Origin of the sequence: Pseudomonas sp. SJZ080, assembly GCF_007828295.1 — a bacterium.
Classification (GTDB): domain Bacteria; phylum Pseudomonadota; class Gammaproteobacteria; order Pseudomonadales; family Pseudomonadaceae; genus Aquipseudomonas; species Aquipseudomonas migulae_A.
The window spans coordinates 113268-170938 of sequence record NZ_VIUK01000001.1; the positions used below are offsets into that span (position 1 = coordinate 113268).

The window sequence follows — 57671 nt, forward strand, 5'->3', positions numbered from 1 at the left end:
CTGGCCGGGCGATCTACGAAGGCACCCTCGACGTCGCTGAAGCGCAAGCTTTCTGCGATTCGTACAAAGGCTGAGGACTGACCATGGCGCTGGCCAAACGCATCATCCCTTGCCTGGACGTGGACAACGGCCGGGTGGTCAAGGGCGTCAAGTTCGAGAACATTCGTGACGCCGGTGACCCGGTGGAAATCGCCCGTCGCTACGACGAGCAAGGTGCCGACGAGATTACCTTTCTCGACATCACCGCCAGCGTCGATGGTCGCGACACCACGCTGCACACTGTCGAACGCATGGCCAGCCAGGTGTTTATTCCGCTGACCGTGGGCGGCGGCGTGCGCACTGTGCAGGACATTCGCAACCTGCTGAATGCCGGCGCGGACAAAGTTTCGATCAACACCGCTGCGGTGTTCAACCCGGAGTTCGTGGGCGAGGCTGCGCAGCATTTCGGTTCGCAGTGCATCGTTGTCGCCATCGACGCGAAGAAGGTCTCCGGCCCGGGCGAAATTCCGCGCTGGGAAATCTTCACTCACGGCGGACGCAAGCCGACCGGTCTCGATGCCGTTGAATGGGCCAAGAAGATGGAAGGCCTGGGTGCCGGTGAAATCCTGCTGACCAGCATGGATCAGGACGGCATGAAAAACGGCTTCGACCTGGGCGTTACCCGCGCCATCAGCGATGCGCTGGGTATTCCGGTGATCGCCTCCGGCGGTGTCGGCAACCTGCAGCATTTGGCCGACGGCATTCTCGAAGGCCACGCCAGTGCGGTATTGGCGGCGAGTATTTTCCACTTCGGCGAATACACCGTGCAGGAAGCCAAGGCCTACATGGCTCATCGCGGCATCGTGATGCGCTAAACAAACCGATACAGGCCAGTGGACATCATGGCGGGCTCAGGGCACTCTTGGGTACGCCATGGATCTCGGTAGCCAGACATGCTCAAACGCCTTCTTCTTGCCCTCGCCAGCGCCTCTCTATTGCTTATCAATGGAGTGCACGCTGCAGAAAATCCTGACGCCAACCTGGTGTTGCTGACGGAAAACTTCCCGCCTTACAACATGGCGAAAAACGGCAAGAACTTCGCTCAGGACGAGAACATCGATGGCATCGCCGTGGACATCGTTCGCGAGATGTTCAAGCGCGCCGACATTACCTACAGCCTGACGCTGCGTTTCCCTTGGGAGCGAATCTACAAGCTTGCCCTCGAGAAACCGGGTTATGGCGTGTTCGTGATGGCGCGGTTGCCGGATCGCGAAAAGCTCTTCAAGTGGGTCGGCCCGATTGGCCCGGATGACTGGATCATGCTGGCCAAGGCGGACAGCAAAATCAGCCTGGAAACGCTGGAAGATGCGCGCAAATACAAGATCGGTGCGTACAAGGGCGATGCGATCGCCGAGACGTTGGCCAAGCAAGGGCTGAACCCGATTGTCGTGCTGCGCGATCAGGACAATGCGAAGAAACTCACCAGCGGTCAAATCGACTTGTGGGCCACGGGCGACCCGGCCGGGCGTTATCTGGCGCGGCAGGACGGTGTCACCGGGCTCAAGACCGTGCTGCGCTTCAACAGTGCGGAGTTGTATTTGGCACTGAACAAAGACGTGCCGGATGAGACCGTCGCCAAGTTGCAAGCCGCGCTGGATCAGCTGCGCAAGGAAGGCGTGGTGGACGAGATCATGGGGCGGTATCTCTAATCTCGGTGACCTGCACAATCTAATGTGGGAGCGGGCTTGCTCGCGAATGCGGAGTGTCAGTCGACATCAACATTGACTGACACACCGCATTCGCGAGCAAGCCCGCTCCCACAGTTGTTTTGTGGTGTTGCGGATTAGCGGTACACGCCATCCTTCCCGTGAGCAGCCGTTGCACGGTTGCTGCGCACGCTGATCATCTGTTTGATATCGATCCAGTCGATGCCCTGAGCTTTCAGCTTCGGCAACTCGCGCTCCAGCACCGCCAGCGTCTGCGGGTAGGGATGGCCGATCATCACCGCCGAACCCTGCTTGCGCGCCAGATTGATCGCGGTCTGTAGCTGCGTGAAGATCGCCGCTTCCGTGCGCTCATCATCCAGAAACACATCCCGCGAAACACTCGCCAACCCGATCTTCTGTGCCTCGGCCGCCGCCACGGTTTGCGCGCTGGTGCGGCTGTCGACGAAGAACTTGTGTCGGCGCTGCAAATCCGCCATCAGCCAGGTCATGGCGGCGGGTTGCGCGGTCATGCGACTGCCCATGTGATTGTTGATGCCAGCGGTATAGGGCACGACCTTGAACGCTGCATTCAGGCGCTTCTCGAGTTCGTCGATGGGCAAATCAGGATGCCAGGCGAACGGTCCCGTGGCCGGGTCCATGGGCATGTGCAGGATGACGATCTTGCCGGCGCGATGGGCTTCGCGGGCGAATTCGGTGGCGTGGGGCGTGTCGGGCATGATCGCGGTGGTCACCGGGCCGGGCAGAGCCAGCACGCGACGATCCCGGGGCAGGTTCTGCCCCAGGTCATCGATGATCAGCGTGATGTAGGCCTTTTGAGGGGCGGGCGTTGCGTGAGCGACACCCGCCAGACAGCACAGCAGGCCGAGGAGCAGCCGCAGGCGCATCTCAGCGGCCAGAGGTGATGCTCAACCCTTTGAGCAGGCTCAGGGCCTGGGCCAACTGGTAATCATCATCCTGTGGCATCGCCTTGGCTTTGCCGCTGGAGCTGGTCGGTTTGTCGGCGCCGCCGTTGCCATTGCCCAGGTGACCTTGCAGATCGGCTTCCTTGAAGTACTCGCCGTCCTGCTCGCTGGTGATCTTGGCCTTGCGCACTTCGATGTCCGGGACGATGCCCTGAGCCTGGATCGAGCGGCCGTTCGGCGTGTAGTACAGCGCCGTGGTGATTTTCAGTGCGCGGTCGTTGTTCAGCGGCAGCACGGTTTGCACCGAGCCCTTGCCGAAACTGGTGGTGCCCATGACCACTGCGCGTTTCTGATCCTGAAGGGCGCCGGCCACAATTTCCGAGGCCGAGGCGCTGCCGCCGTTGATCAGCGCAACCATTGGCACGGCTTCGCTTTCGTCTTTGCCGGTGGCGGAGAAGCGCAGCTCGGAGTTGGCGATGCGGCCCTTGGTGTAAACGATCAGGCCTTTGGTGATGAAGTGGTCGACCACTTCCACCGCCGCTTGCAGCACGCCGCCCGGGTTGTTGCGCAGGTCGAGGATGATGCCGTTGAGCTTCTTGCCGTTGTCCTTGCGCAGCTTGGCCAAGGCTTTGGAGACTTCGTCACCGGTCTTGACCTGGAACTGGGTGATACGGATGTAGCCGTAACCCGACTCCAGCAGTTGCGACTTCACGCTCTTCACCTGAATGATCGCGCGGGCCAGGGTCACGTCGAACGGTGTGCCGCCGTCACGAACCAGGGTCAGGGTGATTTTCTGGCCGATCTTGCCGCGCATCTTGTCCACGGCTTCGGTCATGCTTTGGCCGCGGGTCGGCTGGCCGTTGATCTTGACGATGAAGTCGCCGGCCTGAATGCCAGCCTTGGAGGCCGGAGTGTCATCGATGGGTGAGACCACCTTGATGAAGCCGTCTTCGGCGCCGACTTCGATGCCCAGGCCACCGAACTCGCCGCTGGTGCTTTCCTGCAATTCAGCGAAGTCTTCCGGGCCCAGATAGGCGGAGTGCGGATCGAGGTTGCTGAGCATGCCTTTGATGGCGTTTTCCAGCAGGGTCTTGTCATCCACCGGCTCGACATAGGCTGCCTTGATCCGATCCATGACCTCGGCAAAGGTGCGCAACTCTTCCAGCGGCAACGGCGCCTTGGTGGTCGCAGCAGTGCCCGCAGGCGCGACCGCCGGAGCCGGTTGAGCAGCGAACGCCAGAGGCGCGCCAATCACCAGGGCGATCGTCAGGGCCAGCGAGGTAAGACGGGACAAATGCAGCATGTCGAACGAACTCCTAATGTAGGTGACTCAACGCCTATCCTTGCGCGCGGCACCATTGCGCCGGATCACTCGGGTGACCCTGCTGACGAATAGCGAAATACAGCGCTGGTGTGTCCTGCCCGCCACTGTTACCGACAGTGGAGATGGACTCACCGGCTTTTACCACGTCACCCGCAGACTTGAGCAGCGTCTGGTTGTGACCGTAAAGACTCAAGAAACCGTTGCCGTGGTCGAGAATCACCAGCAGCCCCGCACCGCGCAACCAGTCGGCAAATACCACGCGACCGCCATGCACGGCATGCACCTGACTGCCGGCGGAGGCGCTGATCATCACGCCGTCCCACTTGGTCCGGGCGTCGTCGCCACGGGTTTCGCCAAAGCGCGCCAGCAGTCGACCATCAACCGGCCATGGAAGTTTGCCGCGTGTTGAAGCAAAAGGGCCGCCGAAGGTTTCGCCTGAGCTTGATACCAGGGCGCCGGGTGTCGATTTAACGGGTTTGCGTGGGGCGTCAGTGGCGTCAGCATTTGCTGCAGCCTGGGCCTCACGTAAACGCTTTTTTTCGGCTTCCTGCTGGGCGATCAGCGCTTTTTGCCGCGCTTCTTCTGCCTCACGAGCCTGGCGGGCCAGGGTTTCTTCGATGGTTTTAAGGACTTTAGACAGGTCCGCCTGATCCTGCTCGCGGGCGGCAAGCTTCTGGTCGCGAGCCTTTACGTCGTCGTTCAGCTTGGCCAGGACTTGCTGGCGCTCCTGACGGACTTTGTCGAGTTCATCTCGCTGGCTGTCGAGGCTGCTCTTCTGCACCAGCAATTGCGCCTGTTGCAGGGCGATGTCTTTTTCGACGTTGGCCAGTTGGCGCAGGGTTTCGTTGAAACTCTTCAACTGCTCCAGGCGGGCCTGGCTCAGGTAATCGTAATAGGTGAGGGTGCGGGCGAATTTTTCCGGGTTCTGCTGGTTGAGCAGCAGCTTCAAGTACTCCTGGCGGCCGTTCTGATAGGCCGCGCGGGCCTGAATGGCGATCAGTCGTTGCTGTTCAATGCGCGCGCTCTGGAGTTTTTTTTTCTCACCATCGAGTCGCTGCAGCTCGGATTCGCTTTTCTTCAGCTCTTTTTGCAGGGCTTCGACCTGCTTCTCGAGCTTGCCCATCTCGGTCTCGGTGCCCTTGAGGTCTTTCTGCACACCGGATTTTTCTTCCTGGAGCTTGCCCAGCAGTTTTTTCAGCTCGGCAATGTCCTGACGCGTGGCGTCCAACTGTTGTTGGGTTTGCGCGCGCTCGTCAGCAAAGGCCGGTTGGAGCAGGCAAGTCAGAGCAAGGGCTATCAGGACGCGAAGCATAGAGGCGGGCGACACCAGGGAAAGGGACGGCCTAGTATGCCCGCCCCACGCTGCAAAAAAAACGCCCAATTGGGGCTGTGTGATAACTGGAGCGGTGTTGCATCCAAAAACACCCCAAAACCAATGTGGGAGCGGGCTTGCTCGCGAATGCGGTGTGTCCGTCAACGTTGATGTCGACTGACACACCGCATTCGCGAGCAAGCCCGCTCCCACAGGGTTTACGGCGCTTTTGAGACGGGTTACACCAGAATCGAAGTACCGGTCATTTCAGCCGGTTTCTCAAGCCCCATCAGCATCAGCATGGTTGGCGCCACATCCGCCAGCACGCCGCCATCGCGAACCTTGAAGTCACGCTTGCCGACATAAATGAACGGCACCGGCTCGGTGGTGTGCGCGGTGTGGGCCTGGCCGGTGGTTTCGTCGGACATCTGCTCGACGTTGCCATGGTCTGCGGTGATCAGCGCTTCGCCGCCGACCTTTTCCAGGGCATCGACGATGCGGCCGACACACTGGTCAAGGCATTCCACGGCTTTCACCGCAGCATCAAACACGCCGCTGTGGCCGACCATGTCGCCGTTGGCGTAGTTGACCACGATCACGTCGTAACGCTGGTTTTCGATTGCATCGACGATGCGGTCGGTGACTTCAGGCGCGCTCATCTCAGGCTGCAAGTCATAGGTGGCGACTTTCGGCGACGGGATCAGGATGCGTTCTTCGCCCGGGAACGGTTCTTCACGACCGCCGGAGAAGAAGAAGGTCACGTGGGCGTATTTCTCGGTTTCGGCGATGCGCAGCTGGGTCTTGCCGTTTTTCGCCAGGTAGTCGCCCAGCACGTTGTCCAGGCTGCCGGCAGCGAAGGCCGATGGCGCAGGGATGCTGGCGGCGTATTGGGTCAGCATGACGAAGCCGGCCAGTTTTGGCTGGCGCGCACGTTCGAATTCCTTGAAATCGTCCTCGACGAACACGCGGGTCAGCTCGCGGGCGCGGTCGGCGCGGAAGTTCATGAACACCACGGCGTCGCCGTCTTCGACTTTCACCGGCTCACCGATGGACGTGGCTTTGACGAATTCGTCGCTCTCGCCACGTTCGTACGCGGCTTGCAGACCTTCCTGGGCGGTGGCGGCGTTGAATTCGCCGTTGCCATCGACAATCAGGTTGTAGGCCTGGGACACGCGGTCCCAACGGTTGTCGCGGTCCATGGCGAAATAACGGCCGATGATGCTGGCGATCCGGCCTTTGCCCAAGGCCTGGAAGGTCGCGTCGAGCAATTCGATCGACGACTGGGCGCTTTTCGGTGGCGTGTCGCGGCCATCAAGGAAGGCGTGCAGGTAGATTTTTTCGGCGCCGCGCTTGTAGGCCAGTTCAGCCATGGCGACCAGGTGATCCTGGTGGCTGTGCACCCCGCCATCGGACAGCAGGCCCATGAAGTGCACGGCTTTGCCGGCAGCTACGGCTTTATCCACCGCGGCGCAGATGGTCGGGTTCTCGAAGAACTCGCCGTCGCGGATCGATTTGGTCACGCGCGTAAAGTCCTGATACACAACGCGGCCGGCCCCGAGGTTCATGTGGCCGACTTCAGAGTTGCCCATCTGGCCATCCGGCAGACCGACGTCCATGCCGCTGCCTGAGATCAGGCCGTTCGGCACAGTGGCCCACAAACGGTCCAGCACGGGCTTCTTCGCGGCGAAGATGGCGTTGGATTCAGGGCTCTCACTGTGACCGAAGCCGTCGAGAATAATCAGGACCAAAGGTTTAGGCGTGGTAGTCATGGATTCCACTCGTGGCTGAGTTAAAAGAGGGCAATGGAAAAGGGAGTGGCAGTTTAAAGCGAAGTTCCGACGGCGTCACCGCCGGACGGGGTTTGGCCCACCATAGTGGCTGTGTATACTGGCCGACATTTTAACGCCCTGGAACCTCCTTCGATGGTTGCTAACCTGATTCAATTCGCCACTAACCACTATCTGCTCGTCGGTATCTTCGTCGTACTGCTGGCGTTGCTGATCGCCTATCAGATGCAAGGCGGCGGCCGCAGCCTGAGCACCGGTGAACTGACCGGGCTGGTCAACAAGGACGCGGGCGTTGTGATCGACATCCGTCCGGTCAAGGATTTCGCCGCTGGTCACATTGTTGGCGCGTTGAACATTCCTCACGACAAACTGGCCGCTCGCGTCGCCGAACTGGAAAAGCACAAGGCCAAGACCATCATCCTGGTCGATGCCATGGGCCAGACCGCCGGCACGCATGCCCGCGAGCTGATGAAGGCCGGCTTCACCGCCGCCAAGCTGTCCGGCGGTATTTCCAGCTGGAAAGGCGACAATCTGCCGCTGGTGAAGTGATATGAGCAACGTCGTCGTCTATTCCAGCGATTACTGCCCTTACTGCTCGCGAGCCAAGTACCTGCTCGAGAACAAAGGCGTGGCCTTCGAAGAGATCAAGGTCGATGGCAAGCCGCAGGTGCGCGCCGCCATGGCCCAGAAAGCCGGACGTACGTCCGTGCCGCAGATCTGGATCGGCGAGCGCCACATTGGCGGCTGTGATGATTTGTTTGCCCTTGAGCGCGCCGGCAAGCTCGACGCCATGCTCAAGGCCTGAATGCCTTCCCTATAAGACCCCAAGATCAGAAAGGATCTGAGATGACTGACCAACAGAACACTGCAGCCAGCGAAGAAGACACCGCACCGCAATTCTCCTTGCAGCGCATCTACGTACGTGACCTGTCCTTCGAAGCCCCGAAAAGCCCGGCGATTTTCCGCCAGCAGTGGGAACCGAGCGTCGGTCTGGATCTGAACACCCGTCAAAAGGCCCTGGAAGGCGACTTCCACGAAGTCGTACTGACCCTGTCCGTGACCGTGAAAAACGGTGAGAACGGCGAAGTGGCGTTCATCGCTGAAGTGCAACAGGCCGGGATCTTCCTGATCAAGAACCTGGACGACGCGTCGATGAGCCACACCCTCGGCGCGTTCTGCCCGAACATTCTGTTCCCGTACGCTCGCGAAACCCTGGACAGCCTGGTGACCCGCGGTTCGTTCCCGGCCCTGATGCTGGCTCCGGTGAACTTCGACGCGCTGTACGCACAAGAGCTGCAACGCATGCAGGCTGCGGGCGAGACTCCGACCGTTCAGTAAACGGTCTGAGCGTCGAAGCAAGTCCAATGTGGGAGCGGGCTTGCTCGCGAAAGCGGTTGATCAGTCAACATTGTTGTTGACTGACATGACGCCTTCGCGAGCAAGCCCGCTCCCACATTTGTTATGCGGTGTTACTTGAAACCGAGCTGGCGCCAGCCTTCGTAGACGGCGACGGCCACGGTGTTGGACAGGTTCAGGCTGCGGCAGCCTTCGCGCATCGGCAAGCGCAGGCGCTGTTCGCCGGGCAGGGCGTCGAGCACTTCTGCAGGCAAGCCACGGCTTTCCGGCCCGAACAGGAACGCGTCGCCCTCGGCGAAACTGGCATCGTGGAATGGCCGCGAACCCTTGGTGGTAAACGCAAACACCCTTGGATGGCCAAGGCTTTCCAGACAGCTGGCGAGGGCTGCGTGGCGTTGCAGGGTGGCATACTCGTGGTAATCGAGGCCGGCCCGGCGCAGGCGCTTGTCGTCCATCTCGAAGCCCAGCGGTTCGATCAAATGCAGGTGGCAGCCACTGTTGGCGCACAGCCTGATAACGTTGCCGGTATTCGGCGGAATTTCTGGTTGGAAAAGGATGACGTGAAACATGCACGGCTCCGAAGGTAAAGATGACGGGCATTCTACGCCGCAAGCGGACCCGCGTTCGAAACTATTCCCGCGGGTGATGGGGTCGCTGGCGATTGTCGGGGTGATGGTGGGGCTGATGATCGGTCGCCTGACCACGCCCGACCCCAGCGAACTGCAGCAGGTCGATGTGACGAGCGACGGGCTGGTGGTGTGGTTCAACAATGAACCCAAGAGCCATGGTGAGTTTGTGGACGGCAGCCTGGCGTTGCTGTTCGAGGCTGAAGGCAAGGCGCAGAAAGGTCAGTTCAAGCTTAACGACAAGAGCGTGAACTGGCGGGTACGTTTGAGTGATGGGGGGGTGTTGCTGTCGGTCGTGGCGGCCCGGCCACTGCAGGGCGAGTGGGCCGGTAGTGAGGTCGACGACCGCTGGCGGCTGGAGATCCATCTCCGAGAGCAATAAAAGAGGGAATCCCCGGCCTGCCTGTACCAAGGTCCCCAAAACGGGAGGGCTCGCGCATTGCGTCGCAAGCCCGGTGTAAAGAAGGAACCCTTGACCTGCCTGTATCAAGGGCCCCAAAACTGTTTGGGCTCGTCGCAAAAGTGCGGTGTGAGCCCGATGTAAAGAGGGGAATCCCCGGCCTGCCTGTACCAAGGTCCCCGAAACCGGGTAGTGAACTGAATCACTGAATGGACTATTGCAGGGGGCGTGCCAGGTTTTAACAAGTTGAAACAGAAACGCTCTCTGAAACGCTGAAAGCCCCGGATTGCGGGGCTTTCGTGTTTTTTCGATACGGGCTCGATTGCGAATGCAGGCAGGATTTCGGATCAGTTGCCGTGCGCGATTGCGGGTCAGAGTGCATTGCAGCGGTGCATGGAGCTCTGAATGTGGGAGCGGGCTTGCTCGCGAAGGCGTCGTGTCAGTCAACATCAATGTTGACTGATCAACCGCTTTCGCGAGCAAGCCCGCTCCCACATTGGTTCGATGTTGGCCAAAAAAAGTGATGGCCCGCGAAGGGATGTAACTGTCAGCGAAGATCTGAAGGCTGATTAACCCTCTTCCCCTTCATCATCATCTCCACCATCCACCTTCATCCCCAATTCCTTGATCTTGCGCGTCAGGGTATTGCGCCCCCAACCCAGCAAGACCGCGGCATCACGACGACGGCCAGCCGTATGTTTGAGCGCAGTCTCGATCATGATCCGCTCAAACGCCGGCACCGCGCTGTCGAGCAGGCTCGACTGGCCACGCGCCAACGCTTGATCGGCCCACTGGCGCAGCGCTTGCTCCCAGTTGGTCACCGGCGCTGAATCCTGCGGCAGGCTCAGCAATTCCGGTGGCAGGTCGCTGATGTGCACTTCGCGACCCGAAGCCATCACCGTGATCCAGCGGCAGGTATTCTCCAGCTGACGCACGTTGCCGCCCCACGGCAGGTTCTTCAGGTATTCCTCTGTTTCACTTTTCAGCAGCTTCGGCTCCACCGCCAATTCTTGCGCGGCGCGGCTGAGGAAGTGCTTGGCGAGCGTCGGGATGTCTTCGCGACGGTCCGACAGGCGCGGTATATGAATGCGGATCACGTTGAGGCGGTGGAACAAGTCCTCACGGAATTTTCCGGCGTGCACCAGGGTTTCCAGATTCTGGTGCGTGGCGGCGATGATTCGCACATCGACCTTCACCGGCACATGGCCGCCTACACGGTAAAACTCGCCGTCGGCCAGCACGCGCAGCAAACGGGTTTGCGTGTCTGCCGGCATGTCGCCGATTTCATCGAGGAACAGCGTGCCGCCGTCCGCCTGCTCGAAACGCCCGCGACGCAGATTGGCCGCGCCGGTGAACGCGCCTTTTTCATGGCCGAACAGTTCGGACTCCATCAGATCCTTCGGGATCGCCGCCATGTTCAGCGCAATGAACGGCGAAGCCGCTCGTGGGCTGTGACGGTGCAGGGCGTGAGCCACCAGCTCTTTACCGGTCCCGGATTCGCCGTTGATCAGCACGGTGATGTTGGAGTGGCTCAAGCGCCCGATGGCGCGAAACACTTCCTGCATCGCCGGTGCTTCACCGATGATTTCCGGGGTACGGGTCAGGGTTGGAACGACTTCCAGGCCTTGCTGTTCCTGGGCGTGCTGGTTCGCGCGCTTGACCAGCGACACCGCTTCGTCCACGTCGAACGGCTTGGGCAAGTATTCAAACGCGCCGCCCTGATAGGACGCGACAGCGCTGTCCAGATCGGAGTGCGCGGTCATGATGATCACTGGCAACCGTGGGTGTTGCTCGCGAATCCGCGCCAGAAGGTCCAGGCCGCTGGCACCCGGCATGCGGATATCCGAGATGATCACATCCGGCTGCTGGCGCGCGAGACGGCTCATCACGCCATCGGCGCTGTCGAAGCTTTGCGTGGTCATGCCTTCTTGCTGCAAGGCTTTTTCCAGGACCCAACGGATAGAACGGTCGTCATCGACGATCCACACGGTTTCACTACGGCTCATGTCGATGTGGCTCCTTGTTCCAGTGGCAGAAAGATCGAGAAGGTGGTGTGGCCTGGGTGGCTCTCACACTCGATCAGGCCCTGGTGCTGGCTGATGATGTTCTGGGTAATGGCCAGGCCCAGCCCGGTACCGTCCGGGCGGCCGCTGACCATGGGGAAGAAGATGGTTTCCTGCAGGTCTGCGGGAATGCCGGGACCGTTGTCGATGATTTCGATCTTGGTCACCAGGCGATGGCGCACGTGGCCGATGGTGAACTGGCGCATGGCGCGGGTGCGCAAACTGATGCGGCCCAGGCGCAGCTCGTTCTGGCTGCTGATGGCCTGCATCGCGTTGCGCACGATGTTCAGGACGGCCTGAATCATCTGCTCGCGGTCGATCAGGACGTCGGGAATGCTCGGGTCGTAGTCGCGCACCAGCGTGATGCAGCCTTGGCTTTCCGCCTCGACCAAGTGGCAAACGCGTTCCAGCACTTCGTGGACGTTGCACATGGCCAGCGACGGCAATTTGTTGGAGCCGAGCATGCGGTCCACAAGATTTCGCAGGCGGTCGGCTTCTTCAATGATGACGTTGGTGTAATCGCGCAGGCTTTCTTCCGGCAGTTCGCGGGCGAGCAACTGGGCTGCGCCGCGAATCCCGCCCAGAGGGTTCTTGATTTCATGAGCCAGGCCGCGCACCAGCATCTTGCTGGTTTCCTGCTTCGACAGCTGCGCCTCTTCCTTGGTGATCCGCAACAAGCGGTCCCGCGGATGGACTTCCAGCAGCAGCATGGTGGCGCCGTTGGCCAGGATCGGTGTTACCGCGTAATCGACGGTCAGCGTCTGGCCGGTGAGGGCCGTGAGCATCGCTTCGCGTTTGGTAAATGGATGCGCCTGCTCGACCGCCTGACGCAGGGAGTTGAGTGCTTCGGTGGATTCGGTGAACAACTCGCTGATGAACTGCCCATGGCTGCGTTGACCGCTGATGGCCAGGAGCATCTCCGCCGCCGGGTTCATGTACTCGAGGCGCAGTTCGGCATCGAGCAGAATGGTGGCGGTGGTGAGGTTGTCGAGTAGCAAACGGTGTAGTGCGTCGCTAATGGTCATCGGGACCTCTTTTGGAGCAGGGCGCGCGCATGAATAAAGCGCTGATGCGAGGAAAATGCAAAAACCAAACCAAGGCTCCGAAAAGAAGCGTTAAAGGCCTGAAATGGGCGTTTTACGCTCGTTTGCGTGGCGTTCTGCCAGCTTTCGCGGGTACTTTCGAACCAAAATGGGTTGGATTATGGGTACGGTGCAACCTATTGCACCAATATAGTGCGCAAAGCTGAACGGCGCTAAAAGAAGCGCAGGAAGGGATTTTTTTCTTCTTCGGGTTTGTCCTTGAGCGGACATTCCGGTCGTTGGCCGTAGTCGGTCAACGTGCAGGGGTTGACCTGACGTTTCTGCGCGAGGGAGATGCGCAGCATGTGGAAAGGTTGATTGGCCGTACGCTCGACGGTGTGGCCGTGCTCATCGAGAATTTCTACCGACAGTTTATGGCTGCCGCGGTCGATGTTGCCCAAGGCAAATACCGGGCTCGGACCGGGTTCGGCGGTGGGCTGCCCGTCCAGCAACAAACGGTAGCGATGACCCGGTTGCAGGCGGGGTTCGCTGGTGACGCTGACGATCAACTCGCCAGCGCTGCTACGAATCGTGGCGTCGGGTTCGGGCACCAGAACTCTAAGCAGGTCGTAGCGGAACGGGGGGCTGGTTTCGGTTTTTTTCTCGGCGATCACTGGCGCTGCGCCGGTCGGATTGGCGGACATGCGGTTGCTCGGCGTCATCGGCACGCGTTTGGCGTTGCGAGAGCCGGGTTGGTCAGTGAAGACCCGATTGCCCTGGGCGTCGATGTAGGTGAAGACTTCGGCCGATACGGGCAGCGCGATCAGGCAGGCGATCAACAGCCACAACCTCACGGCTTGTGCACCCGCTGAACGGTGAAAGTCACGATCGGGCTCTGCTGGACGACATCTTCCCCTTCGATCACCTGTACGGCGAGGCTGTGAGTGCCGCGGTCAATGTTGACCAGTTGCAGGATCGGCACGTTGCTCGGCTGGCCGTAAGGCTGATCGTCCAGCAACAACCTGAACAAATGCGGACCTTGCAGGCGGGGTTTGATCAGCACGTTGACGGTGAAGGTGCCGTTGTTGGCGCGCAGCGCTTCGGTGGTGGGTAAGTTGGTCAACTCCAGCACCTCGTAGGCGCTGCGCGACTGTTCGCTGCTGGTGGCTTCGGCAGGTGCGGCAGGAGACGCCTGGCGCTCGACGCTATTGAGTGGCGGTAACTCGACCGGCTGCGCCTTCACGCCGTCGGGCGGTTGATTGCTGTAGGCGGTGTTACCGGCGGCGTCGGTGTACTTATAGATCTGCGCTGCGGCGGCGGGCAGGGCAGTCAACAACAGCATCAATAGAAAACCACGACCCATAAAATCGACCAGAAACGAAAACGTTGGATTGCAGCATAGGTCAGTGGCGACGGTTGGCCCAAGTTGTAAACATTTGGGCATGATTTACCGAAATCCCCCAAACACCGCATAACCCCCCTTGTAGGCGCCGGCTTGCTGGCGATAGCGATCTTGTGGATGCCATCGCCAGCAAGCCGGCTCCTACAAGGGGGAATGTTCACCCGCTGAATTGCGGGCATAAAAAAGGCCTCCCGAAGGAGGCCTCTTTTTTGTCACGCCGCGTGCTGCAGCGCTACCGGATCAGCAGCTGTAGTACAGCTCGTATTCCAGTGGGTGTACGAAGGTGCGGACCTTGATTTCTTCTTCGCTTTTCAGGGCGATGTAAGCGTCGATGAAGTCATCGGAGAACACGCCGCCTTTGGTCAGGAACGCGCGACCTTTGTCCAGCTCTTCCAGGGCTTCTTTCAGGCTGCCGCAAACTTGTGGGATCTCTTTCGCCTCTTCAGGCGGCAGGTCGTACAGGTTTTTGTCAGCTGCGTCGCCAGGGTGGATCTTGTTCTGGATGCCGTCCAGGCCAGCCATCAACAGTGCAGCGAAGCCCAGGTATGGGTTGGCTGCCGGATCCGGGAAGCGGGCTTCGATACGGCGAGCGCGAGGGCTGGACACGTAAGGAATACGGATCGAAGCGGAACGGTTGCGAGCCGAGTAGGCCAGCATTACCGGAGCTTCGAAGCCTGGGACCAGACGCTTGTAGGAGTTGGTCGACGGGTTGGTGAAGCCGTTCAGGGCCTTACCGTGCTTGATGATGCCGCCGATGAAGTACAGAGCGGTGTCGGACAGGCCGGCATAGCCTTCGCCAGCGAAGGTGTTCTTGCCATCTTTGGCGATGGACAGGTGAACGTGCATACCCGAGCCGTTGTCGCCGTACAGAGGCTTAGGCATGAAGGTGGCGGTGCGGCCGTAGGCATCAGCCACGTTGTGCACGCAGTACTTCAGGGTCTGAACTTCGTCAGCCTTGGCTACCAGGGTGTTGAACTTCACGCCGATTTCGTTCTGACCGGCAGTCGCCACTTCGTGGTGGTGAACTTCGATGACCAGGCCCATTTCTTCCATGGCGTTGCACATGGAGGTACGGATTTCGTGGTCGTGGTCGAACGGCGGAACAGGGAAGTAGCCGCCTTTGACGCCTGGACGGTGGCCACGGTTGCCGCCTTCCACGTCCTGGTCGGACATCCACGAACCTTGTTCGGAGAAGATTTTGAACATGGAGCCAGAGATGTCGGACTTGAACTTCACTTCGTCGAAGATGAAGAATTCTGGTTCCGGACCAACGAATACGGTGTCACCGATACCGGTCGACTTCAGGTATTCCTCGGCGCGCTTGGCGATCGCACGTGGATCGCGGTCGTAGCCTTGCATGGTCGAAGGCTCGATCACGTCGCAAACCAGGATCAGGGTCGGCTCTTCGGTGAACGGGTCGAGGACAGCGGTGCTGTCGTCCGGCATCAGGATCATGTCGGAGGCTTCGATGCCTTTCCAGCCAGCGATGGAGGAACCGTCGAACATTTTGCCTTCTTCGAAGAAAGCTTCATCCAGCGCGTCGCGAGCCGGCATGGTCACGTGGTGCTGAGTGCCTTTGGTGTCCGTGAAGCGCAGATCAATCCACTTGACGTCATGATCTTTGATGAGTTGAACCGACTTCGACATAGTGTCCTCCGGGTGGCTTCGGGCTTAGTAGTGGATGCCCTTAGAATGTGGGTGATGCCGGCGCGAATACTCTGCCAAGGCAACCTGCCTCACAAGGGAGCAAATTGCATGCCAGTGCCCCACCATGGGTTTTTTGCCCCAATATCACGCTTATAAAGGCACAAATCGCATTGCGGGGCAAAATGTCGCCCTACAATGTTGCGTTGAAGCCAGTAAATGACCCGTTTTGGTGCGTTGAAAACCTTCTGCACATTAACTGGTTAAACCTTGAGCAATTTCCGCTATAATCCGCGCCCCCCTTTTTCGGCTGGCCCAGCGCGCGCTGTTTTCATGAAACTAATCGTAAAAGTCTTCCCCGAGATCACCATCAAGAGCCGCCCGGTACGGATGCGTTTCATCCGCCAGTTGGCCAAAAACATCCGCACCGTGCTCCGTGACCTGGACCCGGCCGTGGTGGTGAACGGTGTGTGGGACAATCTCGAGCTTGAAACCCGCGTGACTGAGCCCAAAGTACTGAAGGACATGACCGACCGCCTGAGCTGCATGCCGGGCATCGCGCATTTCCTGCAGGTCGACGAATACCCGTTGGGCGACTTCGATGACATCGTCGCCAAGTGCAAGCTGCACTTCGGTGACTCGCTGGCCGGGAAGATTTTTTCGGTGCGCTGCAAGCGTGCCGGCAAGCATGAATTCAGTTCGATGGATGTCGAGAAATACGTCGGCAGCCAACTGCGTCGCCAGTGCGGTGCCGCCGGAATCTCGCTTAAAGAGCCGGAAATCGAAGTCCGTATCGAAATTCGCGACAAACGGTTGTTTGTGATCCACAGCCAGCACAACAGCATCGGCGGTTATCCGCTGGGTGCACTGGAGCAGACGCTTGTACTGATGTCCGGCGGCTTCGATTCCACTGTTGCCGCTTACCAGATCATGCGCCGCGGCCTGATGAGCCATTTCTGCTTCTTCAATCTGGGCGGGCGGGCCCATGAACTGGGCGTCATGGAAGTCGCGCACTTCATCTGGAAGAAGTACGGCAGCTCCCAACGCGTGTTATTTGTCAGTGTGCCGTTCGAGGAAGTACTGGGAGAAATTCTCGGGAAAGTCGATAACAGTCATATGGGTGTAGTTTTGAAGCGTATGATGTTGCGCGCTGCTTCCCGTATTGCCGATCGGCTGGACATCGAAGCGCTGGTTACCGGTGAAGCGATTTCCCAGGTTTCCAGCCAGACGCTGCCGAACCTGTCCGTGATCGACTGCGTGACCGACAAGCTGGTCTTGCGTCCGCTGATCGCCAGTCACAAGCAGGACATCATCGACCTGGCCAACGAAATCGGCACTGCCGACTTCGCCAAGCACATGCCGGAGTATTGCGGGGTCATCTCGGTGAACCCCAAGACCCACGCCAAGCGGCCGCGCGTGGAGCATGAAGAGAAAGAATTCGACATGGCGGTCCTTGAGCGTGCGCTCGAGAACGCCAAACTGGTGCCGATCGATCGCGTGATCGACGAATTGGGCCAGGACTTGCAGATCGAAGAAGTCAGCGAAGCACTGGCGGGCCAGATCATCATCGACATCCGTCACCCGGATGCCGCTGAAGACGATCCGCTGGAACTCGCAGGCATTGAGGTACAGACGATGCCGTTTTATGCATTGAACGCTCGTTTCAAGGAACTGGACCCTACTCGCCAGTACCTGCTGTATTGCGACAAAGGCGTGATGAGTCGCCTGCATGCCCACCATTTGCTCAGTGAGGGGCATGCCAATGTGCGCGTTTATCGACCGAGCTAAGAGCCCGGGGCTGTTTGCCTGTGGCCTGCGTCATCGGCCCCCCGACTCTGCCGTCAAGCTGTAACGGCAAGGCCTGACTCTACTGTTAATCGCTGCCAAGACTTGTCAGCACACCGAATCCTCTGATCGAGATACACAAGTGATCGAAAATCTACGCAACATCGCCATCATTGCTCACGTTGACCATGGTAAAACCACCCTGGTAGACAAACTCTTGCGTCAATCCGGCACCCTGGAGCGCAACGAGCTCAACGACGAGCGCGTGATGGACTCCAACGACCAGGAGAAAGAGCGCGGTATTACCATTCTGGCGAAAAACACCGCCATCAACTGGAACGGCTACCACATCAACATCGTGGACACCCCGGGCCACGCCGACTTCGGCGGCGAAGTTGAACGCGTAATGTCGATGGTTGACTCCGTTCTGCTGCTGGTTGACGCTCAAGACGGCCCTATGCCGCAAACCCGTTTCGTGACCAAGAAGGCTTTCGAAGCCGGCCTGCGTCCGATCGTGGTCATCAACAAGGTTGACCGTCCAGGCGCGCGTCCGGACTGGGTTCTGGACCAGATCTTCGACCTGTTCGACAACCTGGGTGCCACCGAAGAACAGCTGGACTTCAAAGTCGTCTACGCTTCGGCCCTGAACGGTATTGCCGGTCTGGAACACACCGCCATGGCGGAAGACATGACCCCGCTGTACCAGTCGATCGTCGACAACGTACCTGCGCCGAAAGTCGACCGTGACGGTCCGTTCCAGATGCAGATCTCCGCTCTGGACTACAACAGCTTCCTGGGTGTTATCGGCGTTGGCCGTATCGCTCGTGGTCGCATCAAGCCGAACACTCCGGTTGTCGCTATCGACGCCGACGGCAAGAAGCGTAACGGTCGTATCCTGAAGCTGATGGGTCACCACGGTCTGCACCGTATCGACGTTGAAGAAGCAGCTGCCGGCGACATCGTCTGCATCAGCGGCTTCGACCAGCTGTTCATCTCCGACACTCTGTGCGACCCACTGAACGTCGAAGCGATGAAGCCGCTGACCGTTGACGAACCAACCGTTTCCATGACCTTCCAGGTAAACGACTCGCCTTTCTGCGGTAAAGAAGGCAAGTTCGTGACCAGCCGTAACATCAAGGAACGTCTGGACAAAGAGCTGCTGTACAACGTTGCTCTGCGCGTTGAAGAAGGCGACTCGGCTGACAAGTTCAAAGTCTCCGGCCGTGGTGAGCTGCACCTCTCGGTACTGATCGAAACCATGCGTCGCGAAGGCTTCGAAATGGGTGTTGGTCGTCCGGAAGTGATCATCCGTATGGTTGACGGCGTGAAGCACGAACCGTACGAAAACGTGACCATCGACCTGCCGGAAGAATCGCAAGGTTCGATCATGGAACAGATCGGTATCCGTAAGGGCGACCTGACCAACATGGTTCCGGATGGCAAGGGCCGTGTGCGCCTTGAGTACAACATCCCGGCCCGTGGCCTGATCGGTTTCCGTAACGAGTTCCTGACCCTGACCTCCGGTGCAGGCATCCTGACCTCGATCTTCGACCGTTACGACGTGATGAAGTCCGGCGACATGTCCGGCCGTCAGAATGGCGTGCTGGTTTCGGTTGCTACCGGTAAGGCTCTGACTTACTCGCTGGAAACCCTGCAAGCTCGCGGCAAACTGTTCCTGGGTCACGGTGAAGACGTGTACGAAGGTCAAATCGTCGGCATCAACAGCCGCGACAACGACCTGGGCGTCAACCCAACCAAAGGCAAGAAGCTCGACAACATGCGTGCTTCGGGTAAAGACGAAACCATCGCTCTGGTTCCGCCTATCCGTTTCACCCTGGAACAAGCGCTTGAGTTCGTGCAAGAAGACGAACTGTGCGAAGTGACTCCTAAGTCCATCCGTCTTCGCAAGAAGATCCTGGGCGAAAGCGAGCGTACCCGCGCTGCCAAGAAGTCCGGTAACTGAGTCATTTAGTTAGCTGACAAAAAAACGCCCCCGACCGCAAGGTCGGGGGCGTTTTTGTTTGTCTGGGGTTTGTGCGGTGTTTGTGCCGGCCCCTTCGCGAGCAAGCCCGCTCCCACATTTGATCTCCAGCGAATGCAGAATTAGTGCAAGACTCGGATCAAATGTGGGAGCGGGCTTGCTCGCGAAGACGGACGTCCAGTCGCGTCAGAACCTGACGAAGATCAGAACTTCTCAAGCGTGCGACGAGAGCTGCTGGTCTCGCGCGCCACTTCCTTCGGCTTGTAAGCGCAGTACCCCGGCCGTGGCCCGATTTTCGGGTGATTGCGGCAGGTATCCGGGCGCTTTTCATAAATAGTGCACAGACGGCTCTTACGATCCAGGTACAGGCAATCGTTGTTGCTCATGCGTTGGAGGGTGAAGATCTCGGTTTTCTGGCTGTAGCGCTCGACGATCCCTTCCTTCTGCAGCCGCTTGGCGATGTTCTTCGCCGGTTCGCCGCGCTCGAACTCGTCGACGATGCCGATGCGGATCAGATCCTTGATCTTGACCTCGACCGGCAGGGTGCAGCAGCTGGATACACACGAGCCGCACATCGGCGCAGAATATTTGGCCCAGGTATCGAGACGATCGATCTCTGCGGCGGCGATCAGGTTGGGCTTCATCATCGGTTGTTACCAGCGTGTGTATCAGGGCGCGCGATCATACCGGGACTGGTGGATTTTTGAACAACCTTTCGCCAGATTTTTTCTTTGTCGTCCAATAAACATCGTTAAACCGGCACGGCCCCTGCATTGATTCGGGCACACGACAATGTAATGCCGGCCTATCTCGCACTATCAGGAAAAACTGCCGAACCAGAGCCCACACCGTCTGTCTGACCGTCTAGGCTCAACTACTTCACGCTCGCTCGAGGTCCTATCGATGACTCAAGAACCACTTGTTCGCGAAGCAGAGGTGGCCGCATTTCGCGACGCCGTCTTGACCAAGCTCACCTATGCGGTGGGTAAAGACCCGGATCACGCCTTTGACCACGACTGGTTCGAAGCCATTGCGCTGGCCGCGCGCGATCACATGGTCGAGCACTGGATGGATCACACCCGGCAGATCTACCGCAAAGGTCAGAAGCGGGTTTATTACCTCTCCCTGGAATTTCTCATCGGCCGGCTGCTCTACGACAGCCTGAGCAACCTCGGCCTGCTCGACGTTGCCCGCGAAGCGATGACCGAGCTTGGCGTCGACATTGAGCGCATTCGCCTGCTGGAGCCCGATGCGGCCCTGGGTAACGGCGGCCTCGGTCGTCTGGCGGCGTGCTTCATGGAAAGCATGTCGACGCTCGGCATCGCCGGCCACGGCTACGGCATTCGCTATGAGCACGGCTTGTTCCGTCAGGCGATTGTCGATGGCTGGCAGCAGGAGCAGACCGAGCACTGGTTGGATTTCGGTAACCCATGGGAGTTCGAACGGCCAGAAGTCGTTTACCCGATCGGCTTCGGCGGCAGTGTCGAAACCGTTACCGACGAAAACGGCAAGTCCAGGCAAGTCTGGTCCCCGGCGGAAACCGTGCGCGCCATTGCGTATGACACCCCGGTGGTCGGCTGGCGCGGCGCGAGTGTCAACACGCTGCGCTTGTGGCGTGCCCGTGCAGTGGAAGATTTGCACCTTGAGCGTTTCAACGCCGGCGACCACTTGGGCGCGGTCGCGGAAGTGGCCCGGGCGGAAAGCATTTCCCGTGTGCTCTACCCGGCGGACAGTACCGAAGCCGGCCAGGAACTGCGCCTGCGCCAGGAATACTTCTTTGTCGCGGCGTCTCTCCAGGATTTGCTGCGCCGCCACCGCAACATGCACACCTCGGTACTGACCCTGGGCGATCACGCGGCGATCCAGCTCAACGACACTCACCCGTCCATTGCCGTGGCCGAGCTGATGCGTCAACTGGTCGATGTCTACGACGTGGCGTGGGACGCCGCGTGGCAAGTCACCGTCGACACGCTCTCGTACACCAACCACACGCTGTTGCCGGAAGCGCTGGAAACCTGGCCGGTCGGTTTGATGGAGCGGATGCTGCCGCGGCACATGCAGATCATTTACCTGATCAACGCCCAGCACATCGACTCGCTGCGGGCCAAAGGCGTTCACGATTTCGACGTACTGCGTGCGGTATCGCTGATCGAAGAGGACAACGGACGCCGTGTGCGCATGGGCAACCTCGCGTTTCTCGGCTCCCACAGCGTCAACGGCGTGTCCGGGCTGCATACGCAGCTGATGCGCAAAACCGTGTTCTCGGAACTGCACAAGATCTACCCGGAGCGAATCAACAACAAGACCAACGGCATTACCTTCCGCCGCTGGTTGTATCAGGCCAACTCGGAGTTGACCTCGATGCTGGTCGACGCCCTTGGCCCTGATCTGCTGGATAACCCGGAACAGCGTTTGCTTGATCTGGAACCGTTCGCTGAAAAAGCCGCGTTCCGCAAGGCCTTCGCCGAGCAGCGCCTGCACAGCAAGAAAGCCCTGGCGTACATCATTCATGAACGGCTTGGGGTCGCGGTCAACCCGGCGGCGATGTTCGACGTTCAGGTCAAACGGATCCACGAATACAAACGTCAGTTGCTCAACCTGCTGCACACCGTCGCGCTGTATCAGGCGATCCGTGCCGAGCCGGAAATCGACTGGGTACCGCGGGTGAAAATCTTCGCCGGCAAGGCCGCCGCCAGTTATCACCAGGCCAAGCTGATCATCAAGCTCACCAACGACATTGCCCGGGTAGTGAACAACGACCCGACTGTGCGTGGTTTGCTCAAAGTGGTGTTCTTGCCCAACTACAACGTCAGCCTGGCGGAGAGCATCATTCCGGCAGCGGACTTGTCGGAGCAGATTTCCACCGCAGGTTTTGAAGCCTCGGGCACCAGTAACATGAAATTCGGCCTCAACGGCGCGCTGACCATCGGCACCCTGGATGGCGCCAACGTGGAAATGTGCGAACGCATTGGCGCCGAGCACATGTTCATCTTCGGCCTCAGTGCGCAGCAGGTTGAAGCGCGCAAACAGAATCATGAGTTCAATGCGACGCCGGACATTGCCGCGTCTCACCGGCTCAATGACGTGCTGCAAGCGATTCGCGGCGGGGTGTTCTCGCCGGATGACCCGTCCCGCTATACCGGCTTGATCGATTCGCTGGTCGACTACGACCGCTTCCTGGTCTGCGCCGACTTCGATTCCTACTGGGATGCGCAGATGCGCGTGGAAGCCCATTGGCACGATTCGAACGAGTGGTGGCGTTCGGCGGTGTTGAACACGTCCCGGATGGGCTGGTTCTCCTCCGACCGGACCATTCGCGAGTACGCCACGGATATCTGGAAAGCATTGGAGTAACTTTTAGCAATAATTGCGAGCAAGGTCCGACGGTTGTTGGGCCTGGCCGATATACTAAGCATCAACTTGGTCCTTGTGGGAGCGGCGGTGCGGCGATCCCACATTGGATTTGTGGTGCAGATTCAATCTGCGCTCACACTGGATTCCGGGTGTCTGGTCACTAGACTGGATCAGATGTTGTATCACCCGGATTCGCCCCGCAGCGGGGCTGCTTAGGGATATCGACCATGCAATGGATGTTCATGCTGATTGGGCTGGTGCTGGGCTGGATACTCGACGAGTCGTTCAGCGACGCGCTGTTGGGCGCGTTGCTCGGGCTGGGGATCGGCCAGGCCATTCGCATCGGCCGTTTGGGCTCACAGGCCGCTGAACAACGCGTTCTGCTGGAGCAGGCGCAAGTGGCGATGAATGCCGTCCAGCAACGCCTGGCCTTGCTGGAGGTGTCTGGCGTCAAGGCACCTGAAGCCAGCGAACCGGTTGCCGAGGAGCCGGTTGCCAGTGACCCCGCCCCCTCTCCTGTGTTCATTCTCGAAGATATTTCTGTCTCGACCCCGGAGATGGTCTGGGAGCTTCCGCCCCAATTCGAACCGATCACCGCAACGGCGACGCAAGCCAGCCGTCCCTTGCCCGACGATGTCTGGAAAGCCGAGCCCGTCGCCCGCGAGCCGCAGCAACCTGCCGTTCCGCGCGGCCCGAACTTCATCGAAAGGGCCATCAGCGGTGCGCGTAACTGGCTGTTCGGGGGCAACACGGTGCTGCGGGTCGGCGTGGTGCTGTTGTTCCTCGGCCTCGCGTTTTTGCTGCGTTATGCCACCGAAGGCATGGTGGTGCCGATCGAACTGCGTTACGCCGGGGTCGCGGCGGCTGCGTTGGGTTTGCTGGGGCTCGGTTGGTGGCTGCGCCATCGCAACCACCACTATGCGCTGATGCTGCAAGGCACCGGGATTGCTGTGCTGTACCTGACGGTGTTCGCAGCGATGCGTTTACATCCACTGCTCGATCCGACGGCAGCGCTCGGCCTGCTGGTGGCGGTGACGGTGTTCTCCGCCATTCTGGCAATCACCCAGGATTCCCTTGGCCTGGCGTGCGCTGCCGCGCTGGGCGGTTTCGCTGCACCGATCCTGACGTCTACCGGCGCCGGCAACCACGTCGCGCTATTCAGCTACTTTGCCTTGCTCAACGCCGGCATTCTCGCCATCGCCTGGTTCAAGGCCTGGCGGCTGCTCAACCTGATCGGCTTCGTCGGCACCTTCGGCATCGGTTTCGCCTGGGGCCTGCGCTCCTATACGCCGGAATTGCTGTGGAGCACCGAACCGTTCCTGATTCTGTTCTTCCTGATGTATCTGGCTATCGGCCTGCTGTTCACGAGGCGCAAGTTGCTGGAAATGAGCGATGCGCCCGAGGACGACAGCCGCGAGGCGCTGCTGCGCTGGTCGGCGCGTAAAGGCGATTACGTCGACGGCACGATGCTGTTCGGCCCGCCGTTGGTGGGTTTCGGTTTGCAGTTCGCGCTGGTGCAGCACCTGGAATTTGCCGCCGCCTTCAGCGCCCTCGCACTGGGCATGGTCTACATGGGGCTCGCGCGTCTGCTGATGGGCGGACGCGCGCTGCTGCTGGCGGAAACCTGTCTGGCGCTGGGCGTGATCTTCGCCAGCCTGGCGATTCCATTGGGCCTCGATGCGCGCTGGACCTCCGCCGCCTGGGCCGTGGAAGGCGCGGGGATTTTCTGGCTCGGCCTGCGTCAGCAACGACCACTGGCCCGCGCCTTTGCCTTGCTGCTGCAACTGGGGTCGGCGCTGGCGTTTCTCAGCGAGCTGCGGATCGGCGACGCCAGCCTGCTCGATGGCGCACCGCTGGGTGCGCTGATGCTCGGCATGGCGTTGCTGTTCAGCTTCTACCAATTGCGCAACGCCTTGCCCGAGCAGACGTCGGCGTGGGAGCGCAAAGGCTTGCCGGTGTTGGCGTGCCTCGGCCTGACCTTTCTCTATCTGCTGGCGCCGCTGTTCTTTTTCACCCACGGCACCGCAATCAGTTGGGCGTTGGCCGGTCTGGCGACATTGTTTGTCGGCCTGCGTCTGCAATCGCGCACGTTCCTGTTTACCGCGTTCGCTGTGCAGTTGTTGGGAGGAGCGTTGTTCCTGCTGCGGCTGCAAGGCGCGAACGGTGAGTCCGGCGCGGTGTTCAGTGCAGGTTGGAACGGCTTGCTCAGCGCGTCCCTGATCGGTCTGGCGTTGATCGCCGGTATGTTGCTGGCAGCGCGCGATGACATGGTGCGTAGCGACGTTCGATTGTTGCGCGGTTTGTCGGTGGTGTTGCTGGCCGGTCTGGTGCTGATCAATCTGGCGGTGCTGTTCGTGCTGCCGTGGCAAACCGCGAGCGCGGTGTGGGCGGCCAGTGGTTTGTTCATCATCTGGCTGAGCCTGTACTTGAAGCAGCGCGTGAGTTTTGTCTTCGGTCTGCTGCTCCAGGTGATCGGCGGGGCGGCGTTCCTGTTCGCCGGGCCGGATCTGCTGGGGCCGCTGGCCAGCGAAGGATTGAAACCATTGGCGCACAGCGGTTTCTGGACGCCGTTGGTGTTGGGATTGGCCGCGCTGGTCGGGGCCTGGCGCTTGCAGCTCGGCAACCATGCTTCGGCGTTTGATGGGCTGAGCTTGCAGCGCTTGTCCGAAGTGCTGCTGGTGTGGGGCGCCGGTTGGTGGGCGCTGGCGTGGATCAGTGAAGTGCTGCGGTTTGCACCAGTGAATCTTCAAGCGACCTTGCTGCTGACAGTTGCAGCGGTGAGCGTGGCGTTGTGGGCGGTATTGGCGTTGCGCCTGACGTGGCCGTCGCTGGGCTTGCTCTGCACCTTGCTGATACCGGCGGCGGGTGTGGTGTTGCTCGCAGCCTGGCACTCGCGTTATCACCCGGCGGCGGATTTCGGTTGGCTGGCCTGGACGGCGGTGTTCGTCGTGCATTTCATCTCACTGCGGCGTCTGGCGCCGATGCTGCCGGCGCGGGCCCTGAGCACTGCTCATGTGCTCGGTTGCTGGCTGTTGATCGGGGTGCTGGCGCTGGAGCTGCGTTACGGCCTGATGTTGCTGTCCGAGCAGTACAACGCCTGGCGCTGGTTGGGTTGGGCAATGCTGCCGAGCCTTTACCTGGTGCTGATGGCTGCGCCACGCCACTGGCCCTGGCCGGTATCGGCTTACTCGCGCGAATATCGACTGTACGCGGCGACGCCACTGGCGGTGCTGATGCTCGGCTGGTTCTGGCTGGCGAACATCGTCAGCGACGGCACTGCCGAACCGTTGCCTTACGTGCCGCTGATCAATCCGCTGGAATTGGGCCTGCTGTTTGCGCTGTTCGGGGTTTATGCCTGGGCTCGTAGCGCGGTGACGCAACTGGCGATCCGCAAGGACACCTTCGATCACGCCACGCAACTGATCGCCGGCGTTTCGCTGTTCGCGTTCTTTACCGCGCTGGTGAACCGCACGGCTCACCATTGGGGCGGCGTACCGTTCGAGCTGGATTTGCTGCTCGCGTCGATGCAGGTGCAGGCCGGTCTGTCGATCGTCTGGACCTTGATGGCCCTGAGTCTGATGATCGGCGGCCATCTACGGCATCGTCGCGAAGTCTGGCTGATTGGCGCGGCGTTGATCGGCATCGTGGTAGCCAAATTGTTCTTTGTCGAATTGAGTAACCGTGGCGGGCTGGCGCGGATCGTCTCGTTTATCGGCGTGGGTGTGTTGCTGTTGGTGGTGGGTTATTTCGCCCCGTTGCCACCCAAACGTGCCGACGCTGCGCCGGATTCAGAAAAACCGGCCCCGCAAACCGAAGGAGTGTCATCTTGAGTTCGAAGCTGAACCTGGTCTGGTTGGGCGCTATTGCCATGGGTGTGGCGCTGTCGGCCGGCGCGCAGGAAAAACCGTCGGATTTCGCCACGCAAGTGCCGTTGACCGTGAATGGCGAGGGGCCGTGGTATCGCCTCGAATTGCCCTTTGCCGTGCAATTGAATGCGCGGCAGACCGATCTGAGCGACGTGCGCGTATTCAACGCAGCGGGTGAGGCTCAGGCCTATGCCTTGGCGCGAGAAGCAGCGCCAACCCGCGAAAACCGTACCCTGACCGACGTGAAGTGGTTCCCGCTGTACAACTCTGCGGACGACACCGAGCGAGCACCGAGTGTGCGGGTGCAATCGAACGCCAATGGCACGCTGGTCGAAGTGCAGCCGTCGAGTCAGCTGGAGGTGGGCGAAGAAGTGCTGCGTGGCTGGTTGCTCGACGTCAGCGGCATAAAGGCGCCGCTGCAGCAGTTGATCCTCGACTGGACCAGCGAGCGCGATGGCTTCCAGCGTTTCAGTATCGAAGCCAGCGACGACTTGCAGCATTGGCAGTCGTGGGGTGACGGGCAGGTAGCACGACTGACTTTTGCCGACGAGCGGGTCGAGCAACATGAAGTCGGCTTGCCGGGGCAAACGGCGCGCTATCTGCGTTTGTTGTGGAGCACGCCGCAGTCGGCGCCGACGCTGACATCGGTGCAACTGGAAAGCGCCAGCACCCGCAGCCTGCCGCTGCCGTTGGTCTGGTCGCAACCGTTGGCCGGCAGCAGCGTGAAGGCCGGGGAATACACCTGGCAATTGCCCATGGGACTGAATGTCGAGCGCTTGCAGGTCGAGCTGAGTCAGCCGAACAGCCTGGCGCCGGCGACCTTGTCCGGTCGTCGGGACAGCAGCCTGCCGTGGCAGCCGCTGAGCAGCGGCTTGCTCTATCGCCTGACGCAAAGTGGGCAGGATGTGGTGCAGAACGAATTGCAGTTGCCAGGGCAAACGGTGCAGCAGTTGAAGTTGACGGTGGACGAGCGGGGCGGTGGGCTGGGTGCCGAAGCGCCGACTGTGAAGTTTGCCGTGCGCTCGACGCAACTGGTGTTCCTGGCGCGCGGTGCCGGGCCTTATACGCTGGTGTTGGGCAGTGCGACGGCGAAGGCGGCGAACCTGCCGTTGTCGACATTGATTCCGGATTACAGCGCGGCGAAGTGGGCGGCATTGGGCAAGGCGACGGTGGACAGCGGGGTGGTCGCGACACCGACATCGACAGTCACGTCGACTTCGCAGGTCGGGACCAACTGGAAGAAGTTCGGGTTGTGGGCGGTGTTGTTGCTGAGTGTTCTGTTTCTGGCGGCGATGGCATTCAGTCTGCTGCGCAAACCTCCGGCCAACTCCTGAGGATGGCTGGCGCTGCGCGCCAAATCGCGAGCAAGCTCGCTCCCACAGGTTTCGCGTCGTTCGCAATTTCCACATACGACACAAAACCTTATGGGAGCGGGCTTGCCCGCGAAGGCTGACTTTCAGGCTGAGAAGATATCAAAACTGCCGCCCGTCGCCGGCCGACATCCGGCCGGTTTCGAACTACGCTAAACCCGGCACATGAACTCTATTGGGTGTTCCACGTCTGATAGGAGGAAATGCGCCCCGACTCGCGTTAAACTGCGCGGGTTTTTAGCCCCCCCCATTCCACCGGAGCCTTCCATGTCCCGCGTTACCCTGAGTCGCTATTTGATTGAGCAGACCCGCAGCAACAACACTCCTGCCGATCTGCGCTTCCTGATCGAAGTGGTGGCGCGTGCCTGCAAGGAAATCAGCCACGCCGTGTCCAAAGGCGCCCTGGGTGGTGTTCTGGGCAGCATGGGCACCGAAAACGTCCAAGGTGAAGTGCAGAAGAAGCTTGATGTCATGTCCAACGACATCCTGCTCGAAGCCAACGAATGGGGCGGTCACCTGGCCGGCATGGCGTCCGAAGAAATGGACAATGCCTACCAGATCCCGGGCAAATACCCGAAAGGCGCATACCTGCTGGTATTCGACCCACTGGACGGTTCGTCGAACATCGACATCAACGCGCCGGTCGGTACGATCTTTTCGGTGCTGCGTTGCCCGAACGAATACCTGACCCAGAACGAGCCGTTGAACGAAAAGGCCTTCCTGCAGCCAGGCACTCAGCAGGTTGCCGCCGGTTATGCGATTTACGGTCCACAGACCATGTTGGTGCTGACCCTGGGCAATGGCGTGAAAGGCTTTACCCTGGACCGTGAAATGGGCAGCTTCGTGCTGACCCATGAAGACATCACGATCCCGGAGTCCACGCAGGAATTCGCGATCAATGCGTCCAACAAGCGTCACTGGGAAGCGCCGGTGCAACGTTACGTCGACGAATTGCTGGCTGGCGACGAAGGCCCGCTGAAAAAGAACTACAACATGCGTTGGGTCGCCGCGATGGTTGCCGACGTGCACCGCATCCTGACCCGTGGCGGTCTGTTCATGTACCCACGCGACAGCCGCGAGCCGTCGAAGCCGGGCAAACTGCGCTTGATGTACGAAGCCAACCCGATGTCGTTCCTGGTTGAGCAGGCCGGCGGTGCTTCCACCGATGGTCACCAGCGCATCCTCGACATTCAGCCGGAAGGCTTGCACCAGCGCGTAGCGGTGTTCCTCGGTTCGAAAGAAGAAGTCGCACGCGTCACGGCTTATCACAAGGAATAAACCATGACCGCGCCCTGGCAGCCGTTGCTCGAATGGTGGTTCGGAAACGCCGAATCACCCAACGAAACAGCGGCTGAGAAGGGCAAGTTGTGGTTCGGCAAGCGCGACAGCCAGGACCTCGAAGCGCGGACGCGTTTCGGGGACTGGGTCGAGCAGGCACTGGCCGGCGGATTGACTGACTGGGCGCAACGCCCCGACGGTTGGCTGGCCCTGGTGCTGCTGCTCGATCAACTCCCGCGAATGATCTATCGCGACACTCCCAAATCCTTTTCAGGCGATCTCAGGGCTCAGGCACTGGTGGCGCAAGGCATTGCTGCGGATTTCGATCGGCAGTTGCGGCCGATTCAGCGGGTGTTTATCTACCTGGTGTTTGAGCACTGCGAGAATCTGTCGGTGCAGAACGAAGCGGTTTCGCGGTTTGTCGATCTGGTGGCGCAGCAGCCTGAGGCTGATCGGGCAGTGTTTGCCGATAACCTGGATTACGCCGAGCGGCATCAGAAAGTGATTGCACGGTTTGGACGATTTCCGCATCGCAATGCGGTGTTGGGAAGGGAGTCTACGGCTGAGGAGTTGGCGTTTCTTTCAGGGCCTGGGTCAAGGTTCTAAATCTTCATCGCGGCTGATGCCGCCTTCGCGAGCAAGCCCGCTCCCACAGGGATTTTGTGATCGACGCAAATCCAATGTGGGAGCGGGCTTGCTCGCGAAGGGGCCCGTAAGAAAGGCTTAAATCCTGAAACTGCCCACCAACTGCTTCAACCTCGCGGCCTGCTGTTCAAGGTCAGAACAGGCACGCAACGTCGCCTGCAAGTTCTCCACACCTTCCTGATTCAGTGTGTTGATCTCAGTGATGTCGACGTTGATCGATTCCACCACCGCGGTCTGCTCTTCGGTCGCCGTCGCCACGGACTGGTTCATCCCGTCGATCTCGCCGATCCGCTGGGTCACGCTGCCCAGACGCTCGCCAGCCTGGTTGGCGATGCCGACGCTGCTTTCGCTCTGGCGCTGGCTGTCGGTCATGGTGCTCACCGCTTCGCGAGCGCCGACTTGCAGTTCCTCGATCATCTTCTGCACTTGCTGCGCCGAATCCTGCGTGCGATGCGCCAGGTTGCGCACTTCATCGGCAACCACGGCAAAACCGCGTCCGGCTTCACCGGCCCGGGCTGCTTCGATGGCGGCGTTCAACGCCAGCAGGTTGGTCTGCTGCGAGATGCTGGTGATCACTTCCAGAATCTGCCCGATGTTTACCGTGTTGCTGTTGAGCGTCTCGATGTTGCCGCACGAATCACTGATCTTCGCCGAGAGCTGCTGCATCGCCGCGATGGTTTTATCCACCACCTGCTGACCGTCTTCGGCCAAGGCACGCGCGTCGCTCGAGTGCTGCGAGGCGAGGGCGGCGTTCTGGGCGATTTCCTGGGCGGCGGCGCCCAGTTCGTTGATCGCCGCGGCCACGCTGCTGGTGCGCGAGGCTTGTTGATCGGAGTTGAACATCGACGAGTTGGACGCGGCGACGACGCGCAGTGCGACTTCGTTGACCTGGCCGGTGGCCGAGGACACTTCGCGGATCGAGGTGTGAATACGCTCTACAAAACGGTTGAACGAGGTGCCCAGCGCACCGAATTCGTCATGGCCGTGAATAGTCAGGCGTTTGGTCAGGTCACCTTCGCCTTCGGCGATGTCATGCATGGCGCGGCCCATGGTCAGCAGCGGCTGCATCAGGAAGCTGATCAGCATGCCCAGCAACGCGATGATGATCACTACGGCGATGACCATGGCAATGATCGCCGAGGTGCGGAATTCGCTGAGCATCGAGAACGCTGTGTCTTGATCCAGCACCAGCGCTACATACCAATTCGCCGACGGCACGCCGTTGACGTGGGTGAAGGAGATGAACTGGCGCTTGCCGTCGATCTCGACTTCTTTCATGCCCGGGCTGACTTGCGGGGCACCGTTCGGGTAGGCCTCGGCCAGATTCTTGAGGACCAGTTTGCTGTCCGGGTGAATCAGGATCTTGCCGTCGGCGCTGACGATGAACGCATGGCCGTGACCGCCGAAATTCAGCGAGTTGATGATCGCGCTGACACTGGACAGGTCAATGTCGGCGCCCGCGACACCGATCATCTGGCCCTGGCGCTGCACCGGCGTGGCGACGGTGATCACCAGTTTGCCGGAGGATGCAGCGATGTACGGTTCGGTGACGATGGTCTGTTGCGCGCTGTTGGCTGCCTTGTACCAGCCGCGTGCGCGAGGGTCGTAATCGGCGGCGCGATTGCCGGCCGGGACCGAAAACATCACGCCGTCGGTGCCGCCAAAATAGCTCAGCTGGAAGTTGCTGGTGTAGGCGGGCAGGTCGATGGCGCGCTTGAGGTTGGCCTGTGCACTGCCATCCACCACGATTTGCTGGGACAGCGACTGCAGCAACTGAATGCGGCTTTCCAGCCAGGTCTGGATGTTGCTGGTGGTCAGGCTGCCGAGTTCCTGCATTGACGATTCGGTATTGCTGCGCAGGGTTTGCCGCTGGCGGTAGTCGTTGAACAGGATAAAACAGGCGAATGCAACGGCCACCACGAGGGCAGCAGCCAACAGGATTTTGTGGCTGAACTTCATGTTTCTGGTCATTAAATGAGCTACCGCGGAGGGGCTGGTCAACAAGGGGTGCCAATGTGCCACAGGAAGGGGCTTTGCGCTGCTCTTATGTCGACTGGCCGGCGCCAAAGATGAGGCGACTTTTGCCAAAACCGACGAAATGCTCGGCAGCAAATGAAAGTGGCTGATTTTTCGGCAAAAGGCAGACGAGCGGCCCGATAAATAGGCGCTTGGTCAGGGAACCAGAATGGGGTTTTCTCTTCTAAGCTTCAGCTTGGCAGCCATGCCATTCCCTTCACCCCAGGAGCTACACCATGTCGCTGCGTTCTATCGCTTTGCTTTCGTTCTGCGTGTTGTTGGCCGCGTGCGGCAAGATCAATCAGGAAAATTATTCGAAGCTGTCGACAGGCATGCCCAAGGCCGAGGTTGAAACCTTGCTGGGCAAACCCACCGACTGCTCGGGCGCGCTCGGCATGTCCAGTTGCACCTGGGGCGACAAGAACAGCTTTATCAGCGTGCAGTACGCCGGTGACAAAGTGTTGATGTTTTCTGGCCAAGGCCTGAAGTAAACCGGGGCGGTACGCTCGCGGGAGAAAAACAATGAAGCGGTTATTGATCCTCCTTTTTGCCGGCCTGGTATTGGCCGGCTGCGCCACTTCTGGCGAAGATCCGTTGGCGCCGAAAACCGTCAACAGCGTCAATCTGAAGAAATACCAAGGGACCTGGTACGAATTGGCGCGTCTGCCAATGTATTTCCAGCGCAACTGTGCGCAATCCGAAGCTCATTACACCCTCAAACCGGACGGCAACATCCTGGTGCTGAATCGCTGCCTGACGGCGGACTGGCAATGGGAAGAAGCCAAGGGCACGGCGTATCCGCAAGTGCCGGGCAAGACCGACAAGCTGTGGGTCGAGTTCGACACCTGGTTCTCGCGACTGATTCCGGGTGTGGCGAAGGGTGAGTACTGGGTGCTGTACGTCAGCGAAGACTACAAGACCGCCATCGTCGGCGACCCGAGCCGCCGGTATCTGTGGCTGCTGTCGCGAACCCCGACGGTCAACGGTGTAGTGCGTGAAGAACTGCTGAGCAAGGCGCGTCAGCAGGGGTATGACACGACGCGGCTGATCTGGCGTGCGACGGATACGCAGATGGCCAAGACTTCCAACTGATGATGCAACCCTTGTAGGCGCCGGCTTGCTGGCGATGGAGTGTCAGTCGACTTCAATGTCGCTGACATATCATCGCCAGCAAGCCGGCTCCTACAAGGGTTTGTTATCAACCCAAGAGTTCTCGCAGGACCTGGGTGAACGCGCGGTTACTTTCTTCTTCCCCGGCATGACGCCCATCCCGCACAACCCACTGGCCATTGACCAGCACATCGCGCACCTGGCGATCGCCACCGGCAAACAACCAACGATTGAGAATCCCGTCGCCACTGGCGGTGGCCAGGTACGGATCGCTACCGTCCAGCACCAGCCAATCTGCCCGTTTGCCTACCTCCAGCGCACCGATCGGTTGACCCAACGCCTGCGCGCCGCCATCCAGAGCCGCGTCATACAGCGTGCGACCCACCATCGGTTGTTCCGCGTCATACAGCCGGTTACGTCGTTGATCGCGCAAACGCTGGCCGTATTCCAGCCAGCGCAATTCTTCCACCACGCTCAATGACACATGGCTGTCGGAGCCGATGCCCATGCGCCCGCCCTGGGCGAGGAAGTCCACGGCCGGGAAAATCCCGTCGCCGAGGTTGGCTTCGGTGGTCAGGCACAGACCGGCGATGGCGCGACTCTTGGCCATCAGCGTGACTTCTTCCGGATTGGCGTGGGTTGCGTGGACCAGGCACCAGCGCTGATCGACTTCGGTGTTCTCATACAGCCATTGCAGAGGGCGACGACCGCTCCAGCTCAGGCAGTCGTCGACTTCCTTCTGCTGTTCGGCGATGTGAATGTGCACCGGGCACTGCTTGTCGCTGGCCGCCAGCACTTCGCTGATCTGCTGGGGTGTGACCGCGCGCAATGAGTGGAAACACAAGCCCAGCGACTGCGCTGGTTGCTGCGCCAGGATCGGCTGCAAGCGCGACTGAAGCTTCAGGTAGTTTTCAGTGCTGTTGATAAAGCGACGCTGGCCGTCGTTTGGCGTCTGGCCACCGAAACCGGAATGGCTGTAGAGCACCGGCAGCAAGGTCAGACCGATACCGGCGGAACTGGCGGCCTGGCTGATGCGCAGCGCCAGTTCGGCTGGATCCGCATACGGATGGCCGCTGGTGTCGTGGTGTACGTAATGAAATTCCGCGACCGAGGTGTAACCGGCCTTGAGCATTTCGATGTACAGCTGACGGGCAATCACGCCGAGCTGATCGGGGCTGATCTTTCCGACGAGCCGGTACATCAGATCGCGCCAGGTCCAGAAGCTGTCGTTTGGATTACCGGCCACTTCGGCCAATCCGGCCATGGCCCGCTGGAACGCGTGGGAGTGCAGATTCGGCATCCCCGGCAGCAGCGGACCGCTGAGCCGTTCGGCGCCATCTGCGTTGGAATCGGCCTGGATATGGGTCAAAACGCCGTCGGCGCTGACCTCAAGACGTACATTGTTGGCCCATCCACTAGGCAGTAGCGCGCGTTCGGCAAAGAAGGCGGACATGGTTCAGCACCCCATCGTGTGTTATTTGTATATACATATACAGACGTTTGCCTGCCCGGTAAACTCCGGCAAGCTATGTGGCTCGTGTGGTCAGTTCGTCAGTTCAAGTTCGGATGCCGGAAATTCAGAGCCAAGGCGCTGCGACGAGTCATAGCTGGCTAGGGCGAGGAGCAGCAACGCAGGATCTGGATTTCCGGCGCCGAAATTGACTGACAGAACTGACCACACAAGCCACATTACCCTCACCAAATGAACAAGGATTAACCGTGCCGACTCCGCCACCAGTGTCACCGTTGGCCGCGAACATGGGCGACAGTCCGGCGCCCTTGTACGCTCGCGTCAAACAGATGATCACCCAGCAAATCGACAGTGGAAACTGGCCGCCGCACTACCGCGTTCCGTCGGAAAGCGAGCTGGTCAGCCAGTTGGGCTTCAGCCGTATGACCATCAACCGCGCACTGCGCGAGATGACCGCCGACGGTCTGTTGGTGCGCATGCAGGGCGTCGGCACGTTCGTCGCCGAACCGAAAAGCCAGTCCGCACTGTTTGAAGTGCACAACATCGCCGACGAAATCGCCTCCCGTGGCCATCGCCACACGTGCCAGGTGATCACCCTTGAAGAAGAGGCCGCCGGTTCCGAGCGCGCCCTGGCCCTGGACATGCGTGAAGGCCAGAAGGTCTTCCACTCGCTGATCGTGCATTTCGAAAACGATATTCCGGTGCAAATCGAAGACCGTTTCGTCAACGCGCTGGTGGCGCCCGACTACCTCAAGCAGGATTTCACCCTGCAAACGCCTTACGCCTATCTGAACCAGGTCGCGCCGCTGACCGAAGGCGAGCACGTGGTCGAGGCGATTCTGGCCGAGGCCAGCGAGTGCAAATTGCTGCAGATTGAAAAAGGCGAGCCGTGCCTGCTGATCCGTCGCCGCACCTGGTCCGGTCGTCAGCCAGTGACCGCCGCCCGTTTGATCCACCCCGGTTCCCGTCATCGTCTGGAAGGTCGGTTTCATAAATGAGCGAAGTGAAAGTTTTACGCGCCAAAGATTATCCACGCATGCCGTGGAAAAACGGTGGCGGCAGCACTGAAGAAATCACCCGCGACGCGGGCACTGGCCTTGATGGTTTCGGCTGGCGCCTGTCGATTGCCGATATCGGCGAGTCGGGCGGGTTTTCTACCTTCGCCGGTTACGAGCGGATCATCACCGTGTTGCAGGGTGACGGCATGACCTTGTCGGTGGATGGCCAGGCCACGCGGCCGTTGTTACCACTGGACCCGTTTGCCTTCAGCGGCGAAAGCCAGGTGTCCTGCACGTTGCTGGGTGGCCCGATTCGCGACTTCAACCTGATTTATGCGCCACTGCGTTACAGCGCTCGGTTGCAGTGGCTGGACGGCGAGCAGCGGTTTTTCAGCGAGGCCGGGACTGTGCTGGTGTTCAGTGTGAGCGAGGCGCTTGAGGTAAAGGTCGGTAACGCTGCTTCGCAACTCGGTCGTCATGATTGCCTGCAACTCATCGGTAACACCGGCCTGCTGGATGTCTCCAGTAACGGCGCCTGCTGCGTGATCGAGCTGACTTCACGCTGATATCCGAATCTCAAAAAGATCGCAGCCTTCGGCAGCTCCTACGGTGGCATGAGTACACCCTGCAGGAGCTGCCGAAGGCTGCGATCTTTTGCTTTTGAGCGTTCCCGAAAGCGCACCACTTTGTTACCGAACGCCCCAGCGTGGCGCAAAACCACGCTCAAGTAACAAGCCATCACCCCTCCGCAAAATCCCCCCCGAAAAATTTCATCTTCCTCAGAGCCCTTGATCTACAGGCTTTGCACCCCTTTCAGAATTTTTCTTGAACACGCATCCAACAAGTTGGCCGCTTGATTGCATATGCTTGTATGTACAAGTAAAGACGTATGCGTATGAGTCGACCGAGACTCTCCGCAGCGTCCACTGATTCGCTTGTGTCGCTTTGACGCGCACAGGCTGGCTTACCCACCGCCAGGGTTGGTTTGGATTGATCGCTGAGGAGTCTTTTTCGTGACTGACATTAAACCCACTAAGTTTCGTGACGTTGAAATCCGCGCTGCCCGCGGTAACAAGCTGACCGCCAAGAGCTGGCTGACTGAAGCGCCACTGCGCATGCTGATGAATAACCTCGACCCGGAAGTCGCCGAGAACCCTAAAGAACTGGTGGTTTACGGTGGTATCGGTCGTGCGGCGCGTAACTGGGAATGCTACGACAAGATCGTCGAAAGCCTGACCAACCTGAATGACGACGAGACCCTGCTGGTGCAATCCGGCAAGCCGGTCGGCGTATTCAAGACCCACACCAATGCACCGCGCGTGCTGATCGCCAACTCCAACCTGGTGCCACACTGGGCGAGCTGGGAACACTTCAACGAACTCGACGCCAAAGGCCTGGCCATGTACGGCCAGATGACCGCCGGCAGCTGGATCTACATCGGCAGCCAGGGCATCGTCCAAGGCACCTACGAAACCTTCGTCGAGGCCGGTCGCCAACACTACAACGATGACCTCAAAGGCAAGTGGGTACTGACCGCGGGCCTGGGCGGCATGGGTGGTGCGCAGCCTCTGGCTGCCACCTTGGCCGGTGCGTGCTCGCTGAACATCGAATGCCAGCAGGTCAGTATCGATTTCCGCCTGAAAAGCCGTTACGTCGATGAACAGGCCAAAGACCTCGATGACGCTTTGGCCCGCATCGCCAAATACACCAAAGAAGGCAAGGCGATCTCCATCGCCCTGCTCGGCAACGCGGCTGAAATCCTGCCGGAACTGGTCAAGCGCGGCGTACGCCCGGACATGGTCACCGACCAGACCAGCGCCCACGACCCACTCAACGGTTACCTGCCAGCAGGCTGGACCTGGGACGAATATCGCGCCCGCGCCAAGATCGAACCGGCTGCCGTGATCAAGGCCGCCAAGCAGTCCATGGCCGTGCACGTCAAGGCGATGCTCGACTTCCAAAAACAAGGCATCCCGACCTTTGATTACGGCAACAACATCCGTCAAATGGCCCAGGAAGAAGGCGTGGAAAACGCATTCGATTTCCCAGGCTTCGTACCGGCCTACATCCGTCCACTGTTCTGCCGTGGCATCGGCCCGTTCCGTTGGGCTGCACTGTCGGGCAACGCTGAAGACATCTACAAGACCGACGCCAAGGTCAAAGAACTGATCCCCGACGACGCCCACCTGCACAACTGGCTGGACATGGCCCGCGAGCGCATCAGCTTCCAGGGTCTGCCGGCTCGTATCTGCTGGGTTGGCCTGGGTCTGCGCGCCAAGCTAGGCCTGGCGTTCAACGAAATGGTGCGTAGCGGTGAGCTGTCTGCGCCCATCGTGATCGGTCGCGACCACCTGGACTCCGGTTCGGTCGCCAGCCCGAACCGCGAAACCGAATCCATGCAGGATGGTTCCGACGCCGTGTCCGACTGGCCACTGCTCAACGCTTTGCTCAACACCGCGAGCGGCGCGACCTGGGTTTCCCTGCACCACGGCGGCGGCGTCGGCATGGGCTTCTCCCAGCACTCGGGCATGGTGATTGTCTGCGACGGTACTGACGAAGCGGCCGAGCGTATCGCTCGCGTTCTGCACAACGACCCGGCGACCGGTGTCATGCGTCACGCCGATGCGGGTTACCAGATCGCGATCGACTGCGCCAAGGAACAGGGCCTGAACCTGCCGATGATTACCGGCAAGTAATGCTTGCCCTGTAGGAGCCGGCTTGCTGGCGATTCAGACACCCCGGTGTGTCAGGCCCAATCGCCAGCAAGCCGGCTCCTACAAGGGTTGCACCAACCCAGAATAACAATCCACAGAGGTTGAATCATGGCTGTTAACAACGATCGTGCAGGCAGCAAACCCTTGATCGAGAAACGCTCGATCGACTACATCCCGGAAGCGGAGAGACACGGTCGCCTGTTTAGCCAGTTCACCCTGTGGATGGGTGCCAACCTGCAAATCACCGCGATTGTCACCGGGGCCCTGGCCGTTGTGCTGGGCGGTGACGTGTTCTGGTCGTTGATCGGTTTGCTGATCGGGCAACTGCTCGGCGGTGGCGTGATGGCGCTGCATGCCGCGCAAGGGCCCAAGCTTGGCCTGCCGCAGATGATTTCCAGCCGTGTGCAGTTCGGCGTTTATGGCGCGGCCATCCCGATCGTACTGGTCTGCTTGATGTACCTCGGCTTCACCGCAACCGGAACCGTGCTATCCGGTCAGGCGCTGGGCCAGTTGTTTGGCGTCAGTGACACCGTCGGTATCCTCATCTTCGCCAGTGTCATCGTGCTGGTCACGGTACTCGGTTATCGGGTGATCCATTTCATTGGCCGTGTCGCCAGCGTCATTGGTGTGATTGCCTTTGTTTACCTGTTCAGCCGTCTGATGAGCCAGACGGACGTTGGCGCACTCCTGCAAATCCGCCACTTCAGCTGGAGCAGCTTCTTGCTGGCGGTGTCGCTCGCGGCGTCCTGGCAGATCGCCTTCGGCCCCTACGTGGCTGACTATTCGCGCTACCTGCCGAGCAAGACTTCCTCGGTGAAAACCTTTTTCGCCGCGGGTGCGGGTTCGGTCATTGGCGCACAGGTGGCGATGATCCTCGGTGTGTTTGCCGCGGCCTCGGCCAACGGGCAATTCGCCGGCCACGAAGTGGCCTACATCGTGGGTCTGGGCGGTACCGGTGCCACTGCTGCGCTGCTGTACTTCAGCATCGCGTTCGGCAAGGTCACCATCTCCACGCTGAACTCGTACGGCAGCTTCATGTGCATTGCGACCATCATCAGCGGCTTCCGTGGACACCTGCAGGTATCGCGCTTGCAGCGGCTGGTCTTCGTGTTAGCCATCGTCGGTGCAGCGACCCTGATCGCCTTGCTCGGTCAGCACTCGTTCCTCGGTGCGTTCAAGTCGTTCATCCTGTTCTTGCTGGCGTTCTTTACGCCATGGAGCGCGATCAACCTGGTGGACTACTACTGCATCACCCGCGAACGCTATGACGTGCCGGCGCTGTCCGATCCGAACGGTCGCTACGGTCGCTGGAACATGCTCGGTATCAGTATCTATGTGTTCGGTGTGCTGGTGCAGCTGCCGTTCATTTCCACCAAGTTCTATACCGGTCCGCTGGTGGCCGCTCTGGGTGATGTGGATATTTCCTGGATCATCGGTCTGGTGCTGCCTGCAGCCCTGTATTACCTGTGTGCGAAAAAATGGCACGGCACCGTGCCCGATCAACTGATTCTGCCGGTCGAGCAGGACAGCGTTGTACAACCTAAAACAAGCGGGGCCGGTCGCGCTGCGGCGCAGGCCTGATTGGACGTGGATAGGGCTGGATGCCTCTTGACTGCCGTAAGCCAATTCATGATTAGGAGCGTCACTACAATGAAATCGAACAAGACCCTGCTGACCACATTGCTTTCCATGGGCCTGCTCGCCAGCGCCGGCGCCACCCAGGCAGCCGGTTGGTGCGAATCGGGCAAGCCGGTGAAATTCGCCGGTCTGAACTGGGAAAGCGCCATGTTGCTGACCGACGTGCTGCAAGTCGTGTTGGAGAAAGGTTACGACTGCAAGACCGACAGCCTGCCGGGCAACTCCATCACCATGGAAAACGCCCTGAGCAGCAATGACATTCAAGTGTTTGCCGAAGAATGGGTCGGCCGCAGCGAAGTCTGGAACAAGGCTGAGAAGGCCGGCAAAGTCGTCGGTGTCGGTGCCCCGGTCGTCGGCGCAGTCGAAGGCTGGTACGTGCCGCGTTACGTGATCGAAGGTGACGCCAAGCGCAAGCTGGAAGCCAAGGCGCCGGACCTGAAAAACATTGCTGACCTGGCCAAGTACGCCTCGGTGTTCAAGGATGCCGAAGAACCAGCCAAGGGCCGTTTCTACAACTGCCCGGCCGGCTGGACCTGTGAGCTGGACAACAGCGAAATGCTGAAGAGCTACGGCCTGGAAAGCAGCTACACCAACTTCCGTCCGGGCACCGGCCCGGCGCTGGATGCCGCCGTGCTGTCGAGCTACAAGCGTGGCGAGCCGATCCTGTTTTACTACTGGTCGCCAACACCGCTGATGGGCCAGGTTGACCTGGTCAAGCTCGAAGAGAAACCTGGGGTGAACAAGGAAGTGACCATCAAGGTCGGCCTGTCCAAGACTTTCCACGAGCAAGCCCCGGAACTGGTGGCTGTGCTGGAAAAGGTCAACCTGCCGATCGACCTGCTGAACCAGAATCTCGGGCGTATGGCCAAAGAGCGGATCGAGTCACCAAAACTGGCGAAAATCTTCCTCAAGGAACATCCTGAAGTCTGGCACGCATGGGTGAGCGAAGACGCAGCCAAAAAGATCGACGCGGCCTTGTAGGTTGAGCCTCTCCGACTGTCGTCAGCGGCAGTCGGATGCTTGATCGCAACCCCTTGATTGAGAGCCTCTTATGTTTCCCGAAAGCTTTACCTTTTCCATCGCCGACTGGGTCAACGGTTGGGTCGATTCGCTGGTCACCAACTACGGCGACGTGTTCCGCAGCATCTCCGATACCCTGTTGTGGGCCATCGTCAATCTTGAAGGGCTGCTGCGTGCGGCGCCCTGGTGGCTGATGCTGGCGATCGTGGCGGGCGTTGCCTGGCACGCAACCCGTAAAGTCGTAACCACCGCCGTCATTGTCGGTTTGCTGTTCCTGGTGGGCGCGGTCGGCCTGTGGGACAAGCTGATGCAGACCCTCGCGCTGATGATGGTGGCGACGGTCATTTCGGTGCTGATCGGCATTCCGCTGGGCATTCTCTCGGCGCGCAGCAATCGCCTGCGTTCGGTGCTGATGCCGCTGCTGGACATCATGCAGACGATGCCGAGTTTCGTGTACCTGATCCCGGTGCTGATGCTGTTTGGTCTGGGCAAGGTCCCGGCTATTTTCGCCACCGTGATCTACGCCGCACCACCGCTGATCCGCCTGACCGATCTGGGCATTCGCCAGGTTGACGGCGAAGTGATGGAAGCAATCAACGCCTTTGGTGCCAACCGCTGGCAGCAACTGTTCGGTGTGCAACTGCCGCTGGCCCTGCCGAGCATCATGGCCGGGATCAACCAGACCACCATGATGGCCCTTTCGATGGTGGTGATTGCCTCGATGATCGGTGCCCGTGGCCTAGGTGAAGATGTGTTGGTGGGGATTCAGACCCTCAACGTCGGACGTGGCCTTGAAGCCGGTCTGGCGATCGTGATTCTGGCAGTGGTGATCGACCGCATTACACAGGCGTACGGTCGTGCACGGCATGAGGTGAGCAAATGAACAACCAAGCCATCAGCAAAATCGAAGTCAAAAACGTCTTCAAGATTTTCGGCAACCGTTCCAAGGAAGCGCTGGGCATGATCGGCCAGGGCAAGACCAAGGATCAGGTGCTGGCCGAAACCGGCTGCGTGGTCGGCGTGAACGACCTGTCGTTGAGCATTGGTAGTGGCGAGATCTTCGTGATCATGGGCCTGTCCGGCTCCGGCAAATCGACCCTGGTGCGCCACTTCAACCGCCTGATCGACCCGACCAGCGGCGCTATCCTGGTGGATGGCGTGGACATCCTGCAATACGACATGGACGCCCTGCGCGAATTTCGCCGACGCAAGATCAGCATGGTGTTCCAGAGCTTCGGCCTGCTGCCGCACAAGACTGTGGTGGACAACGTCGCCTACGGCCTGAAAGTGCGTGGCGAGACCAAGCAGATGTGCTCCGAGCGCGCGCTGCACTGGATCAACACCGTGGGCCTGAAGGGCTACGAAAACAAATACCCGCACCAGCTCTCGGGTGGCATGCGTCAGCGTGTGGGCCTGGCTCGTGCCTTGGCGGCGGACACCGATATCATCCTGATGGACGAAGCGTTCAGTGCGCTCGATCCGTTGATCCGTGCGGAGATGCAGGACCAGTTGCTGGAACTGCAAAAGACCCTGCACAAGACCATCGTCTTCATCACCCACGACCTCGACGAAGCCGTGCGCATCGGCAACCGCATCGCGATCCTCAAGGATGGCCGCCTGATTCAGGTGGGTACGCCGCGAGAGATCCTGCATTCGCCGGCGGATGAGTATGTCGACCGGTTCGTACAGCGGCGGGCGGCGGTGGTTTAAGACATTTGCGGTGACAGTGCCGGCCTCATCGCGAGCAAGCCCGCTCCCACATTGGATTGTTGGTGTTTTAAAAATTTGTGTTCGACACAGATCCAATGTGGGAGCGGGCTTGCTCGCGAAGGCGTCGGCAAAGCTGCATCAATATTCAGGTTGTATGCACGAGGTCAAAGATGTCCCAGGCTGAAAAAATCGTTATCGCCGACGCCCCTCTGCGTTGGCAGGATGTCGTCGCAGTCGCCCGCCACGGCGCGCAGCTCGAGCTGTCGGCCCAGGCCTGGGCGCGGATCGAGAACGCTCAGGCGATCGTCCAGCGCATCGTCACCAGCGGCGAACGCGCTTACGGCGTCAACACCGGTCTGGGTGCGCTGTGCAACGTCTCGCTGAAAGACGAACAGCTGAGCCAACTGTCGCGTAACACCTTGCTCAGTCACGCCTGTGGCGTTGGCGCGCCACTGACTGACGAACAGACGCGCGCGATCATGTGCGCCGCCATCCGCAACTACAGCCACGGCAAATCCGGCATCCATCGCCGGGTAGTCGAAGCGCTGCTGGCGCTGCTCAATCGCGGTATCACCCCGCAAGTGCCGTCCCAGGGCTCGGTGGGTTATCTGACCCACATGGCGCACATCGGCATCGCGCTGCTGGGTGTCGGCAATGTCAGCTATCGCGGGCAGATTGTTTCTGCGCAACAGGCCCTGGCCGAAGAAGGTCTGCAACCGGTTCAGCTCGGCGCCAAAGACGGCTTGTGCCTGGTCAACGGCACGCCGTGCATGAGCGGCCTCAGCTCCCTGGCGATTGCCGATGCCACGCGCCTGCTGCAATGGGCCGACGTGATCGGCGCCATGAGCTTCGAAGCCCAGCGGGGCCAGATCGCAGCGTTCGATGCCGAGATCATCGCCCTCAAGCCGCATCCGGGCATGCAGCAGGTCGGCATCAACCTGCGTTCGCTGCTCGATGGCAGTGAAGTGATTGCGTCGAGCAAAGGCATCCGCACCCAGGATGCGCTGAGCATCCGTTCGATCCCGCAGGTCCACGGCGCTGCACGGGATCAACTGGCGCACGCGATCCAACAGATCGAAACCGAACTCAACGGCTGCACCGACAACCCGTTGCTGCTGGGCACGCCGGACAATTTCCGCATCATGTCCCAGGCCAACCCGCACGGTCAGTCCGTGGCCATGGCCGCTGATTTGCTGGCCATTGCCATGGCGGAAATCGGCTCCATCGCCGAGCGCCGTCTCGACCGTTTGATCAACCCGCACGTCAGCGGTCTGCCGGCCTTCCTGGTGGCCAATCCGGGGGTGAACTCGGGGATGATGATCGTGCAATACGTCGCCGCTTCGCTGTGTGCGGAAAACCGTCAACTGGCGCAACCGGCGGTGCTCGACAACTACGTGACCTCGGGCCTGCAGGAAGACCATCTGAGCATGGGCACCAACGCCGCACTGAAGCTCCATCGCGCACTGGAAAACTGCACACAGATCCTCGCCATCGAGTACCTGTTGGCGGCTCAGGCATTTGAATTCCTCAAAGAGCAGCGCTTCGGCGCAGGCACTGATACCGCCTGGCGTCTGCTGCGTGAACGGGTTCCGGCCTACGATCAGGACCGCTGGCTGGCGCCGGATATCGCTGCGGCTGCCGGGGTTTTGAAAGATTCGAATTTGCTGCACAAGGCTTTGCCGAACCTGAACTGATTCCTACATCAAACCAGCGTGCCAAGGCGCAAGCCCCCCAAAAGGCGGGAAGCGACGGACAACGGACATTTCCGGAGCGTCTGGTTAGTTAACAAAAAGACTCTCAAAAGGAGAATAAAAGTGACTGCGCTAAATTTAATTCCCGGCCAACTGAGCCTCGCCCAACTGCGTGATATCTATCAGCAACCGGTCAAGATCACCCTCGACAACAGCGCCTCGGCACAGATCGAAGCCAGTGTTGCCTGCGTGGAACAGATCCTCGCCGAGAACCGCACCGCTTACGGCATCAACACCGGTTTCGGCCTGCTGGCCTCGACCCGCATCGCCAGCGAAGACCTGGAAAACCTGCAGCGCTCGCTGGTGCTGTCCCACGCCGCCGGTGTGGGCGAGCCGATCAGCGACGCGCTGGTCCGACTGGTCATGGTGCTCAAGGTCAACAGCCTGAGCCGTGGTTTCTCCGGTATTCGCCGCGTGGTCATCGACGCGTTGATCGCCCTGATCAACGCTGAGGTTTACCCGCACATTCCATTGAAAGGTTCGGTCGGTGCCTCCGGCGACCTGGCGCCGTTGGCCCACATGTCGCTGGTGCTACTGGGTGAAGGCAAGGCGCGCTACAAAGGCGAGTGGATGGAAGCGACCGAAGCGCTGAAAGTCGCCGGTCTGACGCCGTTGACCCTGGCCGCGAAAGAAGGCCTGGCGTTGCTTAACGGCACTCAGGTGTCCACCGCTTACGCCCTGCGCGGTCTGTTTGAAGGTGAAGATCTGTTCGCGGGCGCCCTGGCCCTTGGCGGCCTGACCGTCGAAGCGGTGCTGGGTTCGCGTTCGCCGTTCGACGCGCGGATTCATGCCGCACGTGGCCAGAAAGGCCAGATCGACGCCGCTGCCGCTTACCGCGATCTGCTGGGCGAGCGCAGTGAAGTCTCCGACTCGCACCAGAACTGCGAAAAGGTTCAGGACCCTTACTCCCTGCGCTGCCAGCCGCAAGTCATGGGCGCCTGCCTGACCCAGTTCCGTCAAGCCGCCGAAGTGTTGGCCGTTGAAGCCAACGCCGTTTCGGATAACCCGTTGGTGTTTGCTGCTGAAGGTGACGTGATCTCTGGCGGTAACTTCCACGCCGAACCCGTCGCGATGGCCGCTGACAACATGGCCCTGGCCATTGCTGAAATCGGCTCGCTGAGCGAGCGCCGCATCTCGCTGATGATGGACAAGCACATGTCGCAACTGCCGCCGTTCCTGGTGGCCAATGGCGGCGTGAACTCCGGTTTCATGATCGCTCAAGTGACTGCTGCAGCGCTCGCCAGCGAGAACAAGGCGTTGTCCCATCCACATTCGGTGGACAGCCTGCCGACGTCGGCGAACCAGGAAGACCACGTGTCGATGGCCCCGGCTGCCGGCAAGCGTTTGTGGGAAATGGCCGAGAACACCCGCGGAATTCTCGCGGTGGAATGGTTGGCGGCGGCTCAAGGCCTGGACCTGCGTAACGGTCTGAAGACCTCGCCAAAACTGGAGAAGGCTCGGGCGATTCTGCGTAAAGAAGTGCCGTTCTATGAGAAGGATCGCTTCTTTGCGCCGGACATCAATGCAGCGACTGAACTGCTGGCGACGCGTTGCCTGAATGAATTGGTGTCGGCGAAGTTGCTGCCTAGCCTGTAAGGGCGCCATCGCCAGCAAGCCGGCTCCTACAGGGACAACGCAATCCCCTGTAGGAGCCGGCTTGCTGGCGATACGATTTTGAAATTGTGGAGATTACGGGATGAAAACCCTCTGGCAACACTGCCACGTCGCAACCATGGCGCAAGGCGTCTACTCGATCATCGAGGATGCGGCCATCGTGACGTCCGGTGCGCGCATTGAGTGGATCGGCCCTCGCGCTGAACTGCCGGCGGGCGAATACCCGGCCGTCAACGATTTGAAAGGGGCCTGGGTCACCCCGGGCCTGATCGACTGCCACACCCACACGGTGTTCGGCGGTAACCGCAGCGGTGAATTCGAGCAGCGTTTGCAAGGCGTCAGCTATGCGGAAATCTCAGCAGCCGGTGGCGGCATCGCCAGCACCGTGCGCGCAACCCGCGCGGCCAGCGAAGACGAATTGTTCGCCAGCGCCGCCAAGCGCCTGAAAAGCCTGATGCGTGACGGCGTCACCAGCATCGAAATCAAATCCGGTTACGGCCTCGATCTGGCAAACGAACGCAAGATGCTGCGGGTCGCCCGCCGTCTCGGTGCCGAACTGCCAATCAGCGTACGCAGCACCTGCCTGGCGGCCCACGCCTTGCCGCCGGAGTATGTGGACCGTGCGGACGACTACATCGATCACATCTGCGCCGAGATGCTCCCCGCGCTCGCCGCCGAAGGGCTGGTGGATGCGGTGGACGCGTTCTGCGAATACCTGGCGTTCTCGCCGGCACAAGTCGAGCGAGTGTTCGTCACTGCGCAAAAACTGGGCTTGCCGGTGAAACTGCACGCCGAGCAATTGTCATCGCTGCACGGTTCGAGTCTGGCGGCGCGTTATCACGCACTGTCGGCCGACCACCTGGAGTTCATGACCGAAGAAGACGCCATCGCCATGGCCGCGTCCGGCACCGTCGCGGTGTTGCTGCCGGGTGCGTTCTACTTTCTGCGTGAAACCCAGTTGCCGCCGATGGACGCGCTACGCAAACACGGCGTGAAAATCGCCGTCGCCAGCGACCTCAATCCCGGCACCTCGCCAGCGCTGTCGCTGCGCTTGATGCTGAACATGGCTTGCACCTGTTTGCGCATGACCCCGGAAGAAGCCCTGGCCGGTGCGACGATTCATGCCGCCGCCGCGCTGGGCATGGCCGACACCCATGGTTCGCTGGAAGCCGGCAAGGTCGCTGACTTCGTCGCCTGGCAAATCGATCGTCCCGCCGACCTGTCGTACTGGCTGGGCGGTGATCTGGAGAAACGCGTCGTGCGTCACGGCGTTGAAACGAGCGTTTAGGAGAACAGTTGTGGATAAGGTTCTGAACTTCAAACAAGGCCGCGTGCCGCTGCTGATCAGCATGCCCCACGCCGGCCTGCGCCTGACCCCGGCAGTCGAAGCCGGGTTGATCCCCGACGCGAAAAGCCTGCCGGACACGGACTGGCACATTCCGAAACTTTACGAGTTCGCCACTGAACTTGGTGCCAGCACCTTGGCTGCCGAGTACTCGCGGTTTGTCATCGACCTGAACCGCCCGTCCGACGACAAGCCTCTGTACGCCGGCGCGACCACCGGCCTGTACCCGGCGACATTGTTCGACGGCATTCCATTGTTCCGTGAGGGTATGGAACCGTCGGCAGCGGAACGCGCGACCTATCTGGAACAGGTCTGGACGCCGTACCACAGCACGCTGCAGAACGAACTGGCACGACTGAAAGCCGAATTCGGCTATGCGTTGCTGTTCGATGCGCATTCGATCCGCTCGATCATCCCGCACCTGTTTGACGGCAAGCTGCCGGACTTCAACCTGGGCACATTCAACGGTGCCAGTTGCGATCCACAGTTGGCCACTCAACTGGAAGCGATCTGCGCACGGCACGGCGACTACAGCCATGTGCTGAACGGTCGTTTCAAGGGTGGCCACATTACCCGGCACTATGGCAATCCGGCGGAAAACATTCATGCCGTGCAACTGGAATTGGGCCAGTGCACCTACATGGAAGAATTCGAGCCGTTCCGCTATCGCCCGGACCTGGCGGAGCCGACGCAAGTGGTGCTCAAGGAATTGCTGCAAGAGCTCCTGGCGTGGGGCGAAAAACACTACAACGCATAACCCCCTGTGGGAGCGGGCTTGCTCGCGAAGGCGGTGTGTCAGGCACCATTGATGTCGACTGGCACACCGCTTTCGCGAGCAAGCCCGCTCCCACAGTTAATCCGTTCACCTTAGTCGCCACCGTGCAAATCTCGGTCGCCACAGTTCGCTTTTGGTCTCACGCTGCTGCGTAATGTTCTGAGCACGGTGCAACAAGACACCGGGCCCATAATAAATCTGCCGCACGAGACCTCCCCCAATGAAAAGACTGTTCACCCGCTGTCTCTCAATCCTCTGCGGTACCGCTCTTCTGAGCACCAGTGCTCTGGCCAGCGACGACGCTTCCTGCAAAGCCGTGCGCATGGGCGTGGTCAACTGGACCGACGTGATCGCCACCAGCGGCATGGCCGATGTGTTGCTCAACGGCCTTGGCTACGAAAGCAAGCAAACCAGCGCCGTGCAGCAAATCATCTTCGCCGGCATCCGCGACAAGCGTCTCGACATCTTCCTCGGTTACTGGAAACCGGCGATGGACAACAACATTGCCCCGTTCGTGGCCGCCAATCAGCTGAAGGTCATGGCCAAGCCGAGTCTGGCCGACGCCCAGGCAACGCTCGCCGTGCCGGAGTACGTCGCCGACGCAGGGTTGAAAACCTTTGCCGATATCGCCAGGTTCAAAGACAAGCTCGGCGGCAAGATTTACGGCATCGAGCCGGGTAGCGGTGCCAATACCACGATCAAAACCATGATCGAGACCAATCACTTCGGCTTGAAGGATTTCAAACTGATCGAGTCCGGTGAGGCCGGCATGCTGGCCGCCGTTCAGCGGGCGGTGAATCGTAAGGAATTCGTGGTGTTCGTCGGCTGGACCCCGCACCCGATGAACATCAACATGAAAATCACCTACCTGACCGGCAGCGAAGATGTTTACGGGCCGAACGAAGGGGCGGCCACGGTCTCCACGGTGACGGCGCCGGACTACGCCGAACGTTGCCCGAACGTGAACCGTTTGTTGGAAAACCTCACGTTCACCGCCGCTCAGGAAAGTCAGCTGATGGTGCCGATCATGGAGCGCAAGACGCCGCAGGACGTTGCCAGGCAATGGCTGCGTGATCACCCGGAAGATCTTCAGCGCTGGCTGGCCGGCGTCAGCAGTTTTGACGGCAAGGATGGGGTAGCGACCGTACAGGCCAGCCTGAAAAACTGACCGTCACCGCAGAACCTCTGGGAGCGAGGCCTGTGTGGCGAGGGGACAAATCCCTTCGCCACACAGGCCTCGCTCCCACAGGTTTGCGCCACTCTCCACAAAACCTCGGCACCCGACTCATGGCTACTTACCCGCTATCCGCACAAATGTTGGCCTTCGTCGAGAAAACCGTCAGCTTCAACAGCACTGACAGTAGCCTCGCCGGGATGCGCCAGGCCTACAGCGAGATGTGCCGGGCGTTCACCCCGCCGCGTCCCGCCGAGCTGTATGTCGTGGACTTCGAATTGGCCGGTGTGCCGGTGCGTTCGTATCAGCCGCCGGTTTCGCCGTCGACCGGCGGTAGTCCATGCATTGTGTATCTGCACGGCGGCGGTTGGGTGGTGGGGGATCTGGATTCCCACGATTTCATCTGCGCCGAACTGGCGTCGACGCTTGGCGTGTTGGTGATCGCCGTCGATTATCGTCTGGCGCCGGAGCATCCGTTTCCGGCGGGGTTCGACGATTGCCTGAAGGTCTGGCGAGCCCTGCGCTCCGGGCCGTTTCAACTAGACCCCGCGCGTACGCTGGTGGCCGGCGACAGTGCCGGGGGCAATCTCGCCGCCGCGCTTTGCCTGGCATTGCGCGATGCGGGTGAGCCACTGCCAGCGGCACAGGTCCTGATCTATCCGGGACTGGGTGGCGACCAGCGGCTGGCGTCGCGCAGCGAATGCGTCGACGCGCCGTTGCTCAGCAGCAGCGACGTGGACTGTTATCACGCCTTGTACTTGCGTGGCAGTCGACAGCCGGGCGCTTATGCGATGCCGTTGCTCGCCGAGGATCTCGGTGGCTTGCCGCCGGCGCTGATCGCTGTGGCGCAGTTCGATCCGCTGCGCGACGACGGCGTGCATTACGCCGAGAGACTCAACGTCGCGGGCGTTGCCGCGACACTTTATTACGGCGAGGGTCTGGTTCATGGCTGTTTGCGAGGGCGGGGCCAGGTCGCCGAGGTCGATGCGCTCTATGAAACACTGCTCGGCTATCTGGCTGAAAAAACGGGAGGCAAAACTCTGACTCAGCAAGGGCATGCTCATTGACGTAAATCGGGTTTATGATGCCGGACGGCAGAATAATAGAAGTCCCCCCAGGGATGACCTCGACCCCTTACGGAGCGCGCAATGCAGACTTTGTACCCGCAGATCAAACCCCACGCCCGGCACGATCTGGCCGTCGATGAAACCCACACCCTGTATGTCGACGAAAGCGGTTCACCGGAAGGTTTGCCGATGGTGTTCATCCACGGCGGCCCCGGCGCCGGGTGTGATGCACAGAGTCGCTGTTTTTTTGATCCGAACCTTTACCGCATTGTTACCTTCGACCAGCGCGGTTGCGGTCGCTCGACTCCTCACGCGAGCCTGGAAAACAACACCACCTGGGATCTGGTCGCCGACCTTGAGCGGATTCGCCAACACCTGGGCATCGACAAATGGGTGCTGTTCGGCGGTTCGTGGGGCTCGACCCTGGCGCTGGCCTACGCGCAAACCCACCCGGAGCGTGTGCACGGTCTGATTCTGCGCGGGATTTTTCTCTGCCGCCCGCAGGAAATCGAATGGTTCTATCAGGCGGGCGCCAGCCGACTGTTCCCCGATTACTGGCAGGACTACATCGCGCCGATCCCGCTGGACGAGCGTGAAGACCTGCTCAGCGCTTTCCACAAGCGCCTGACCGGCAACGACCAGATTGCCCAGATGCACGCAGCCAAGGCCTGGTCCACCTGGGAAGGCCGGACGGCGACGTTGCGTCCGAACCCGCTGGTGGTCGACCGGTTCTCCGAGCCACAGCGCGCGTTGTCGATTGCCCGTATCGAATGCCATTACTTCACCAACAATGCGTTCCTCGAGCCGAACCAGTTGATCCGTGACATGGGCAAGATCGCCCATTTGCCTGGCGTGATCGTGCACGGTCGTTATGACGTGATCTGCCCGCTGGACAACGCTTGGGAATTGCATCAGAACTGGCCGAACAGTGAATTGCAGGTTATCCGTGACGCCGGGCATGCCGCTTCCGAGCCAGGCATTACCGATGCACTGGTGCGTGCCGCCGATCAGATGGCCCGGCGCTTGCTCGACCTGTCCCCAGAAGAAGCATGAAGGGCCTGTTGCAACGCGTGCGTGGCGCGCGAGTCGAGGTAGCGGGGGAGGTGGTCGGTGCAGTCGATCAGGGTTTGCTGGTGCTGGTAGCGGTCGAGCCCGAGGATACTCGGGCCAGCGCCGACAAACTTTTGCATAAGCTGCTTAACTATCGAGTGTTCAGTGACGCCGAAGGCAAGATGAATCTGTCCTTGGCGGACGTCGGCGGCGGGTTGCTGCTGGTCTCTCAGTTCACCCTGGCCGCCGACACCAAAAGCGGCTTGCGCCCCAGTTTTTCGACTGCTGCCCCTCCGGCGCTGGGCGAGGAGCTTTTCGACTATCTATTAGGGAAAGCGAAACAGGTGCATGGCACTGTGGCATCAGGTAGATTCGGCGCGGATATGCAGGTTCACCTGGTCAATGATGGCCCGGTTACCTTCCTGTTACAGACCTGAAAGCGCTTGAAACAAGTTTTTAAGCGCTTTTTCACTGAAAACAGGGGTTTTTCGCGAGAAATACTTTGTTGCGCCTGATGCGTTGTAACGCGGCCTGCTAGATAATCGCGCGCTACGGGGATCAGCGTTCGTTGGTCCGTTTTGACTTAGGTAGAGACTTGTCCTGGACCTGTTGGGGAATCATTTGGCCCCATAGGAGTCGGAACAATGCTCGCCAACTTGGCAAGAGTGGTTTGTAGGGACGGGTTTTTCATGCCGTTTACCTCACAGGCCCTTTAACTGGCCGTTGGTTTTTTGATCTGTTTTCGGCGAGGGTTGCTCGTGATTGTTAGTCCCTGTATTGCACCAAAATTGTCTGCCAAACGGTTACGAAGCGCTCTGGTAGCGGGCTCAGCCCTGCTTTGCCTGCTCAGCGCCGGCCAGCTTTGGGCATTCAGTCTGGATGACGTGTCGGCCAAGGCGAAAGAGCTGGCCGGGCAGAAATACGAAGCCCCGCGCAGTAACCTGCCGAACGAATTCCGCGAAATGAAATTCGCGGACTATCAGAAAATTCGTTTCCGTACCGAGAAAGCGGAATGGGCTGATCAGAAAACCCCGTTCAAACTGTCGTTCTATCACCAGGGTATGCACTTCGATACTCCGGTGAAAATCAACGAAATCACGGCCAACACCGTCGAAGAGATCAAGTACGACCCAAGTCGTTTCGATTTCGGCGATGTCAAGTTCGATCCAAAAGCCACCGAACAGTTGGGTTATGCCGGCTTCCGTGTGCTGTACCCGATCAACAAGGCCGACAAGCAAGACGAAATCATGACCATGCTCGGCGCGAGTTACTTCCGCGTTGTCGGCAAGGGGCACACTTATGGCTTGTCCGCTCGCGGCATGGCCATCGATACCGCGTTGCCGTCCGGCGAAGAGTTCCCGCGTTTCACCGAGTTCTGGATTCAACAGCCGAAACCGGGTGACAAGCACCTGGTCATTTTCGCCCTGCTGGATTCGCCACGCGCCACCGGCGCGTATCGCCTGACCCTGCGTCCGGGCAGCGACACCGTTGTCGACGTCAAGGCCCAGATGTTCCTGCGTGACAAGGTCACCAAGCTCGGCATTGCACCGCTGACCAGCATGTTCCTGTTCGGCGCCAACCAGCCTTCCAAAGTGCTGAACTATCGTCGCGAGCTGCACGACTCCAGCGGTCTGTCGATCCATGCCGGCAACGGCGAGTGGATCTGGCGCCCGCTGAACAACCCGAAACACCTGGCGGTGAGCAACTTCTCGATCGAGAACCCGCGTGGCTTCGGCTTGCTGCAACGTGGCCGTGACTTCAGTCACTACGAAGACCTCGACGACCGCTACGACAAGCGTCCAAGTGCCTGGATCGAGCCAAAAGGCGATTGGGGCAAGGGTTCTGTAGACCTGGTTGAAATTCCGACCGCCGACGAAACCAACGACAACATCGTTGCGTTCTGGAGCCCGGAAAAACTGCCGGAGCCTGGCCAGCCGCTGGAATTCGGCTACCGCATGCACTGGACCATCGACGAAGCGGCGATTCATGCACCGGACAGCGCCTGGGTCCAACAGACCCTGCGTTCCACGGGTGACGTTAAACAGTCCAACCTGATCCGCCAGCCGGACGGCAGCGTTGCCTACCTGGTGGACTTCGAAGGCCCGTCCCTGGCGGCCTTGGCCCCGGATGCGGACGTTCGCAGCCAGGTCAGCGTTGGCGACAACGCCGAGCTGGTCGAGAACAGCGTGCGTTACAATCCTGAAACCAAAGGCTGGCGCCTGACCTTGCGGATGAAGATCAAGGATCCGGGCAAGTCCACCGAGATGCGTGCGGCACTGGTTCAGAACATTGTGCCTGCCGATCTCGCCAAGTCTTCGGTTCCAGCGTCCAATTCGTCCGTTGCCAAGGCTGACAAGGTTGCTGCCCGGCAAGCGGAGAAAGCGGACAAGGAAGCGAAGGCCGCCGAGGCCAAGCAGGCCGAAGCCAAGCCAGTCGCAGATGCCAAGGACAAGGACAACAAAGACGCCAAGCAGCCTGCTGCTGCGGACGCGGCCCCAGCCACACCGGAATCGGCCGCGACTGAAGAAGTCCTGACCGAGACCTGGAGCTACCAGTTGCCTGCCGATGAGTAATTCTCAAGTAAAGCCGGAGACTCTTGCCGAGTATCTGGCGCATTTACCGATGACCGACGAGCAGCGCGCGGAACTCGCGGGCTGCCAGTCCTTCAGCGAGCTACACCAGCGCCTGTCGTCCTCGACGTTCGACTCACCGACCGAGGCTGCTCAAGCCTCGGTGGGCCGTCGTTTGACCATGAACACTGCTGAAGAGCTGGAAGAAGCGGAAATGCTGGTGCTCGACGCCAGCGGTCGTGTTTGCCTCAAGGCCACTCCGCCGATCCGCCGGACCAAAGTCGTGCCCGAGCCGTGGCGCACCAATATCCTGGTGCGTGGCTGGCGGCGTCTGACCGGTCGTACCAATCCACCAGCCCCGCCGAAAGACGAGAATGTATTGCCGGCCGCGCGCTGGCGTACGGTCGGTTCGATCCGCCGTTACATCCTGCTGGTACTGATGCTCGGTCAAACCATCGTCGCCGGCTGGTACATGAAAGGCATCATGCCGTACCAGGGCTGGTCGTTCGTCGACCTGAACGAAGTCCTGCATCAACCCCTGATGCAAACCGTCACGCAAGTGCTGCCGTATGCGCTGCAGACCAGCATCCTGATCATGTTCGGGATTCTGTTCTGCTGGGTGTCGGCCGGTTTCTGGACAGCGCTGATGGGCTTCCTCGAGTTGCTCACCGGTCACGATAAATACCGCATTTCCGGTAAAAGTGCCGGCAACGAGCCGATTGCCAAGGACGCTCGCACCGCACTGGTGATGCCGATCTGCAACGAAGACGTGCCACGGGTGTTTGCCGGTCTGCGCGCGACGTTCGAGTCGGTTGCGGCCACGGGCGACCTGGATCGCTTCGACTTTTTCGTCCTCAGCGACAGTAACGATGCCGACATCTGCGTCGCCGAACAGCAGGCCTGGCTGGACGTCTGCCGCGAAGCCGGTGGCTTCGGCAAGATCTTCTATCGCCGCCGTCGCCGTCGGGTAAAACGCAAAAGCGGCAACCTCGACGACTTCTGCCGTCGTTGGGGCGGTGACTACAAGTACATGGTCGTGCTCGACGCTGACTCGGTAATGAGCGGCGAGTGCCTGACCAGTCTGGTGCGCTTGATGGAAGCCACGCCGGACGCCGGGATCATCCAGACCGCGCCGCGCGCATCGGGCATGGACACGCTGTATGCGCGCATGCAGCAGTTCGCGACCCGTGTGTACGGTCCGCTGTTTACCGCCGGCCTGCACTTCTGGCAGTTGGGCGAATCCCACTACTGGGGCCACAACGCGATCATCCGCATGAAGCCGTTCATCGAGCACTGCGCCCTGGCGCCGTTGCCGGGTAAAGGCGCGTTCGCCGGTGCGATCCTGTCCCACGACTTCGTCGAAGCAGCGCTGATGCGCCGTGCGGGTTGGGGCGTCTGGATTGCCTACGACTTGCCGGGCAGCTATGAAGAACTGCCGCCGAACCTGCTGGACGAACTCAAGCGTGACCGTCGCTGGTGCCACGGTAACCTGATGAACTTCCGCCTGTTCCTGGTCAAGGGCATGCACCCGGTTCACCGCGCAGTGTTCCTGACCGGCGTGATGTCTTACCTGTCGGCGCCGCTGTGGTTCTTCTTCCTCGTGCTGTCGACGGCGCTGCTGGCGGTCAACACGCTGATGGAACCGCAGTATTTCCTTGAACCGCGCCAGCTCTATCCGCTGTGGCCACAATGGCACCCGGACAAGGCGATCGCGTTGTTCTCGACCACCATCGTGCTGCTGTTCCTGCCGAAGCTGTTGAGCATCATCCTGATCTGGGCCAAGGGCGCGAAAGAGTTCGGTGGCAAGTTCAAGGTGACCTTGTCGATGCTGCTGGAGATGCTGTTCTCCATGTTGCTGGCGCCGGTGCGGATGATTTTTCACACCCGCTTCGTGCTTGCCGCGTTCCTCGGCTGGGCCGCGACCTGGAACTCGCCGCAACGTGACGACGACTCCACGCCGTGGAGTGAAGCCGTCAAGCGTCACGGTCCGCAAACCTTGCTGGGTTTCTTCTGGGCGCTGCTGGTGATCTGGCTGAACCCGAGCTTCCTCTGGTGGCTGGTGCCGATCGTCGGTTCGTTGATGCTGTCGATTCCGGTGTCGGTGATCTCCAGTCGCGTGGGCCTGGGCCTCAAGTCCCGTGACGAGAGCCTGTTCCTGATCCCTGAGGAATACAATCCGCCACAGGCGTTGCTGGCGACTGACCAGTACACCCATGAAAACCGTTATCACGCGCTGAAAGACGGCTTCATCCGCGCGGTGGTCGATCCACAGCAGAACGCCCTGGCCTGCTCGCTGGCGACGTCGCGTCACCGTGAGGCCGAGCCGATCGAATGGCTGCGGATCGAGCGTGTTCGCCATGCATTGAAAGTCGGGCCTGACGGTTTGACCAACAATGAGCGTGTGCAATTGCTGAGCGATCCGGTGGCCCTGGCGCGCTTGCATGAGCAGGTCTGGAACGAAGGTCATCCGGATTGGCTGGAAGCCTGGCGCCAGTCGGTGAAAGCCGATCCCCATGCGCCGCTGCTGCCGCTCAAGCCGCTGAGTGCGCAACCGCAGTTGGCCTGACAAAGAGAACCTCGCGAAAGCGAGGTTTTTTTTGCCTCATCGTTTCCAAGCACTTGTGCAAACGAGCGAGTACGTTAGGATCCGTCCCCGAATTGGTGCGCCCGGATAATTTTTGTCCGTATCGATGCGTTTCCTGAGGGGAACCGCCGTTTGCGCGCCTCATAACTCAATGGGTTTGGGGACATGATGATGAAGAAGTATCTCTCGATGCTGCTGGTCGGCGTCACGGCATTGGTTGCAGTCAGCGCGGCGCAGGCCGGTGCCATCGATGACGCAGTCAAGCGCGGCACGCTGAAAGTCGGCATGGACCCGACCTACATGCCGTTCGAGATGACCAACAAGCGCGGTGAGATCATCGGTTTCGAAGTCGACATCCTCAAAGCCATGACCAAGGCCATGGGCGTCAAGCTGGAGCTGGTGTCCACCGGTTACGACGGCATCATCCCGGCCCTGCTCACTGACAAGTTCGACATGATCGGCAGCGGCATGACCCTGACCCAGGAGCGCAACCTGCGCCTGAACTTCAGCGAACCGTTCATCGTGGTCGGCCAGACCTTGCTGATCCGCAAGGAGCTGGAGGGCACCATCAAGTCCTACAAAGACCTGAACACCACCGACTACCGCATCACCTCCAAGCTTGGCACCACCGGCGAAATGGTTGCCAAAAAGCTGATCTCCAAAGCCAAGTACCACGGTTATGACAACGAGCAGGAAGCCGTGCTCGATGTGGTCAACGGCAAGGCCGACGCCTTTATCTATGACGCGCCTTACAACGTAGTGGCGGTGAACAAGGTCGGCAACGGCAAGCTGGTGTTCCTCGACAAGCCGTTCACCTACGAGCCGCTGGCCTTTGGTCTGAAGAAGGGTGACTACGACAGCATCAACTTCATCAACAACTTCCTGCACCAGATCCACGAAGACGGCACCTACGATCGCATCCATGACAAGTGGTTCAAAGACACCGCTTGGCAGAAAGACATGGAATAAGGCTTCAGACCGAGTCGCGTCAATCGCCAGCAAGCCGGCTCCTACAGGATTAGTGTCGGACACACCTATTGTGTTCACCCGGATCAACGGTAGGAGCCGGCTTGCTGGCGATGGCGGCCTCCCTGGCGACATAGAATCCGGAACCTGCTTACCTGATGAAACAGAAAAAAGCCCAATGGTCCTGGCACGTGTTGACTGTGCTGGTGCTGATCGGCCTGGCCGGCGCGTTGTATTACGCCACCTCGCTGATGTCCTACGAATGGCGCTGGAAC

General features: G+C 60.1%; 48 protein-coding genes and 1 pseudogene (2 of these 49 cut by a window edge). 35 read left to right on the top strand and 14 right to left on the bottom strand.

What is annotated here, in order from left to right; genetic code table 11:
• From hisA to FBY04_RS00590, 3 genes are all read left to right on the top strand, one after another.
• A protein-coding gene (hisA, locus tag FBY04_RS00580; protein WP_017336056.1) for a 1-(5-phosphoribosyl)-5-[(5-phosphoribosylamino)methylideneamino]imidazole-4-carboxamide isomerase crosses the window boundary here: on the top strand, positions 1-74 show its 3' portion. Its footprint begins 664 nt before the window's first position; only the last 74 of its 738 coding nucleotides appear in the window; the start codon falls outside the window, past its left edge; the stop codon is at positions 72-74.
• 9 nt (positions 75-83) lie between these two features.
• Positions 84-854: an imidazole glycerol phosphate synthase subunit HisF gene (gene hisF, locus FBY04_RS00585; protein WP_084318197.1), complete on the top strand. Its 771-nt coding sequence runs from the start codon at positions 84-86 to the stop codon at positions 852-854.
• Between the two features lie 78 nt (positions 855-932).
• A complete protein-coding gene (locus FBY04_RS00590) occupies positions 933-1688 on the top strand; it encodes an ABC transporter substrate-binding protein (protein ID WP_084318196.1) in 756 nt (251 codons plus the stop codon).
• Positions 1689-1822: 134 nt separating this feature from the next.
• Here FBY04_RS00590 and FBY04_RS00600 read toward each other — a convergent pair whose 3' ends face one another.
• The 4 genes from FBY04_RS00600 to gpmI form a co-directional block, all read right to left on the bottom strand.
• Positions 1823-2590, bottom strand: coding sequence for a divergent polysaccharide deacetylase family protein (locus FBY04_RS00600; protein WP_145314221.1), 768 nt, complete (start codon positions 2588-2590; stop codon positions 1823-1825).
• A gap of 1 nt (position 2591) precedes the next feature.
• Positions 2592-3911, bottom strand: coding sequence for a S41 family peptidase (locus FBY04_RS00605; RefSeq protein ID WP_084318194.1), 1320 nt, complete (start codon positions 3909-3911; stop codon positions 2592-2594).
• Between the two features lie 34 nt (positions 3912-3945).
• The gene (locus FBY04_RS00610; RefSeq protein ID WP_084318193.1) at positions 3946-5244 is read right to left on the bottom strand and encodes a murein hydrolase activator EnvC; all 1299 of its coding nucleotides are present in this window, start codon (positions 5242-5244) and stop codon (positions 3946-3948) included.
• Between the two features lie 239 nt (positions 5245-5483).
• Entirely contained in the window at positions 5484-7013 is a 1530-nt protein-coding gene (gene gpmI / locus FBY04_RS00615; RefSeq protein WP_145314223.1) for a 2,3-bisphosphoglycerate-independent phosphoglycerate mutase, read from the bottom strand.
• 153 nt (positions 7014-7166) lie between these two features.
• On the opposite strand from gpmI, the gene FBY04_RS00620 reads away from it, so the two are divergent.
• The 3 genes from FBY04_RS00620 to secB are packed head-to-tail and all read left to right on the top strand — an operon-like array spanning position 7167 to position 8369.
• A complete protein-coding gene (locus tag FBY04_RS00620; RefSeq protein ID WP_145314225.1) occupies positions 7167-7580 on the top strand; it encodes a rhodanese-like domain-containing protein in 414 nt (137 codons plus the stop codon).
• Between the two features lies 1 nt (position 7581).
• On the top strand, positions 7582-7836 hold the full coding sequence (gene grxC / locus FBY04_RS00625) for a glutaredoxin 3 (protein WP_010464569.1): 255 nt from the start codon (positions 7582-7584) through the stop codon (positions 7834-7836).
• A 41-nt stretch (positions 7837-7877) separates the two neighbouring features.
• Positions 7878-8369, top strand: a complete 492-nt coding sequence (secB, locus tag FBY04_RS00630) for a protein-export chaperone SecB (protein WP_017336062.1) — start codon at positions 7878-7880, stop codon at positions 8367-8369.
• A gap of 131 nt (positions 8370-8500) precedes the next feature.
• Here the strand turns inward: secB and FBY04_RS00635 are convergent, their stop codons facing one another.
• Positions 8501-8956, bottom strand: coding sequence for a tRNA (cytidine(34)-2'-O)-methyltransferase (locus tag FBY04_RS00635; RefSeq protein WP_145314227.1), 456 nt, complete (start codon positions 8954-8956; stop codon positions 8501-8503).
• Here FBY04_RS00635 and FBY04_RS00640 point away from each other — a divergent pair.
• A complete protein-coding gene (locus tag FBY04_RS00640) occupies positions 8955-9395 on the top strand; it encodes a hypothetical protein (protein ID WP_145314229.1) in 441 nt (146 codons plus the stop codon). The genes FBY04_RS00635 and FBY04_RS00640 overlap by 2 nt on opposite strands.
• Positions 9396-9982: 587 nt before the next feature.
• Here FBY04_RS00640 and ntrC read toward each other — a convergent pair.
• The 5 genes from ntrC to glnA all read right to left on the bottom strand — a co-directional run bounded on the left by ntrC (position 9983) and on the right by glnA (position 15547).
• The gene (ntrC, locus tag FBY04_RS00650; RefSeq protein ID WP_084322499.1) at positions 9983-11419 is read right to left on the bottom strand and encodes a nitrogen regulation protein NR(I); all 1437 of its coding nucleotides are present in this window, start codon (positions 11417-11419) and stop codon (positions 9983-9985) included.
• On the bottom strand, positions 11416-12501 hold the full coding sequence (glnL, locus tag FBY04_RS00655) for a nitrogen regulation protein NR(II) (RefSeq protein ID WP_084322501.1): 1086 nt from the start codon (positions 12499-12501) through the stop codon (positions 11416-11418). Before glnL ends, ntrC begins: the two co-directional genes overlap by 4 nt.
• A 230-nt stretch (positions 12502-12731) precedes the next feature.
• The gene (locus tag FBY04_RS00660) at positions 12732-13352 is read right to left on the bottom strand and encodes a DUF4124 domain-containing protein (protein WP_145314234.1); all 621 of its coding nucleotides are present in this window, start codon (positions 13350-13352) and stop codon (positions 12732-12734) included.
• Positions 13349-13861, bottom strand: a complete 513-nt coding sequence (locus tag FBY04_RS00665; protein ID WP_145314236.1) for a DUF4124 domain-containing protein — start codon at positions 13859-13861, stop codon at positions 13349-13351. Before FBY04_RS00665 ends, FBY04_RS00660 begins: the two co-directional genes overlap by 4 nt.
• 279 nt (positions 13862-14140) lie before the next feature.
• Positions 14141-15547 carry a glutamate--ammonia ligase gene (gene glnA / locus FBY04_RS00670; protein ID WP_017336068.1) on the bottom strand — a complete coding sequence of 469 codons (1407 nt, stop codon included), beginning with the start codon at positions 15545-15547 and terminating at the stop codon, positions 14141-14143.
• Positions 15548-15877: 330 nt separating this feature from the next.
• Between glnA and thiI the strand changes: the two genes are divergently transcribed.
• Together thiI and typA are read left to right on the top strand one after the other, a co-directional pair.
• Entirely contained in the window at positions 15878-17332 is a 1455-nt protein-coding gene (thiI, locus tag FBY04_RS00680; RefSeq protein ID WP_145314239.1) for a tRNA uracil 4-sulfurtransferase ThiI, read from the top strand.
• Positions 17333-17471: 139 nt separating this feature from the next.
• Positions 17472-19292, top strand: a complete 1821-nt coding sequence (gene typA / locus FBY04_RS00685; RefSeq protein ID WP_084322509.1) for a translational GTPase TypA — start codon at positions 17472-17474, stop codon at positions 19290-19292.
• Between the two features lie 221 nt (positions 19293-19513).
• Here typA and FBY04_RS00690 read toward each other — a convergent pair whose 3' ends face one another.
• The gene (locus tag FBY04_RS00690) at positions 19514-19954 is read right to left on the bottom strand and encodes a YkgJ family cysteine cluster protein (RefSeq protein ID WP_027922155.1); all 441 of its coding nucleotides are present in this window, start codon (positions 19952-19954) and stop codon (positions 19514-19516) included.
• 259 nt (positions 19955-20213) lie between these two features.
• Here FBY04_RS00690 and FBY04_RS00695 point away from each other — a divergent pair, with 259 nt between their 5' ends.
• The 5 genes from FBY04_RS00695 to FBY04_RS00715 all read left to right on the top strand — a co-directional run bounded on the left by FBY04_RS00695 (position 20214) and on the right by FBY04_RS00715 (position 29784).
• A complete protein-coding gene (locus FBY04_RS00695; RefSeq protein WP_145314241.1) occupies positions 20214-22664 on the top strand; it encodes a glycogen/starch/alpha-glucan phosphorylase in 2451 nt (816 codons plus the stop codon).
• Positions 22665-22891: 227 nt separating this feature from the next.
• Positions 22892-26494 carry a DUF2339 domain-containing protein gene (locus FBY04_RS00700; protein WP_145314243.1) on the top strand — a complete coding sequence of 1201 codons (3603 nt, stop codon included), beginning with the start codon at positions 22892-22894 and terminating at the stop codon, positions 26492-26494.
• On the top strand, positions 26491-27864 hold the full coding sequence (locus tag FBY04_RS00705) for a DUF3999 domain-containing protein (protein ID WP_145314245.1): 1374 nt from the start codon (positions 26491-26493) through the stop codon (positions 27862-27864). Before FBY04_RS00700 ends, FBY04_RS00705 begins: the two co-directional genes overlap by 4 nt.
• A 303-nt stretch (positions 27865-28167) precedes the next feature.
• The gene (locus tag FBY04_RS00710) at positions 28168-29178 is read left to right on the top strand and encodes a class 1 fructose-bisphosphatase (protein WP_007933966.1); all 1011 of its coding nucleotides are present in this window, start codon (positions 28168-28170) and stop codon (positions 29176-29178) included.
• A gap of 3 nt (positions 29179-29181) precedes the next feature.
• Positions 29182-29784: a DUF924 family protein gene (locus tag FBY04_RS00715; RefSeq protein WP_145314247.1), complete on the top strand. Its 603-nt coding sequence runs from the start codon at positions 29182-29184 to the stop codon at positions 29782-29784.
• 117 nt (positions 29785-29901) lie between these two features.
• Here the strand turns inward: FBY04_RS00715 and FBY04_RS33070 are convergent, their stop codons facing one another.
• Both FBY04_RS33070 and FBY04_RS33075 read right to left on the bottom strand, forming a co-directional pair.
• Complete coding sequence (locus FBY04_RS33070; protein WP_371927683.1) at positions 29902-30666, bottom strand: methyl-accepting chemotaxis protein; 765 nt, start codon at positions 30664-30666, stop codon at positions 29902-29904.
• 93 nt (positions 30667-30759) lie between these two features.
• A pseudogene (locus FBY04_RS33075) lies at positions 30760-31794 on the bottom strand (cache domain-containing protein); the annotation flags it as partial.
• Between the two features lie 281 nt (positions 31795-32075).
• On the opposite strand from FBY04_RS33075, the gene FBY04_RS00725 reads away from it, so the two are divergent.
• Together FBY04_RS00725 and FBY04_RS00730 are read left to right on the top strand one after the other, a co-directional pair.
• Positions 32076-32330 (top strand): hypothetical protein, encoded by a 255-nt coding sequence (locus FBY04_RS00725; RefSeq protein ID WP_007907841.1) that lies wholly within the window; start codon positions 32076-32078, stop codon positions 32328-32330.
• 31 nt (positions 32331-32361) lie between these two features.
• Entirely contained in the window at positions 32362-32931 is a 570-nt protein-coding gene (locus FBY04_RS00730) for a lipocalin family protein (protein ID WP_084322515.1), read from the top strand.
• Positions 32932-33037: 106 nt separating this feature from the next.
• On the opposite strand, the gene FBY04_RS00735 is transcribed toward FBY04_RS00730, so the two are convergent.
• Positions 33038-34402 carry a formimidoylglutamate deiminase gene (locus tag FBY04_RS00735; RefSeq protein WP_145314251.1) on the bottom strand — a complete coding sequence of 455 codons (1365 nt, stop codon included), beginning with the start codon at positions 34400-34402 and terminating at the stop codon, positions 33038-33040.
• A 305-nt stretch (positions 34403-34707) separates the two neighbouring features.
• Between FBY04_RS00735 and hutC the strand changes: the two genes are divergently transcribed.
• The 19 genes from hutC to FBY04_RS00835 form a co-directional block, all read left to right on the top strand.
• The gene (hutC, locus tag FBY04_RS00740) at positions 34708-35418 is read left to right on the top strand and encodes a histidine utilization repressor (RefSeq protein ID WP_174602685.1); all 711 of its coding nucleotides are present in this window, start codon (positions 34708-34710) and stop codon (positions 35416-35418) included.
• Positions 35415-35984 (top strand): HutD family protein, encoded by a 570-nt coding sequence (locus tag FBY04_RS00745; RefSeq protein ID WP_084322518.1) that lies wholly within the window; start codon positions 35415-35417, stop codon positions 35982-35984. Before hutC ends, FBY04_RS00745 begins: the two co-directional genes overlap by 4 nt.
• 447 nt (positions 35985-36431) lie before the next feature.
• Positions 36432-38114: a urocanate hydratase gene (gene hutU, locus FBY04_RS00750; RefSeq protein WP_145314253.1), complete on the top strand. Its 1683-nt coding sequence runs from the start codon at positions 36432-36434 to the stop codon at positions 38112-38114.
• A gap of 126 nt (positions 38115-38240) precedes the next feature.
• The gene (locus FBY04_RS00755) at positions 38241-39713 is read left to right on the top strand and encodes a cytosine permease (RefSeq protein ID WP_145314255.1); all 1473 of its coding nucleotides are present in this window, start codon (positions 38241-38243) and stop codon (positions 39711-39713) included.
• A gap of 69 nt (positions 39714-39782) precedes the next feature.
• A complete protein-coding gene (locus tag FBY04_RS00760) occupies positions 39783-40751 on the top strand; it encodes an ABC transporter substrate-binding protein (RefSeq protein ID WP_084322521.1) in 969 nt (322 codons plus the stop codon).
• A gap of 70 nt (positions 40752-40821) precedes the next feature.
• Complete coding sequence (locus tag FBY04_RS00765) at positions 40822-41673, top strand: proline/glycine betaine ABC transporter permease (protein ID WP_008058061.1); 852 nt, start codon at positions 40822-40824, stop codon at positions 41671-41673.
• Positions 41670-42500: a glycine betaine/L-proline ABC transporter ATP-binding protein gene (locus FBY04_RS00770; protein ID WP_084322522.1), complete on the top strand. Its 831-nt coding sequence runs from the start codon at positions 41670-41672 to the stop codon at positions 42498-42500. The genes FBY04_RS00765 and FBY04_RS00770 overlap by 4 nt, the downstream gene beginning before the upstream one ends.
• A 170-nt stretch (positions 42501-42670) precedes the next feature.
• Positions 42671-44194 (top strand): histidine ammonia-lyase, encoded by a 1524-nt coding sequence (gene hutH, locus FBY04_RS00775; RefSeq protein ID WP_084322523.1) that lies wholly within the window; start codon positions 42671-42673, stop codon positions 44192-44194.
• Positions 44195-44314: 120 nt separating this feature from the next.
• Positions 44315-45847 carry a histidine ammonia-lyase gene (hutH, locus tag FBY04_RS00780; RefSeq protein ID WP_145314257.1) on the top strand — a complete coding sequence of 511 codons (1533 nt, stop codon included), beginning with the start codon at positions 44315-44317 and terminating at the stop codon, positions 45845-45847.
• Between the two features lie 100 nt (positions 45848-45947).
• Positions 45948-47153, top strand: a complete 1206-nt coding sequence (gene hutI, locus FBY04_RS00785; RefSeq protein ID WP_145314258.1) for an imidazolonepropionase — start codon at positions 45948-45950, stop codon at positions 47151-47153.
• A gap of 10 nt (positions 47154-47163) precedes the next feature.
• Positions 47164-47967, top strand: a complete 804-nt coding sequence (gene hutG / locus FBY04_RS00790) for an N-formylglutamate deformylase (RefSeq protein ID WP_145314260.1) — start codon at positions 47164-47166, stop codon at positions 47965-47967.
• Between the two features lie 238 nt (positions 47968-48205).
• On the top strand, positions 48206-49153 hold the full coding sequence (locus FBY04_RS00800; RefSeq protein ID WP_084322527.1) for a choline ABC transporter substrate-binding protein: 948 nt from the start codon (positions 48206-48208) through the stop codon (positions 49151-49153).
• Between the two features lie 119 nt (positions 49154-49272).
• On the top strand, positions 49273-50226 hold the full coding sequence (locus FBY04_RS00805; protein WP_084322528.1) for an alpha/beta hydrolase: 954 nt from the start codon (positions 49273-49275) through the stop codon (positions 50224-50226).
• An 81-nt stretch (positions 50227-50307) separates the two neighbouring features.
• Positions 50308-51279: a prolyl aminopeptidase gene (pip, locus tag FBY04_RS00810; RefSeq protein ID WP_145314262.1), complete on the top strand. Its 972-nt coding sequence runs from the start codon at positions 50308-50310 to the stop codon at positions 51277-51279.
• Positions 51276-51713 (top strand): D-aminoacyl-tRNA deacylase, encoded by a 438-nt coding sequence (gene dtd, locus FBY04_RS00815; RefSeq protein ID WP_084322529.1) that lies wholly within the window; start codon positions 51276-51278, stop codon positions 51711-51713. The genes pip and dtd overlap by 4 nt, the downstream gene beginning before the upstream one ends.
• A 321-nt stretch (positions 51714-52034) precedes the next feature.
• Positions 52035-53849 (top strand): glucan biosynthesis protein G, encoded by a 1815-nt coding sequence (locus FBY04_RS00820; protein WP_084322530.1) that lies wholly within the window; start codon positions 52035-52037, stop codon positions 53847-53849.
• Positions 53842-56412 (top strand): glucans biosynthesis glucosyltransferase MdoH, encoded by a 2571-nt coding sequence (gene mdoH, locus FBY04_RS00825; RefSeq protein ID WP_145314264.1) that lies wholly within the window; start codon positions 53842-53844, stop codon positions 56410-56412. Before FBY04_RS00820 ends, mdoH begins: the two co-directional genes overlap by 8 nt.
• Positions 56413-56601: 189 nt before the next feature.
• Positions 56602-57399 carry a transporter substrate-binding domain-containing protein gene (locus FBY04_RS00830; RefSeq protein ID WP_145314266.1) on the top strand — a complete coding sequence of 266 codons (798 nt, stop codon included), beginning with the start codon at positions 56602-56604 and terminating at the stop codon, positions 57397-57399.
• Positions 57400-57554: 155 nt separating this feature from the next.
• On the top strand, positions 57555-57671 hold the start of the coding sequence (locus FBY04_RS00835) for an amino acid ABC transporter permease (protein ID WP_145314268.1). Its footprint extends 843 nt past the window's final position; 117 of the gene's 960 nt are visible here — the first part of the coding sequence; the start codon lies at positions 57555-57557; its stop codon lies beyond the right edge, outside the window.

What these genes read in the sequence shown, in the direction of transcription:
- hisF (WP_084318197.1), top strand. Translation starts at nt 84, where the DNA reads ATGGCGCTGGCCAAACGCATCATCCCTTGCCTGGACGTGGACAACGGC.
- FBY04_RS00590 (WP_084318196.1), top strand. Translation starts at nt 933, where the DNA reads ATGCTCAAACGCCTTCTTCTTGCCCTCGCCAGCGCCTCTCTATTGCTT.
- FBY04_RS00600 (WP_145314221.1), bottom strand. Translation starts at nt 2,590, where the DNA reads ATGCGCCTGCGGCTGCTCCTCGGCCTGCTGTGCTGTCTGGCGGGTGTC.
- FBY04_RS00605 (WP_084318194.1), bottom strand. Translation starts at nt 3,911, where the DNA reads ATGCTGCATTTGTCCCGTCTTACCTCGCTGGCCCTGACGATCGCCCTG.
- FBY04_RS00610 (WP_084318193.1), bottom strand. Translation starts at nt 5,244, where the DNA reads ATGCTTCGCGTCCTGATAGCCCTTGCTCTGACTTGCCTGCTCCAACCG.
- gpmI (WP_145314223.1), bottom strand. Translation starts at nt 7,013, where the DNA reads ATGACTACCACGCCTAAACCTTTGGTCCTGATTATTCTCGACGGCTTC.
- FBY04_RS00620 (WP_145314225.1), top strand. Translation starts at nt 7,167, where the DNA reads ATGGTTGCTAACCTGATTCAATTCGCCACTAACCACTATCTGCTCGTC.
- grxC (WP_010464569.1), top strand. Translation starts at nt 7,582, where the DNA reads ATGAGCAACGTCGTCGTCTATTCCAGCGATTACTGCCCTTACTGCTCG.
- secB (WP_017336062.1), top strand. Translation starts at nt 7,878, where the DNA reads ATGACTGACCAACAGAACACTGCAGCCAGCGAAGAAGACACCGCACCG.
- FBY04_RS00640 (WP_145314229.1), top strand. Translation starts at nt 8,955, where the DNA reads ATGCACGGCTCCGAAGGTAAAGATGACGGGCATTCTACGCCGCAAGCG.
- FBY04_RS00635 (WP_145314227.1), bottom strand. Translation starts at nt 8,956, where the DNA reads ATGTTTCACGTCATCCTTTTCCAACCAGAAATTCCGCCGAATACCGGC.
- ntrC (WP_084322499.1), bottom strand. Translation starts at nt 11,419, where the DNA reads ATGAGCCGTAGTGAAACCGTGTGGATCGTCGATGACGACCGTTCTATC.
- glnL (WP_084322501.1), bottom strand. Translation starts at nt 12,501, where the DNA reads ATGACCATTAGCGACGCACTACACCGTTTGCTACTCGACAACCTCACC.
- FBY04_RS00665 (WP_145314236.1), bottom strand. Translation starts at nt 13,861, where the DNA reads ATGGGTCGTGGTTTTCTATTGATGCTGTTGTTGACTGCCCTGCCCGCC.
- glnA (WP_017336068.1), bottom strand. Translation starts at nt 15,547, where the DNA reads ATGTCGAAGTCGGTTCAACTCATCAAAGATCATGACGTCAAGTGGATT.
- thiI (WP_145314239.1), top strand. Translation starts at nt 15,878, where the DNA reads ATGAAACTAATCGTAAAAGTCTTCCCCGAGATCACCATCAAGAGCCGC.
- FBY04_RS00690 (WP_027922155.1), bottom strand. Translation starts at nt 19,954, where the DNA reads ATGAAGCCCAACCTGATCGCCGCCGCAGAGATCGATCGTCTCGATACC.
- FBY04_RS00695 (WP_145314241.1), top strand. Translation starts at nt 20,214, where the DNA reads ATGACTCAAGAACCACTTGTTCGCGAAGCAGAGGTGGCCGCATTTCGC.
- FBY04_RS00700 (WP_145314243.1), top strand. Translation starts at nt 22,892, where the DNA reads ATGCAATGGATGTTCATGCTGATTGGGCTGGTGCTGGGCTGGATACTC.
- FBY04_RS00710 (WP_007933966.1), top strand. Translation starts at nt 28,168, where the DNA reads ATGTCCCGCGTTACCCTGAGTCGCTATTTGATTGAGCAGACCCGCAGC.
- FBY04_RS00715 (WP_145314247.1), top strand. Translation starts at nt 29,182, where the DNA reads ATGACCGCGCCCTGGCAGCCGTTGCTCGAATGGTGGTTCGGAAACGCC.
- FBY04_RS33070 (WP_371927683.1), bottom strand. Translation starts at nt 30,666, where the DNA reads ATGTTCAACTCCGATCAACAAGCCTCGCGCACCAGCAGCGTGGCCGCG.
- FBY04_RS00725 (WP_007907841.1), top strand. Translation starts at nt 32,076, where the DNA reads ATGTCGCTGCGTTCTATCGCTTTGCTTTCGTTCTGCGTGTTGTTGGCC.
- FBY04_RS00730 (WP_084322515.1), top strand. Translation starts at nt 32,362, where the DNA reads ATGAAGCGGTTATTGATCCTCCTTTTTGCCGGCCTGGTATTGGCCGGC.
- FBY04_RS00735 (WP_145314251.1), bottom strand. Translation starts at nt 34,402, where the DNA reads ATGTCCGCCTTCTTTGCCGAACGCGCGCTACTGCCTAGTGGATGGGCC.
- hutC (WP_174602685.1), top strand. Translation starts at nt 34,708, where the DNA reads ATGGGCGACAGTCCGGCGCCCTTGTACGCTCGCGTCAAACAGATGATC.
- FBY04_RS00745 (WP_084322518.1), top strand. Translation starts at nt 35,415, where the DNA reads ATGAGCGAAGTGAAAGTTTTACGCGCCAAAGATTATCCACGCATGCCG.
- FBY04_RS00755 (WP_145314255.1), top strand. Translation starts at nt 38,241, where the DNA reads ATGGCTGTTAACAACGATCGTGCAGGCAGCAAACCCTTGATCGAGAAA.
- FBY04_RS00760 (WP_084322521.1), top strand. Translation starts at nt 39,783, where the DNA reads ATGAAATCGAACAAGACCCTGCTGACCACATTGCTTTCCATGGGCCTG.
- FBY04_RS00765 (WP_008058061.1), top strand. Translation starts at nt 40,822, where the DNA reads ATGTTTCCCGAAAGCTTTACCTTTTCCATCGCCGACTGGGTCAACGGT.
- FBY04_RS00770 (WP_084322522.1), top strand. Translation starts at nt 41,670, where the DNA reads ATGAACAACCAAGCCATCAGCAAAATCGAAGTCAAAAACGTCTTCAAG.
- hutH (WP_084322523.1), top strand. Translation starts at nt 42,671, where the DNA reads ATGTCCCAGGCTGAAAAAATCGTTATCGCCGACGCCCCTCTGCGTTGG.
- hutI (WP_145314258.1), top strand. Translation starts at nt 45,948, where the DNA reads ATGAAAACCCTCTGGCAACACTGCCACGTCGCAACCATGGCGCAAGGC.
- FBY04_RS00800 (WP_084322527.1), top strand. Translation starts at nt 48,206, where the DNA reads ATGAAAAGACTGTTCACCCGCTGTCTCTCAATCCTCTGCGGTACCGCT.
- FBY04_RS00805 (WP_084322528.1), top strand. Translation starts at nt 49,273, where the DNA reads ATGGCTACTTACCCGCTATCCGCACAAATGTTGGCCTTCGTCGAGAAA.
- pip (WP_145314262.1), top strand. Translation starts at nt 50,308, where the DNA reads ATGCAGACTTTGTACCCGCAGATCAAACCCCACGCCCGGCACGATCTG.
- dtd (WP_084322529.1), top strand. Translation starts at nt 51,276, where the DNA reads ATGAAGGGCCTGTTGCAACGCGTGCGTGGCGCGCGAGTCGAGGTAGCG.
- mdoH (WP_145314264.1), top strand. Translation starts at nt 53,842, where the DNA reads ATGAGTAATTCTCAAGTAAAGCCGGAGACTCTTGCCGAGTATCTGGCG.
- FBY04_RS00830 (WP_145314266.1), top strand. Translation starts at nt 56,602, where the DNA reads ATGAAGAAGTATCTCTCGATGCTGCTGGTCGGCGTCACGGCATTGGTT.